The sequence below is a fragment of the Belnapia sp. genome (genome assembly GCF_059504005.1).
Genome location: NZ_JCACHU010000077.1, coordinates 54411 through 108013 on the forward strand (window position 1 = coordinate 54411; position 53603 = coordinate 108013).

56 protein-coding genes (2 of these 56 cut by a window edge) are annotated in these 53603 nt (G+C 74.2%); 18 read left to right on the forward strand and 38 right to left on the reverse strand.

Annotated features, from left to right (window positions below; all coding sequences use genetic code 11):
• Nucleotides 1-533, reverse strand: the 5' portion of a protein-coding gene (locus AC5JJ1_RS11480; protein ID WP_495785258.1) for a Bug family tripartite tricarboxylate transporter substrate binding protein. Its footprint begins 439 nt before the window's first position; only the first 533 of its 972 coding nucleotides appear in the window; it begins with the start codon at nucleotides 531-533; its stop codon lies beyond the left edge, outside the window.
• Between the two features lie 210 nt (nucleotides 534-743).
• On the opposite strand from AC5JJ1_RS11480, the gene AC5JJ1_RS11485 reads away from it, so the two are divergent.
• Nucleotides 744-917: a hypothetical protein gene (locus AC5JJ1_RS11485; RefSeq protein ID WP_495785259.1), complete on the forward strand. Its 174-nt coding sequence runs from the start codon at nucleotides 744-746 to the stop codon at nucleotides 915-917.
• A gap of 1 nt (nucleotide 918) precedes the next feature.
• Here AC5JJ1_RS11485 and AC5JJ1_RS11490 read toward each other — a convergent pair whose 3' ends face one another.
• The gene (locus AC5JJ1_RS11490) at nucleotides 919-1362 is read right to left on the reverse strand and encodes a nucleoside deaminase (RefSeq protein WP_495785260.1); all 444 of its coding nucleotides are present in this window, start codon (nucleotides 1360-1362) and stop codon (nucleotides 919-921) included.
• A gap of 45 nt (nucleotides 1363-1407) precedes the next feature.
• Here AC5JJ1_RS11490 and AC5JJ1_RS11495 point away from each other — a divergent pair, with 45 nt between their 5' ends.
• From AC5JJ1_RS11495 to AC5JJ1_RS11525, 7 genes are read left to right on the forward strand one after another with little or no spacing between them, the layout of a single operon-like run.
• Nucleotides 1408-2124 (forward strand): gamma-glutamyl-gamma-aminobutyrate hydrolase family protein, encoded by a 717-nt coding sequence (locus AC5JJ1_RS11495; RefSeq protein WP_495785261.1) that lies wholly within the window; start codon nucleotides 1408-1410, stop codon nucleotides 2122-2124.
• Nucleotides 2121-2912, forward strand: a complete 792-nt coding sequence (locus AC5JJ1_RS11500) for a pseudouridine synthase (RefSeq protein ID WP_495785262.1) — start codon at nucleotides 2121-2123, stop codon at nucleotides 2910-2912. The genes AC5JJ1_RS11495 and AC5JJ1_RS11500 overlap by 4 nt, the downstream gene beginning before the upstream one ends.
• Nucleotides 2909-3463 carry a 16S rRNA (guanine(966)-N(2))-methyltransferase RsmD gene (gene rsmD, locus AC5JJ1_RS11505; RefSeq protein WP_495785263.1) on the forward strand — a complete coding sequence of 185 codons (555 nt, stop codon included), beginning with the start codon at nucleotides 2909-2911 and terminating at the stop codon, nucleotides 3461-3463. The genes AC5JJ1_RS11500 and rsmD overlap by 4 nt, the downstream gene beginning before the upstream one ends.
• Nucleotides 3460-4647, forward strand: a complete 1188-nt coding sequence (locus tag AC5JJ1_RS11510) for a glycosyltransferase family 4 protein (protein WP_495785264.1) — start codon at nucleotides 3460-3462, stop codon at nucleotides 4645-4647. Before rsmD ends, AC5JJ1_RS11510 begins: the two co-directional genes overlap by 4 nt.
• 3 nt (nucleotides 4648-4650) lie before the next feature.
• Complete coding sequence (locus tag AC5JJ1_RS11515) at nucleotides 4651-7281, forward strand: glycosyltransferase (RefSeq protein ID WP_495785265.1); 2631 nt, start codon at nucleotides 4651-4653, stop codon at nucleotides 7279-7281.
• Nucleotides 7278-9329, forward strand: coding sequence for a DUF6212 domain-containing protein (locus AC5JJ1_RS11520; RefSeq protein WP_495785266.1), 2052 nt, complete (start codon nucleotides 7278-7280; stop codon nucleotides 9327-9329). The genes AC5JJ1_RS11515 and AC5JJ1_RS11520 overlap by 4 nt, the downstream gene beginning before the upstream one ends.
• Nucleotides 9330-9385: 56 nt before the next feature.
• Entirely contained in the window at nucleotides 9386-10687 is a 1302-nt protein-coding gene (locus AC5JJ1_RS11525) for an NAD(P)/FAD-dependent oxidoreductase (RefSeq protein WP_495785267.1), read from the forward strand.
• On the opposite strand, the gene AC5JJ1_RS11530 is transcribed toward AC5JJ1_RS11525, so the two are convergent.
• Nucleotides 10688-11677 carry an alpha/beta fold hydrolase gene (locus AC5JJ1_RS11530; RefSeq protein ID WP_495785268.1) on the reverse strand — a complete coding sequence of 330 codons (990 nt, stop codon included), beginning with the start codon at nucleotides 11675-11677 and terminating at the stop codon, nucleotides 10688-10690.
• On the reverse strand, nucleotides 11674-11874 hold the full coding sequence (locus AC5JJ1_RS11535; RefSeq protein ID WP_495785269.1) for a hypothetical protein: 201 nt from the start codon (nucleotides 11872-11874) through the stop codon (nucleotides 11674-11676). Before AC5JJ1_RS11535 ends, AC5JJ1_RS11530 begins: the two co-directional genes overlap by 4 nt.
• Nucleotides 11875-12003: 129 nt before the next feature.
• On the opposite strand from AC5JJ1_RS11535, the gene AC5JJ1_RS11540 reads away from it, so the two are divergent.
• Nucleotides 12004-12381, forward strand: coding sequence for a hypothetical protein (locus tag AC5JJ1_RS11540; protein WP_495785270.1), 378 nt, complete (start codon nucleotides 12004-12006; stop codon nucleotides 12379-12381).
• On the opposite strand, the gene AC5JJ1_RS11545 is transcribed toward AC5JJ1_RS11540, so the two are convergent.
• The 15 genes from AC5JJ1_RS11545 to AC5JJ1_RS11615 form a co-directional block, all read right to left on the reverse strand.
• Nucleotides 12378-13217 (reverse strand): hypothetical protein, encoded by an 840-nt coding sequence (locus AC5JJ1_RS11545; RefSeq protein WP_495785271.1) that lies wholly within the window; start codon nucleotides 13215-13217, stop codon nucleotides 12378-12380. The genes AC5JJ1_RS11540 and AC5JJ1_RS11545 overlap by 4 nt on opposite strands.
• A gap of 146 nt (nucleotides 13218-13363) precedes the next feature.
• Nucleotides 13364-13906 (reverse strand): bactofilin family protein, encoded by a 543-nt coding sequence (locus AC5JJ1_RS11550; RefSeq protein ID WP_495785272.1) that lies wholly within the window; start codon nucleotides 13904-13906, stop codon nucleotides 13364-13366.
• A gap of 264 nt (nucleotides 13907-14170) precedes the next feature.
• Nucleotides 14171-14896, reverse strand: coding sequence for a 3-oxoacyl-ACP reductase FabG (fabG, locus tag AC5JJ1_RS11555; protein WP_495785273.1), 726 nt, complete (start codon nucleotides 14894-14896; stop codon nucleotides 14171-14173).
• Nucleotides 14893-15312 (reverse strand): hotdog family protein, encoded by a 420-nt coding sequence (locus AC5JJ1_RS11560; RefSeq protein ID WP_495785274.1) that lies wholly within the window; start codon nucleotides 15310-15312, stop codon nucleotides 14893-14895. The genes fabG and AC5JJ1_RS11560 overlap by 4 nt, the downstream gene beginning before the upstream one ends.
• A complete protein-coding gene (locus tag AC5JJ1_RS11565) occupies nucleotides 15306-16097 on the reverse strand; it encodes a beta-ketoacyl synthase chain length factor (protein ID WP_495785275.1) in 792 nt (263 codons plus the stop codon). The genes AC5JJ1_RS11560 and AC5JJ1_RS11565 overlap by 7 nt, the downstream gene beginning before the upstream one ends.
• Entirely contained in the window at nucleotides 16094-17299 is a 1206-nt protein-coding gene (locus tag AC5JJ1_RS11570; protein WP_495785276.1) for a beta-ketoacyl-ACP synthase, read from the reverse strand. Before AC5JJ1_RS11570 ends, AC5JJ1_RS11565 begins: the two co-directional genes overlap by 4 nt.
• A complete protein-coding gene (locus AC5JJ1_RS11575; protein WP_495785277.1) occupies nucleotides 17289-19592 on the reverse strand; it encodes an MMPL family transporter in 2304 nt (767 codons plus the stop codon). The genes AC5JJ1_RS11570 and AC5JJ1_RS11575 overlap by 11 nt, the downstream gene beginning before the upstream one ends.
• Nucleotides 19589-20152: an outer membrane lipoprotein carrier protein LolA gene (locus AC5JJ1_RS11580; RefSeq protein WP_495785278.1), complete on the reverse strand. Its 564-nt coding sequence runs from the start codon at nucleotides 20150-20152 to the stop codon at nucleotides 19589-19591. Before AC5JJ1_RS11580 ends, AC5JJ1_RS11575 begins: the two co-directional genes overlap by 4 nt.
• Nucleotides 20149-21111 (reverse strand): lysophospholipid acyltransferase family protein, encoded by a 963-nt coding sequence (locus AC5JJ1_RS11585; protein WP_495785279.1) that lies wholly within the window; start codon nucleotides 21109-21111, stop codon nucleotides 20149-20151. Before AC5JJ1_RS11585 ends, AC5JJ1_RS11580 begins: the two co-directional genes overlap by 4 nt.
• A 1-nt stretch (nucleotide 21112) precedes the next feature.
• Nucleotides 21113-21421 (reverse strand): 3-hydroxyacyl-ACP dehydratase FabZ family protein, encoded by a 309-nt coding sequence (locus tag AC5JJ1_RS11590; RefSeq protein WP_495785280.1) that lies wholly within the window; start codon nucleotides 21419-21421, stop codon nucleotides 21113-21115.
• A complete protein-coding gene (locus AC5JJ1_RS11595) occupies nucleotides 21418-22758 on the reverse strand; it encodes an AMP-binding protein (protein ID WP_495785281.1) in 1341 nt (446 codons plus the stop codon). The genes AC5JJ1_RS11590 and AC5JJ1_RS11595 overlap by 4 nt, the downstream gene beginning before the upstream one ends.
• On the reverse strand, nucleotides 22733-23188 hold the full coding sequence (locus tag AC5JJ1_RS11600) for a hypothetical protein (protein ID WP_495785282.1): 456 nt from the start codon (nucleotides 23186-23188) through the stop codon (nucleotides 22733-22735). The genes AC5JJ1_RS11595 and AC5JJ1_RS11600 overlap by 26 nt, the downstream gene beginning before the upstream one ends.
• A gap of 4 nt (nucleotides 23189-23192) precedes the next feature.
• Entirely contained in the window at nucleotides 23193-23492 is a 300-nt protein-coding gene (locus AC5JJ1_RS11605) for a phosphopantetheine-binding protein (protein WP_495785283.1), read from the reverse strand.
• A gap of 150 nt (nucleotides 23493-23642) precedes the next feature.
• Nucleotides 23643-24284, reverse strand: coding sequence for a methyltransferase domain-containing protein (locus tag AC5JJ1_RS11610; protein ID WP_495785284.1), 642 nt, complete (start codon nucleotides 24282-24284; stop codon nucleotides 23643-23645).
• Complete coding sequence (locus tag AC5JJ1_RS11615; RefSeq protein ID WP_495785285.1) at nucleotides 24281-24994, reverse strand: class I SAM-dependent methyltransferase; 714 nt, start codon at nucleotides 24992-24994, stop codon at nucleotides 24281-24283. The genes AC5JJ1_RS11610 and AC5JJ1_RS11615 overlap by 4 nt, the downstream gene beginning before the upstream one ends.
• Before the next feature lie 172 nt (nucleotides 24995-25166).
• Between AC5JJ1_RS11615 and AC5JJ1_RS11620 the strand changes: the two genes are divergently transcribed.
• Both AC5JJ1_RS11620 and AC5JJ1_RS11625 read left to right on the forward strand, forming a co-directional pair.
• Complete coding sequence (locus AC5JJ1_RS11620) at nucleotides 25167-25955, forward strand: lysophospholipid acyltransferase family protein (protein ID WP_495785286.1); 789 nt, start codon at nucleotides 25167-25169, stop codon at nucleotides 25953-25955.
• Nucleotides 25955-26737, forward strand: coding sequence for a glycosyltransferase family 2 protein (locus AC5JJ1_RS11625; protein ID WP_495785287.1), 783 nt, complete (start codon nucleotides 25955-25957; stop codon nucleotides 26735-26737). Before AC5JJ1_RS11620 ends, AC5JJ1_RS11625 begins: the two co-directional genes overlap by 1 nt.
• Here AC5JJ1_RS11625 and AC5JJ1_RS11630 read toward each other — a convergent pair.
• The 11 genes from AC5JJ1_RS11630 to AC5JJ1_RS11680 all read right to left on the reverse strand — a co-directional run bounded on the left by AC5JJ1_RS11630 (nucleotide 26628) and on the right by AC5JJ1_RS11680 (nucleotide 37221).
• Nucleotides 26628-27530 (reverse strand): polysaccharide deacetylase family protein, encoded by a 903-nt coding sequence (locus AC5JJ1_RS11630; protein WP_495785288.1) that lies wholly within the window; start codon nucleotides 27528-27530, stop codon nucleotides 26628-26630. The two genes, AC5JJ1_RS11625 and AC5JJ1_RS11630, sit on opposite strands and share 110 nt — an antisense overlap.
• Nucleotides 27531-27676: 146 nt before the next feature.
• Nucleotides 27677-27934 carry a hypothetical protein gene (locus AC5JJ1_RS11635; RefSeq protein WP_495785289.1) on the reverse strand — a complete coding sequence of 86 codons (258 nt, stop codon included), beginning with the start codon at nucleotides 27932-27934 and terminating at the stop codon, nucleotides 27677-27679.
• Complete coding sequence (locus AC5JJ1_RS11640; protein ID WP_495785290.1) at nucleotides 27931-28140, reverse strand: hypothetical protein; 210 nt, start codon at nucleotides 28138-28140, stop codon at nucleotides 27931-27933. Before AC5JJ1_RS11640 ends, AC5JJ1_RS11635 begins: the two co-directional genes overlap by 4 nt.
• Before the next feature lie 115 nt (nucleotides 28141-28255).
• Entirely contained in the window at nucleotides 28256-29599 is a 1344-nt protein-coding gene (locus AC5JJ1_RS11645; RefSeq protein ID WP_495785291.1) for an NtaA/DmoA family FMN-dependent monooxygenase, read from the reverse strand.
• Between the two features lie 59 nt (nucleotides 29600-29658).
• The gene (gene mutL / locus AC5JJ1_RS11650; protein ID WP_495785292.1) at nucleotides 29659-31443 is read right to left on the reverse strand and encodes a DNA mismatch repair endonuclease MutL; all 1785 of its coding nucleotides are present in this window, start codon (nucleotides 31441-31443) and stop codon (nucleotides 29659-29661) included.
• A gap of 93 nt (nucleotides 31444-31536) precedes the next feature.
• Nucleotides 31537-31968 (reverse strand): hypothetical protein, encoded by a 432-nt coding sequence (locus AC5JJ1_RS11655; protein WP_495785293.1) that lies wholly within the window; start codon nucleotides 31966-31968, stop codon nucleotides 31537-31539.
• A complete protein-coding gene (locus AC5JJ1_RS11660) occupies nucleotides 31932-32300 on the reverse strand; it encodes a metallophosphoesterase family protein (RefSeq protein ID WP_495785294.1) in 369 nt (122 codons plus the stop codon). Before AC5JJ1_RS11660 ends, AC5JJ1_RS11655 begins: the two co-directional genes overlap by 37 nt.
• Nucleotides 32285-32719, reverse strand: coding sequence for a VOC family protein (locus AC5JJ1_RS11665; protein WP_495785295.1), 435 nt, complete (start codon nucleotides 32717-32719; stop codon nucleotides 32285-32287). The genes AC5JJ1_RS11660 and AC5JJ1_RS11665 overlap by 16 nt, the downstream gene beginning before the upstream one ends.
• A complete protein-coding gene (gene pgi, locus AC5JJ1_RS11670) occupies nucleotides 32712-34352 on the reverse strand; it encodes a glucose-6-phosphate isomerase (protein ID WP_495785296.1) in 1641 nt (546 codons plus the stop codon). The genes AC5JJ1_RS11665 and pgi overlap by 8 nt, the downstream gene beginning before the upstream one ends.
• Before the next feature lie 173 nt (nucleotides 34353-34525).
• Nucleotides 34526-35836, reverse strand: a complete 1311-nt coding sequence (locus tag AC5JJ1_RS11675; RefSeq protein ID WP_495785297.1) for a M16 family metallopeptidase — start codon at nucleotides 35834-35836, stop codon at nucleotides 34526-34528.
• Nucleotides 35833-37221: a M16 family metallopeptidase gene (locus AC5JJ1_RS11680; RefSeq protein ID WP_495785298.1), complete on the reverse strand. Its 1389-nt coding sequence runs from the start codon at nucleotides 37219-37221 to the stop codon at nucleotides 35833-35835. The genes AC5JJ1_RS11675 and AC5JJ1_RS11680 overlap by 4 nt, the downstream gene beginning before the upstream one ends.
• A 145-nt stretch (nucleotides 37222-37366) precedes the next feature.
• Here AC5JJ1_RS11680 and AC5JJ1_RS11685 point away from each other — a divergent pair, with 145 nt between their 5' ends.
• Nucleotides 37367-38683, forward strand: a complete 1317-nt coding sequence (locus AC5JJ1_RS11685) for a carbohydrate porin (RefSeq protein WP_495785299.1) — start codon at nucleotides 37367-37369, stop codon at nucleotides 38681-38683.
• A gap of 39 nt (nucleotides 38684-38722) precedes the next feature.
• Here the strand turns inward: AC5JJ1_RS11685 and AC5JJ1_RS11690 are convergent, their stop codons facing one another.
• The 4 genes from AC5JJ1_RS11690 to AC5JJ1_RS11705 form a co-directional block, all read right to left on the reverse strand.
• Nucleotides 38723-39319, reverse strand: coding sequence for a DUF3035 domain-containing protein (locus tag AC5JJ1_RS11690; protein ID WP_495785300.1), 597 nt, complete (start codon nucleotides 39317-39319; stop codon nucleotides 38723-38725).
• Between the two features lie 2 nt (nucleotides 39320-39321).
• On the reverse strand, nucleotides 39322-39813 hold the full coding sequence (gene lspA / locus AC5JJ1_RS11695; protein ID WP_495785301.1) for a signal peptidase II: 492 nt from the start codon (nucleotides 39811-39813) through the stop codon (nucleotides 39322-39324).
• Nucleotides 39813-42602 (reverse strand): isoleucine--tRNA ligase, encoded by a 2790-nt coding sequence (ileS, locus tag AC5JJ1_RS11700; RefSeq protein ID WP_495785302.1) that lies wholly within the window; start codon nucleotides 42600-42602, stop codon nucleotides 39813-39815. The genes lspA and ileS overlap by 1 nt, the downstream gene beginning before the upstream one ends.
• Nucleotides 42603-42767: 165 nt before the next feature.
• Entirely contained in the window at nucleotides 42768-43706 is a 939-nt protein-coding gene (locus tag AC5JJ1_RS11705) for a bifunctional riboflavin kinase/FAD synthetase (RefSeq protein WP_495785303.1), read from the reverse strand.
• An 86-nt stretch (nucleotides 43707-43792) separates the two neighbouring features.
• Between AC5JJ1_RS11705 and AC5JJ1_RS11710 the strand changes: the two genes are divergently transcribed.
• From AC5JJ1_RS11710 to AC5JJ1_RS11720, 3 genes are all read left to right on the forward strand, one after another.
• Entirely contained in the window at nucleotides 43793-44923 is a 1131-nt protein-coding gene (locus tag AC5JJ1_RS11710; protein WP_495785304.1) for a M20 family metallopeptidase, read from the forward strand.
• 12 nt (nucleotides 44924-44935) lie between these two features.
• The gene (locus tag AC5JJ1_RS11715; protein WP_495785305.1) at nucleotides 44936-45604 is read left to right on the forward strand and encodes an SDR family NAD(P)-dependent oxidoreductase; all 669 of its coding nucleotides are present in this window, start codon (nucleotides 44936-44938) and stop codon (nucleotides 45602-45604) included.
• Nucleotides 45605-45822: 218 nt separating this feature from the next.
• On the forward strand, nucleotides 45823-46047 hold the full coding sequence (locus AC5JJ1_RS11720; protein WP_495785306.1) for a hypothetical protein: 225 nt from the start codon (nucleotides 45823-45825) through the stop codon (nucleotides 46045-46047).
• 113 nt (nucleotides 46048-46160) lie between these two features.
• Here the strand turns inward: AC5JJ1_RS11720 and metW are convergent, their stop codons facing one another.
• Nucleotides 46161-46760 carry a methionine biosynthesis protein MetW gene (gene metW / locus AC5JJ1_RS11725; protein WP_495785346.1) on the reverse strand — a complete coding sequence of 200 codons (600 nt, stop codon included), beginning with the start codon at nucleotides 46758-46760 and terminating at the stop codon, nucleotides 46161-46163.
• A 158-nt stretch (nucleotides 46761-46918) separates the two neighbouring features.
• Between metW and AC5JJ1_RS11730 the strand changes: the two genes are divergently transcribed.
• Both AC5JJ1_RS11730 and AC5JJ1_RS11735 read left to right on the forward strand, forming a co-directional pair.
• A complete protein-coding gene (locus tag AC5JJ1_RS11730; protein WP_495785307.1) occupies nucleotides 46919-47815 on the forward strand; it encodes a hypothetical protein in 897 nt (298 codons plus the stop codon).
• A gap of 99 nt (nucleotides 47816-47914) precedes the next feature.
• Nucleotides 47915-48064 (forward strand): hypothetical protein, encoded by a 150-nt coding sequence (locus AC5JJ1_RS11735; RefSeq protein ID WP_495785308.1) that lies wholly within the window; start codon nucleotides 47915-47917, stop codon nucleotides 48062-48064.
• Nucleotides 48065-48291: 227 nt separating this feature from the next.
• Here AC5JJ1_RS11735 and AC5JJ1_RS11740 read toward each other — a convergent pair whose 3' ends face one another.
• The 3 genes from AC5JJ1_RS11740 to AC5JJ1_RS11750 all read right to left on the reverse strand — a co-directional run bounded on the left by AC5JJ1_RS11740 (nucleotide 48292) and on the right by AC5JJ1_RS11750 (nucleotide 52932).
• Nucleotides 48292-49203, reverse strand: coding sequence for a cation diffusion facilitator family transporter (locus AC5JJ1_RS11740; protein ID WP_495785309.1), 912 nt, complete (start codon nucleotides 49201-49203; stop codon nucleotides 48292-48294).
• Nucleotides 49204-49206: 3 nt separating this feature from the next.
• Nucleotides 49207-49566, reverse strand: a complete 360-nt coding sequence (locus AC5JJ1_RS11745) for an HPF/RaiA family ribosome-associated protein (protein WP_495785310.1) — start codon at nucleotides 49564-49566, stop codon at nucleotides 49207-49209.
• A gap of 189 nt (nucleotides 49567-49755) precedes the next feature.
• Complete coding sequence (locus AC5JJ1_RS11750) at nucleotides 49756-52932, reverse strand: DEAD/DEAH box helicase (RefSeq protein WP_495785311.1); 3177 nt, start codon at nucleotides 52930-52932, stop codon at nucleotides 49756-49758.
• Between the two features lie 246 nt (nucleotides 52933-53178).
• Here AC5JJ1_RS11750 and AC5JJ1_RS11755 point away from each other — a divergent pair, with 246 nt between their 5' ends.
• Nucleotides 53179-53603, forward strand: the start of a protein-coding gene (locus AC5JJ1_RS11755; protein WP_495785312.1) for an NAD(P)/FAD-dependent oxidoreductase. Its footprint extends 886 nt past the window's final position; 425 of the gene's 1311 nt are visible here — the first part of the coding sequence; it begins with the start codon at nucleotides 53179-53181; its stop codon lies beyond the right edge, outside the window.

Below are 53603 nucleotides of genomic sequence, written 5' to 3' on the forward strand. Positions count from 1 at the left end.
GTCGCCTCGAGCCCCGCACGGCGGACGAAGCTCTCCGCGATCACATGGCTCGCCGAGCCGACGCCGGAGGAGGCGTAGGTGAGCGGCCCCGCCTTGCCGCGCGCGGCCAGCTCGGCGAGCGTGCGCGCGGGCGAGGCGGCGGGCACGACGAGGGCGTGGTGCACCTCGGCCAGCCGACCGATGGGGGCGAAGTCCTCCACGGGCCTGTAAGGCAGGTCCCGCACCATCGCCGCATTCGCCGCATGGGTCTGGTTGTTGCCGAGGCTGAGGGTGTAGCCGTCCGGCGCCGCCACCGCCGCCGCCTGGGTGCCGACCACGGCGGCGCCGCCCGGCCGGTTCTCGACGACGAAGCTGCTGCCGGGGATGGCGGCGGCCAGCGCCTCGGCCAGGGCGCGGGCCAGCACATCGGTGCTGCCGCCCGGCGGATAGGCGAGGAGGATGCGCACGGGCTTCGCCGGCCAGGGCGCCTCCTGCGCGCGGAGCGCGCCGGGCGCAAGCAGGGGCGCGGCGAGCAGCGCGCGGCGACGGATCATCTTTTCTTCCCCTCCAGAAATATCCGGTAATGAAACATCACCGCTTCGTGACGGCCTGAACTGCGCTGGTCAAGCTTCGGGATACACTTGGTTTCTACTTTGCCGTTATCATGACACAACCACCAGGCATCCTCCCCCCGGATGCAGGAGACCAGAGATGCCACGCAGACAGGCTGCGCGCTGCACCGGCCCGGCGGGGAGATGAGGCGCATGGAGAAGCGCACCGATCCCTGGGGAGACTTCCTGCGGCGAATCCTCCTCTCGGCCGGGCTTGCCAGTGCGGCCGCGGTATCCACGGCCTCGGCCGGCACCGACGCCCCGCAGGCCGAGGTCTCGGAGGCCGAGCCGCAGCCGGAGGCCCCTTCCCCCGCCGCCAAGGCCTGACTCACCGCCGCGCCGCGAAGAAGCTGCGCAGCACGGCGCCGCATTCCGCCTCGCGCAGGCCTCCCACCACCTCCGGCGCGTGATGGCAGGACGGTGCGGCATAGATCCGCGCGCCATGCTCGACGCCGCCGCCCTTCGGGTCATAGGCGCCGAAGACCAGGCGGCGGATGCGGAAGAAGCCGATGGCCTGGGCGCACATCGGGCAGGGCTCCAGCGTCACCGTCAGCGTGCAGTCGGCGAGGAACTTGTCGCGTCGCACCGCCGCCGCCGCGCGCAGCGCCAGCAGCTCGGCATGGGCCGAGGGGTCGTGCCGCGCCTCCACCTCGTTGGCCGCCCGGGCCAGCACGCCCCCGGCGGCGTCCGTCACCACCGCGCCCACCGGCACCTCGCCCCGCGCGGCGGCGGCGCGGGCCTCGTCGAGAGCGATTTCGATCGGGGAGGGCATGGCGCGAGCTTGCCCCGCCCCATGCAGGAGGTCTAGCAGAGCGCCATGCCCACCCGTCCCATCATCGGCGTCACCCTGGATGCGGAGGAGCCCGGCGGCTACTCCAAGCTGCCCTGGTATGCGCTCCGCAAGAACTACTTCTCGGCCCTCGCCGAGGCCGGCGCGCTGCCGATCGCCCTGCCGCACCATGCGGAGCTGGCGGAGGCCTATCTCGACCGCATCGACGGGTTGCTCGTCACCGGCGGCGCCTTCGACGTGGACCCATCGCTCTATGGCGAGGGCAGCACCCACCCGACCGTCACCCTGAAGGCGGGGCGCACGGATTTCGAGCTCGCCGTGACGCGCGGGGCGCTGAAGCGCGACATGCCCGTGCTCGGCATCTGCGGCGGCGAGCAGCTGCTGGCGGTGGCGCTGGGCGGCACGCTGATCCAGCACATCCCGGACAGCATCAGGACCGAGATCGAGCATGAGCAGCCCAACCCGCGCAACGAGCCGGGGCATGAGGTCGCCATCGCGGAGGATACGCTGCTCGCCCGCATCATCGGCAAGCCGCGCATGGCGGTGAACAGCGCGCACCACCAGGCCGTCGCCACGCCGGGTGCCGGTGCGCGGGTGAATGCCGTGGCGCCGGACGGGGTGGTGGAGGGCGTCGAGCATCCCGGCCACCGCTTTGCCCTCGGCGTGCAATGGCATCCGGAATATGCCGTCGACCCGGCCGACCCGCTGATCTTCGCCGCCTTCGTCGCGGCCTGCCGCCGGTGAGCGAGGCGGAGGAGGAGGACGGCGAACGCGGCGAGCGCATCGCCAAGTGGCTGGCCCGCGCCGGCGTCGCCAGCCGCCGCGATGCGGAGCGGATGATCGCCGAGGGCCGGGTGAAGCTGGACGGCAAGGTGGTCGGCAAGCCGGCCACCTTCGTCCAGCCCGGCCAGGCGGTGATGGTCGACAACCGCCCCGTCGCCAATGCCCAGCGCACCCGCCTCTTCCGCTACCACAAGCCCGAGGGGCTGGTGACGACGCACCGCGACGAGAAGGGCCGCAAGACCGTCTTCGACGCGCTGCCGCCCGGCCTGCCGCGGCTGATCTCGGTCGGCCGCCTCGACCTCACCTCCGAGGGGCTGCTGCTGCTGACCAATGACGGCGCGCTGGCGCGGCGGCTGGAGCTGCCCTCGAACGGCTGGATCCGCCGATACCGCGTCAGGGTGAACGGCGACGTGGACGAGGGGGTGCTGGCCTCGCTCGGCCGCGGCATCGTCGTCGACGGCGTGCGCTACGCGCCGATCGAGGCCGGGCTCGACAGCCGCAAGGGCGCCAATGCCTGGCTGACCGTCGCCCTGCAGGAGGGGCGCAACCGCGAGATCCGGCGGGTGATGGAATATCTCGGCCTCACCGTGAACCGGCTGATCCGCGTCTCCTACGGGCCCTTCCAGCTCGGCGCCCTGCCGGCCGGGGCGGTGGAGGAGGTGAATGCCAAGGTGATGCGCGAGCAGCTCGGCCTGACGGAGGAGCAAGCGCCGCGCCGGCGGGCCGCGCCGAGGGCCGCGGAAGGGTGAGGCTCATCGCCGGGCGGCACCGTGGGCGGCGCCTCCAGGCTCCGGCCGGCATGGCGACGCGCCCGACTGCCGACAGGGTGCGCCAGGCGCTGTTCGACCTGCTCTGGCACGCCCCCTGGGCGGGGCGGGAACGGGTGGAGGGCGCCGCGGTGCTCGACGCCTTCGCCGGCACCGGGGCGCTCGGGCTGGAAGCGCTCTCCCGCGGCGCGGCGCGGGCCAGCTTCCTCGAGACCGACCGGGGGGCGCTGGCCGCGCTGCGCGCCAACATCGCCGCCTGCCGGGAGGAGGCGCGCTGCACCGTCCTCGCCGCCGATGCGACCCGGCCGCCGCGCGCGCCCTCGCCCTGCGGCCTCCTCTTCCTCGACCCGCCCTATGCCGAGGGGCTGATGGAGGCGGCGCTCGCGGCGCTGGCCGCCGCCGGCTGGATCGCGCCGGACGCCATCATCTGCGCCGAGTATGCCGCCGGCGCCGCCGCGCCGCCGCCCGGCTTCGCCCTGCTGGCCGAGCGGGCGCATGGCGCCGCGCAGCTGCTGGTGCTGCGCCCGGCATGATGGCCGTCCGCCGGCTGCGGCGCCTGCTGGTGCCGCTGCCCTCGGCCGCCATCGGCGGGGCGGAGCGGCATACGGCGAGCCTCGCCCTGGCGCTCGCCGAGGCCGGCGTCGAGGTGACCGTCGCCGCCGAACCCGCCCTGCTGCCGGGCCTGGCCGCGCTCTTCCGCCCGCTTGCCCCCGTGGCGGCGCCGGTCGGCTGGCGCGAGGCGGAGGGGATGGAGGCCAATGCCGCCCGCCAGGCCGGGGCCGCGGCGGCGCTGATCGCCCGCCATGTGCCGGAGGCGGCCCTGCTGCCGCTGCCCTGGCCGAGCCATGGCCTCGGCCTGCAACGCGCCCTGGCGGAGGCGCATCTGCCCGGCCTCGCCATCGCCCATCTCGCCCCGCATGAGCCGGAGCCTGTGCCGGCCGCCCTGCTGCGCCCGGCGCTCGCCGCGCCGCTGGCCTGGGCCGCGGTCTCCGCCCCGGTCGCCGGGCGCGTGGCGGCGCTGTTCGGCCTCGCGCCCGGGCAGGTCGCCGTGGTGCCGAACGGCGTCGCGGTGCCGCCCGAGGACCCGGCCCGGCGCGCGGCGCAGCGCCTCGCGCGGCGGGCAGCGCTCGGCCTCGGGCCGGGGGCGCCGCTGGTGCTCTTCGCCGGGCGACTGGAGGAGAAGAAGGGCGCCGACCTGCTGCCGGCGCTGGCCGGGCGGCTGGGGGAGGAGCTGGGCGCCACGCTGGCCGCGCTCGGCGCAGGGCCCTTGGCGCCCCTGCTCGCCGCCCATCCGGCAGCGCGGGAGGGGGGGCCGCTGCGCCTGCCGGGCGCGGTCGACGACGTAGGGGACTGGCTGCTGGCGGCGGACGCGCTGGTGCTGCCCTCGCGGCTCGAGGGCTGCCCGCTGATCGCGCTGGAGGCGGCGGCGCGGCGCTGCCCCATCGTCGCCACCGCCGCCGCGCTCGAATGCTGGGGCGACGCTGCCCGCTCGCTGGCCCTGGTCGTTGCGACGCAATCGGTACTGGACCTGACCGACCGGGTTTCCGTTGCGATAGCGAAGCCTGCGGATATGGCGCCCCTGCTCGACCTCGCCGGGAAGAAGGCCGGTGATTTTGACAGGCCAAGGATGGTCGGCCAGTATTTTGCGCTGCTTCGCGGCCTCGGTCCGGCTGCGGCGCCATCGGGGCCGGCCCGGGCCCATCCGGACGGACGCTGACCGATGCAGACGACGCCGAAGGCGCGGACCCTCCCGGGGCCTGCCGGGACAAGCTGGACCGCCGCCGTCGAGGTCGCGGTCATCATCCCCGCCCATGGCCAGCCGGGCCTGCTGCCGGAAGCCATCCTCTCCGTCCTCGACCAGCAGGGCGGGCCGCCCGCCGCCGCCATCGTCGTCGACGATGGCTGCCCCCATCCGGAGACGGCGGAGACCGCCCTCGCCTTCGCCAGGCTGCATCCCGGCCGGGTCTTCCTGCTGCGCCGGGCGAATGGCGGGCTGTCCGCCGCGCGCAACACCGGCATCGACTTCGCCCTCGCCGCCTTTCCCAGCTGCCGCGCGCTGCATTTCCTCGATGCCGACAACCGGCTGCATCCGCACTACCTGGCCCGGGCGCTGGCGGCGCTGGCAGCGGCGCCGGCGGAGGTCGGCTGGGTCTACCCGGACATCGACGAGTTCGGCGGGCAGGACCACTGGACCACCGGCGGTGACTTCTCGCTGCTGCAGCTGCTGACCTGCAATTACTGCGAAGCCGGCAGCGTCGTCCGGCGGGAGCTGGCCGAGAGCGGCCTTCGCTTCGACGAGACCATGCGGGAGGGCTTCGAGGACTGGGATTTCTGGCTCTCCGCCGCCGCCCGCGGCTGGCGCGGCCGGCACCTGCCGCATGCCGGCTTCCGCTACCGGCGCCGGCCGGAGAGCATGCTCTCCTCCTCCGAGCGGCTGCGGCCGCTGCTGCTCGGCCAGATGCAGCGGAAGCATGCGCGCCTCCTCGCGCCGAGGCGGTTGCTGGCGATGGAGGCGGCGGAGGCCCCGCGCTTCGCCCTGCACCTGCCGGATGAGGGGCAGGTCCGCCTCGTCCTCGACCCGGCGGAGGGGGGACTCGGCCTCCCGCCGAGCCAGGCCCGCGAGCGGCTGCTCGCGGCGATGGAGCAGCCGAGCGCCTGCCACCACCCGGAGGTCCTCTGCTTCACCGAGGCGCCGGTGCTCGAGCTGCTCGGCCGCGCCGGCGTGCTGCACATGGTCTTCTGGTGGGCCGAGCGGCTGCTGCGCGAGGCGCATGTCGTGGCCCTCGAGATCGTCGCGGCCGGCCAGCCGATGCTGGCGCTGGAGCGCCCCGGCACCGCCGCCGGGCACCTGGCCCAGGCGCCGCTGGTCTTCGCCCGCAGCCGGATGCTGTGGGAGGCGGCCGGCGACCTCTCCCCGGCCTGGATCGAGAGCCTGCAGGGGCCGTCGCCGCAGCCCGCCAGCGCGTTGCTGCGGCTGCACCTGCCGGCGCCGGGTGCGCTCGCCAGCCCCCTGCCGCTGCGGCTGCTGCTGCTGGAGGCGGCGGCGCTCGGCCGCCTGCGCCGACGGCGGAGCGCCATGCCCGCCGGCTGGAAGCGCGAGTACCGCCCGCCGCGCGGCCGCATTGCCGCCGATGCCGGGGCCGTCATCGGCATCGGCCGCCTCCTGCCGCGCCTGCCGCGGCCGGGGGCGCGCGACATCGGCTTCCTGCTGCCGCTCTTCGCCTTCGCCGGGCTGGAGAAGGTGATCCTCAACCAGGCCGCGGTGCTGCGCCGGCGCGGCTGGCGGACGCATCTGGTCGTGCTCGGCCAGAGGCGGATCGACCGGGGCGCGGAGTTCGCCGGCGCCTTCGACACGGTGATGCTGCTCGACGGGCTGGGCGAGACGGCCGTGTCCTGGGAGGGCGGCTATTTCGGCGCCGGGGTCTCGCATTTCGGCGGGTCGGAGGCGGCGCGGGACGTGCTCGGCGTGCTGGCCGGGCTCGACGTGCTGGTCAACGTCCATTCGCTGGCCGGGCAGGCGCTGATGGCGCCGCTGCGACGGCTCGGCCTCCGCGTCTTCGGCGGGCTGCACCTCATCGAGCACGGGCCGCATGGCGAGCCGCGCGGCACGCCGCATGTCCAGGCCGCCTACGACCATGCCTATGACGGCGTCATGGTGATCTCGCGCCAGCTGCGCGACTGGTGCATCGGCGCCGGCATCCCGCCGCGGAAGATCCACCTGGTCGAGAATGCGCCGGGCTATGCGGCGCGGCCCGCGCGCGTCGCGGCGGCGCTGGCCGCCCGGCAGAGGCAGCCGCGGCGGCCGCTCCAGGTGCTCTTCCTCGGCCGGCTGGACTGGCAGAAGGGGCTCGACCGGCTGGCCGCCATCATCGGCCGCAGCGCGCCGCTCGGCCTGCGCTGGCGCGTGGCCGGGCGGGCGGTGCTGGAGGATGCCGCGCAGCCGGAACTGGGCGTCGCGGTCGAGCCGCCGGTCCTCGAGCCGGAGGCGCTGGACGCGCTCTATGCCTGGGCCGACGTGCTGGTCCTGCCCTCCCGCTTCGAGGGCGTGCCGCTGGTGGTGCTGGAGGCGCAGCGCATGGGCTGCGCCGTGATCGCCACCGATGTCGGCGCGGTGCCCGAGGCGATCCGGCATGGGGAGGACGGCTTCCTCGTCCCGCACCGGCAGGGGGAGGAGGCGATCGTCGCCGGCTTCGTCGAGAGCCTCGCGCAGCTCTCCGCCGACCGGGCGCTGCTGGCCGGCATCGCCGCCGCGGCCGCCGCCCGACAGGCCGGGGGCGGCTGGCCGGAGCGCATGCGGGACTTCCTTGACCATCTCGACCGGCTGGTGCCGGCGCCAGGACTGCCCCGATGACCCTGCTGATCGCCCCGGCCGACCTCGCCGACCTGCATGACGGCAGCCCGCTGCTGCTGGCGCTGGAGGGGGTCGACTTCGCCGCCCTCGCCCTGCCGGGCCTCTCCGCCTGGCAGGTGGCGATGCGCGGCGGCAGCCTTTGCCTGCATCGCCCGGGCGCGGCGGCGGAGCGGGCGACAGAGCCGGTGCCGGTGCCGCCGGCCCATGTGCTCGCCCTGCTGGCGCCGGATGCCGCAGCCGCGGCGCCCCTGCTCGCCTTGTGGTCCGCCGCCGGGGCGGAGCTGCCGCCGGTGATCGAGGCGGCGGAGGCCGGGGCGGCCTTCCCGGCGCTCGCCCGCCTGGCGCTGGCCGCCCTTGGCCGTCAGGCCGCGGCCATCGCCGTGTTGCACCGCGCCCTCGCCGCGGCCCGGCAGGAGGCGGAGGAGAGCCGCGAGGCCTTCGTATCCCTGGTCCGGCATGGCAGCCGCCAGGCTGCGCCGGCCCCGCTCAGCCAGGTGCTAGCGCTGGAGCCCGAGCCGGGCGCCGAGGCGGCGGCCGAGGCGGGGCGGCTGGCGGCGGCCCAGGTGCTCGGCCTCCGGCTGGAAGGCGTGGCGAGCCTCGCGCTGCATCTGCGGGAGGCGCATGTCGGCCCGGCCGGGCTGCTCCGGCTGCGGCTTTACGGGGCGGAGAGCGGCCGGGTTCACGGCGCCTGGCTGGTGCCGGGCGAGGCGCTGCTGCCCGGCTGGCTGGTGCTCGACCTGCCGACGCCCATCGGCCCGGTGCGGGAAACCGCCTGCCTCGACATCGCAGCCGAGCTGGAGGCCGGCGACGGCCTTGCCCTCTCGCTCGAGGCCGGGGTGACGGCGCCGGAGCGGGCGCTGGCGGTGCGGGGCGGGCCGGCGCCGGAGCGCGGCCTCGCGCTGCGGCTCTGGACCGCGCCCTTCGGCCGGCGCTTCACCGTGCCGCCGCACTGGGATGCCGAGGCGGTCGGGCTCGATCTCGGCTGGCCCGGCGTGCCGATGCGGCTGCCGGCCCAGCTGTGGGAGGCGGCGCGCTTCCCGGCCGGGCAGGTGGAGTGGGTGGCGCTCGGCAGCGAGGCGCCGCGGCTGCAGGCGAGCTTCGGCGCCGGCCGGCGGCTGGCCATCGCCCTGCCGACGGTGCCGGTCAATGGGCTCGACCTGCTGCAGGCGGAGGTCGCGGTCGCCCGCGGCGATCCCGGCCTGCTCGAGGCGGCGCTCTGGTTGCAGCCGGAGGGGGGCGCGCGGGCGCTCGAGGGCGACCTGGTGCTGGACGCGGCGGAGGCCCGCTGGAGCGGCTGGCGGACGGCGCCGCCGGAGGGCGGGCCGCTGCTGCTGCCCCTGGCCCTGCCGCCCGACGGGCCGCGCCAGGCGGCGGTGGTGCTGGTGCTGCGCCATGCCGGCTCGCCGCCGGACCAGCCGCTGCGGGTGGAATGGTCGGAGCTGCTCGGCTTCCGCACCCTCGCCGCCGCGCCGCGGCCGGATCCGGCGAGGCCGCTCCCCGCCCCGCCGCCGGCGGAGCCGGTGCGGGCCGCGCCCGCGCCGGTGGCCTGGCAGGCCGCCGCCCCAGCCGTCCCCTTGGCCGCCCCCTCGCCGATGGCGGCCGGGCCGCATGCGGCGCTGATCCGCCTGCAGGAGTATTTCGTCACCCCGGATGGCGGCTACCGCCACCTCGACCTCTGGCTGGAGCAGGTCAGCGACGGGCCGTGGAGCTGGCCCATCCTGCGCGTCAAGCTGGCGCAGCGGGGCGAGGGGCCGGTGCTGGAATTCCGCAACCGCGAGGGCTGGCCGAGCCTCTTCTCCGCCTGGCCGGGGACGGAGGCGGATGGCTGGGGCCCCTATTGGCTGGTGCGGGAGGCCGATCTTGCCGGCGACCTGTTCGACCGCCTGCCGCAGGAGCGCGACCGCCGGATGCTCGCCGCCTTGGTGCGGCTGCTGCCCGAGGCGGTCGCCCGGGCGGCGCGGGAAGCGCCCGAGGCGGCGGCGCAGGAGGGCCGATGGGTGGCGCTCGCCCGGCAGCTCGCCGGGGCGCTGAGGGTCGCGGCCGCGTAGAGCGTGATCACGAGCCCGCTTGACGATGCGGGCCCGGCTTGGGAATTCTCGCGCCCATGCACGACACAATCGAGCCCGATGTCCTCGTGATCGGCGGCGGCCCCGCCGGCTCCACCGCGGCCGCCCTCCTCGCCCAGCAGGGCCGGCAGGTGGTGCTGGTCGAGAAGGAGAGCCACCCGCGCTTCCATATCGGCGAGAGCCTGCTGCCGCGGAACCTCGACATCCTTGAGCGGCTCGGCGTGCTGGAGGCGGTGCGCGGCATCGGCGTGCACAAGCCCGGCGCCGAATTCGTCTCCGACCGCACGGGGCGGAGCTGCGCCTTCCCCTTCGCCCAGGCGCTCGACCGCGAGCGGACCCATGCCTGGCAGGTGCGGCGGTCGGAGTTCGACCGGCTGCTCTTCGCCAATGCCGGGCGGCTCGGGGCCGAGACGATGGAGCGCACCCGCGTCACCGACATCCAATTCGCCGCGGCCGGCGAGCGGGCGACGGTGACGGCGGAGGGGCCGGAGGGCGAGACGCTCACCTTCCGCCCGCGCTACCTGCTGGACGCCTCCGGCCGCGACACCTTCCTCGCCGGCCGGCTGAAGGTGAAGACCAGCAACAAGTACAACAACACCGCCGCCTGCTACGCGCATTTCCGCAACGTGGAGCGGCGCGAGGGCGAGCTCGACGGCTATATCAGCATCCACCTCGCCGAGGATGGCTGGTTCTGGCTGATCCCGCTGCCCGGCAACGTGATGAGCGTCGGCTTCGTTGGCAACCAGTCGGCCTGGAAGGGGCGGCAGGGCAGCGCGCAGGACCTCTTCCTCCAGCGCATCGCCTCCAGCCCGACGGTCGCGGCGCGGATGCGCAATGCCGAGATCGCCTCCGAGATCTATGCCACCGCCAACTACAGCTACCGGGCGCGGCAGGGGAACGGCCAGGGCTACCTGATGATCGGCGACGCCTACGGCTTCGTTGACCCGATGTTCTCGACCGGCGTGCTGATGGCGATGACCGCGGGCGAGCTCGGCGCCAAGGCGGCGCATTGCTGGCTCGACGACCCGGTGCGCGGCCAGCGCCTGGCGGAGCGCACCAACCGCGAGCTAGGGCGGGCGATGGACCGCATCTCCTGGCTGATCTACCGGGTGAACGACCCGGTGATGCGCTCGCTCTTCATGGCGCCGAAGAACGCGCTCTGGATGCGCGACGGCATCATCAACATGCTGGCCGGCAACCTGCGCGGCTCCTGGCGCGCGGCGGTGCCGATCCTGAGCTTCAAGGTGGTCTACCACACCCTCTCGGCCCTGCACCGCGTTGGGCTCGGGCCGAAGATGGCGGAGGAGGGCCCGCCGCCGGCCCTCGCCCTGGCAGAGTAGTCAGCCGGTTCTCGCCAGCCAGTCCCGGCCCGCGGCCTCCGCGCCGGAGGGCAGGGGCTCGGCCGGCTCCTCCATCCAGGCGAGGATGTCGCGGGCGACCACCGCCCGCTCCTGGTCGCGCAGCAGCAGGTGGTGGCCCTTCGGGTAGAAGCCGAGGCGGACCGGCGCCGCCGGGCCGAAGGCGCCGAGCAGCCGCCGCACCGGGCCCTGCGGCACGATGCGGTCCTCGCCGCCATAGAGCAGCAGCGTCGGCGCGCGGAGGCGCGGCGCCGCCTCCAGCGCCCGGTCCATGAGGTCGACCAGGCCGTAGACGAGGTCGACGCGGAAGGTGCGGAGCGTCAGCGGGTCCCGCCCCCAGCGGCGCATCGCCTCCTCGTTGTCGGTCGGCGAGAAGCCGGGGGCGGAGCCGCTGAAGCCGACGGCCGGAATCGCATGCGCCGCGATCTCGAGCGTCTTCCAGGCGAACTCGCCCATCGAGGCCCGGCCGCGCACGCCGGGCGCCAGCAGGATGAGCCCCGTGACCGGCGGCGGGTCCTCCGCCGTCAACGTCACCAGGGCGACGGCCGCGCCCATGCTCTCGCCGGCGAGGAAGACCGGCACGCCCGGGTAGCGCAGCGCCAGCAGCCGGGCAACGGCGGCGGCATCGGCAATCAGCGTCGCCGTCCCCGGCCAGTAGCCGCGATGTGGCGCCGCGCCGAATCCGCGCTGGTCATAGGCGAAGACGCCGACGCCCTGCTGGGCGAAGAGCGGCGCCGGGATGTCGAAGAAGTTGAAGGAATAGTCGCCGAAGCCGTGCAGGGCGAGGAGGATGGCGCGCGGCCGCCCCTCCGGCATCCAGGAGACGTAGGGCAGGCGCGCGCCGTCGGCGGTGACGAAGGCCTTGTTGCCGAAGGCCGGGTCGCCCGCCGGCCGGCCGGCCGGCATCACCACCGGCGTGCAGCCGGCGGCGCCGAGCAGCCCGAGCAGGCAGAGTCGGCGGGTGAGGCTCACTCCGTGCGCCGCTGCATCCAGGTGCCGGCGCGCTCCAGCGCATTGCCGGTGGAGTTCGCCGCACGGCCGAGCGCCTGGCCGGTGCGGGTGCCGGCGCGGTCGACCGCCTCGCCGGCCCGCGTCGCCGGCTGGCGGCTCTGGCAGGCGGCCGCGCCGACCAGGCAAAGCACGAGAAGGGCGCGCAGCAAGGCGGACATCGGCTCGACAACTCCGTCGGGTGGTCCCAATGGGATTCCAGTGGGATATGGCGCGCCCCGCCCGGTGGCAAGGCCGCCGCGGCTGCGCTAAGATCCTGCAACGGTAGGACACACGGGAGGCCCTCACCCATGATCCAACGTCGCCTGGTCGCCTTCGGCGCCATCCTCGCCCTCGCCGCCTGCGCGCGCCCGGCGCCGCTGCAGGAGGGCAGCGGCGAGTTCGTCGGCCGCGGGACGCTGGCGCAGCGCGCCGCCGAGATCAGGCGGGCCGGCGCCGGGCTCGGCTGGGTGATGCAGGACCAGGGGCCGGGGCTGATGCGCGGCACGCTGAACATCCGCAGCCACCAGGCCGTGGTCGACATCCCCTACGACGCGCGCCGCTTCAGCATCCGCTACGTCAGCAGCACCAATCTCGACTACACCGGCGCCACCATCCACCGGAACTACAACACCTGGGTGCGCAACCTGCAGAACGCCATCCTCGTGCAGTCCGGCGCGCAGGGCTAAGCTTGGTCGATCAGGCTGTCCTGCTCCGGATAGGGCTCGGCGGCCAGCGTCTCCGGCTCGATGATCTCGCCATGGTTCGGCCGCGGCAGCAGCGCGAGCCGCGCATCGAGCTGGCCGTAGACCAGCTGGCGGAAGGCGGTGCGCGACAGCCGCCCGCTCTCCGGCACCTGCTCGAGGAAGGCCTGGAACACCGCGCGGTAGCGCGCCGCCTGGCGGATGAAGCGCTCGTCGATGTCGTACTTCGCCATCTCCTTCGGCGTCACCGGCAGGATGCGGAGGATGTGCAGCGGCAGCTCCTCCGGCGGCGGCAGCGAGGAGTAGCGCGCCTCCGCCCCCGGCTCCGTCCAGCCATGGATCAGCCGCCACATGGCGACGAGGATGCCGCCCAGCTCGCTGACGACGAGGCTCCACTCGGCGGTGAGGCGCAGCAGCCGCGTCTCCTGGAACAGCAGCTGCGTCGTCCGCCGCTCCGTCACCCGGTCGGCAGCGGCGGTGCGAAGCTGCTCCTGCAGCAGCGCCGACTGCGCCCGCACCTCCTCCACCAGCGTCTCGGAGAGGGCGCGCTGGTTGCAGAAGATGGTGGTCTGGCGCAGCAGGCTCTCGGTCAGCGTGCCGAGCTCGATCCGCTGCGTTAGCCAGGTGAAGATCAGCATCAGGAGGCAGGGCGGCAGGAAGAGCGCGGCCATGATGACGGAGAGGTGCAGTGGCGGCAGGGCGAGGAAGGCCTCCGGCCCATCCAGCCGCATCAGCACGAAGCCGGCGGCGGGGACGAAGAGGCTGGCCAGCACCGTCACGCCCCAGGCGGCGACATGCATCATCTTGCCGGTGGTGGTCATCCGAGGCTCTCGTCGCAGCGGTTGAACGGGGCGATGACCGAAGGCTCGAACGCACCGGGCGGCGCCGTGCCGTCCCGGTGGCGGTGGGCAGGGCGGGGGGTGCCCGCCTTGCCTGGCCTGGGCCGGGCACAGCCGGCCGCGATGCCTCAGTCGCCGGCCTGGACCGCCGCCTCCGGATGGAAGGCGCGCTTGGCCGGCGCCTCGCCTAGCATCTCCATCTGCGCCGTGAGCTGCCCGCCTTCCTCGACCGAGAGGCGGTGGCAGCGCGCCGTGCCGCTGACGACGCCGGTCTCGCGGATGACGAGGCGCTTGCGCGCGGTGATCGAGCCCTCGAAGCGGCCGGCGACATGCGCGACATCGACGGTGATCTCGCCGCGGAAGGTGCCGCCGGCGGCGACCATCAGCTCGGTCGCCTCCATCTTCGCGTCCACCGTGCCCTCGACGACCAGGCGCTCGGCATCGGCGACGGTGCCCTGCAGGCGGATGCCGCGGCCGACGACGAGGGTGCGCAGGTCGATCGGCTCCGGCACCAGGGCGGGAGTGGCGGCATCGGGGTGGACGGCGGCGTTCGGCGGCTTGTTGCCGGCGGGGCGGAAGACGGGGATGCCCGTATCGGCCTCGCGCGGCTTCGCCGCCGGCTCGGGCAAGGGGTTGCCATCCTTGGTGCGGTTCAGAATGCCAAGCGACACAGGGATTTTCCCTTCCTAAGCATATATTACAACAACAAATCGAGAGCTGCCCTGTCCACTGAAATCGCGGGTGCGGCATGAGCGGCGCCGGGCGCGTTGCGCCACGGACGCACTCGCCACACGAAGCTCGCGCAGCGCGATTATCGGTTCCTTAATAGAGATGTCTTTCGTAACGAATTCCGCCGCCCTGGGCTCGCGGAATTCGCCCTAATCCATTGTCGCCGCACGCAATTTCTGGCCGGAAGGCAGCTTGCGGGGCTTGCCCTAGCCGAGCCCGCCCGAGACGGCGATCGCCTGGCCCGTGATGTAGCCGGCCTGGTCCGACGCAAGGAAGCCGACGAGATCCGCCACCTCCTCCGGCCGTCCGGCACGCCTGGCCGGGACGAGCTGCGCGATGCGCTCGCGCGGCATGGCGGCGGCGACGGCCGGGCTATCGATGATGCCGGGCGCCACCGCATTCGCCGTCACGCCGCGCGAGGCATATTCCAGCGAGAGCGTCTTCACTGCGCCGATCAGCCCTGCCTTGGCGGCGGCGTAGTTGGCCTGGCCGCGATTGCCCATGGTGCCGCTGATCGAGGAGATGGCGACAATCCGCCCCCAGCGCGTGCCGATCATCGGCAGGATCAGCGGGCGGAGCGCGGCATAGAAGCCGTTGAGCGAGATGTCGATGACGCTGCGCCACTGCGCCTCGCTCATGCCGGCGAGCGGCGCGTCGTCATGCGCGCCGGCATTGTGGACGAGGATCTGGATCGGGCCGCCCTCGAGCAGCGCCTCGAGCGCGCCTGCGGTCGCCGGCATGTCAGTGAGGTCGGCGGCAAAGGCCCCTGCCCGGTGGCCCGCGGCGCGCAGTTCCGCGGCCAGCGCCTCGGCGCGGCCGAGCCCGGCATGGGCGTGGATCAGCACCTCATGCCCCGCGGCGGCGAGGCGGCGGGTGATGGCGGCGCCGATCGGGCTTGCCCCGCCGGTGACGAGGGCGCGGCGGGCGCTCATGGCAGGATCACCGCCGCCTGGCCGGCGAGCAGGCTGCGCCCCTCGCCCGCGACGTCGAAGCGGTAGATGAAGCCCTGCGCCTCCGCGACCAGCGCCACCGCCTCGATCCGGAGCGGCCCGGCGATGGTGTCGAGCCGCCCGGCCGCCATCCGCACGTCGCGCAGGCTGCTGACGAAGCCCGGGCGCTGCGGCACCCTGCCGGCCGAGAGCGCCCCATGCAGCGCCATGGCCTGGAGGGCGAACTCCACGCCGCAGATCGCAGGCAGCATCCCGTCCCGCCGCAGCGGGTTGCCGGGCGCGGCATGGCCGTCCGCCTCGCAGAGGATGCGGGCCTCGTCCCATTCCAGCGCGCGGTCGAGCAGGCACATCGCTCCCTGATGCGGGATGAGCGCCGCGATCGCCTCGCGTCTCAGCATGGGGCGAGGTCGAGGGTGAGATGCGCGTCGGCGGCGAGCGGCAGGTCGATCCGCGCCGGGCGCCGCGCCGCCAGCGCCCGCAGCAGCGGCAGGGCGCGGGCGGCGGGATTGCCCTCGGCCAACGCATCCAGCGCATCCCCGGGCGGCAGGGCAGGGGCCGGCTCGGCGACATGCCGCAGCGCGAGGCGCGCCAGCGCGCCCGGCACGGGCTGCGGCCGCAGCACCAGCGCCGCGGCGAAGCCCGGCCCGGTCGGCCGCACCGCGGCGAGCGGCGCCGGCAGCGGCAGGTCATAGGCGCAGAGCAGCACCGATGCCCCGCGCGCCGCGACCGCCATCGCTGCCGCCAGCAGCCCCGCGGCGAAGCTGCCGTCATACCCGCCGAGGCTCACCGAGGGCGCCGTCGAGCCGATGGCGATATGCCAGTACCCCGCCGCCGAGTTATGGACGGAGTTGTGGAATTGCGTCGGCGAAAGCGCGACGCCGCCCGGATCGTGCAGCGCCTCCAGGATGCCGCCAACCACCGCGCCGTCGCCATTGCTGCTGGCGAAGACGGTCTCGAGCGCGGCCCGGTCCTCCACCCCCGCCGTCGCCTCCGTCGCCACGGCGAGCGCGAGGCGCACCGCCGCGCTGGTGCGGCGCCGCTCGGTCGGCGGCAGCAGGGCGGGGGGCGGCGGCACGACCTCGCCCGCGCTCCAGGGCGCAGTGCCGGCGAGCGCTGCCTCGCTCGCCGCCCAGCCCGGCAGGCCAGCGCCGAGGACCGCGACCCCCGCGATCCAGCAGGTCACGCGGCCTGGCCGATCAGCAGGCAGCAATTGCTGCCCCCGAAGCCGAAGGAGTTGCTGGCGATGCGCCGCACCGGCCAGGCCTCGTTGGCGATGGCGACGGCGCTGCGGAATTCCGGGTCCCGCTCGGCGACGCCGAGACAGCCGGGCACCAGCCCATCCTCGAGGCAAAGCATGGCGATGACCGCCTCCACCGCCCCCGAGGCGCCGAGCGCATGCCCCGTCCAGCCCTTGGTCGAGCTGCAGGGCACGCCGCTGCCGAAGAGGTGGTGGACGGCGCGGTCCTCCATGGAGTCATTGGCGCGGGTGCCGGTTCCATGGAGGTTGACATAGTCGACCTCCCCCGGCGTCAACCCCGCCGCCTCGAGCGCCGCCCGCATGGCGGTGACGGCGCCGAGCCCCTCCGGATGTGGCGAGGACATGTGGTGCCCGTCGCTGCTGGCGCCGGCGCCGAGCAGCAGCGGCGCGCCGGGCGGCGCGTGCTCCGGCCGGGTCAGCAAGACAAGGCCCGCCGCCTCGCCGATGGAGATGCCGTCGCGGTCGGCGGCGCAGGGCCGCGTCGGCCGGCCGCGGCTCAGCAATTCGAGCGATGCGAAGCCGTGCAGCGTCAGCCGGCAGAGGCTGTCGACGCCGCCCGCCACCACCGCATCGGCGAGGCCCGAGGCGATGAGCGAGGCCGCCTCCAGCATCGAGCGCGCGCCGGAGGTGCAGGCGGTGGAGACGGCGAAGGCCGGCCCGCGCAGGCCGAGCCGCGCCCGCACATAGGCGGGCAGGCTCTGGAGGTCGTGCGACCCGGCATAGTTGAAGGAGGCGGGCAGGGCGCCCGCGCCGTCGCGCCGGCGATAGGCCTGCTCCGTCTCCTCGATCCCCGCCGTGCTGGTGCCGAGGACGACGGCGATGCGCTCCGCGCCATGCCGCGCCGCGGCCGCGGCCACCGCCTCGGCGAATCCGTCGCTGCGGAGCGCCATCTCGGCGAGGCGGTTGTTGCGGCAGGCGAAGCCGGCAAGGGCGGGCGGCAGCTCCACCGCCTCCACCCCCGGCACCTGGCCGACCCAGATATCCTCCGGCCCGCCGGGGAAGGCGCTCGGCCGCAGGCCGCCCTGCCGCGCATGCAGCGCCCGGCGCAGCGGCGCGATGCCGGCGCCGAGGGCGGTGACGGTGGTGGCGGCCGCGAGGCTCAGCGGCCAGAGGCGCTTATCGGGCATGGGGAAGGGGCCTCGGGGCCATCAGGCAGGCCAGCAGGAAGGCGCTTGCCACGCCGATCGAGACCGTCAGCCCAATCCCGTGCAGCACCGGCGTTCCACAGAAGGCGAGCAATCCGAAGGTGAGCAGGGTGGAGACGGCGCAGTTCAAGATGGCTCCCACGGTGTCGTCGGTCGCGTCGCCGGCGAGGAAGAGAGAATAGTCAATCGCCAGCCCGGCCAGCAACAGCAGGGAGGCCAGGTGGAACAGCGTCAGCGCCTCGCCGAGCGCGGCGAGGGCGGCGAGGGTGACGAGCAGCGCCCCGCCGATCGGCCCGGCGACGCCGAGCGCCCGCCGCACCCCGCCGAGGCCGAGCGCCAGCAAGCCGAGCACCAGCCCGCCACCGGCCAGGGCCCAGAGCAGCGTCGCCCGGCCATAGGCGTCGAGCAGCCTCTCGGTCTCCGTCTTCACGTCGACGAGGAGGATGCGCGGATCGCCGAGCCGCCGCGCCGCCGCGGCCAGCGCCGCCGTGTCCTGCACCCCCTGGGCAAGGGCGACGCCCTGCATCCGCCCGTCCCGGCGGGAGAGCAGCGGGGTGAGGCGGGCGGAGAGGGTCGGCGCCCCGGCGGCCAGCGTCGCGGCGGTGAGCGGCGGCAGGGAGCGGCTCTCGTCGAGGGCGGCGAGGAAGGGGGCGAAGGCGGTCGGGCGGAAGGGCAGGCCCGCCATGGCCTCGCCGAGCGCCGCCTGCGCCGCCTCGGCGGTGGGAAGGGCGGCCTGCCGGGCCCGCTGCGTCGCCTCGCTCGGCAGGTAGCGGCTCGGCAGGTCGATGCCCTGGAGCGCCCCGCCGAGCAGCGGCGCCACCGCCCCGGCCAGGCGCTCCGAGGCCTGCAGCACCTCCTCCTCCGTGCCCGGGCCGAGGGCGAAGAGCACCCGCACATCCGGCGCGCCGAGCTGCTGGCGCAGCTCGGCATCGAGGGCCAGCGCCTCGCGCGGCACCGGGCTCAGGGTCGAGAGGTCGCGCTGCCAGGCCGGCCCGCCGAGCGCCAGCAGCAGCAGCCCGGCGCCGAGCACCGCCCCGCCCGCCAGGCGCGGCCGCCCGCGCAGCGCGCCGAGCGCGGCCCGGACCGGCCGGGGCAGCGGCCGCGCCGCGACCCGCGCCTCCGGCAGCAGCCAGGGCAGCACCCAGCGCGTCGTGGCCGCGGCGACCAGCAGCCCCGTCCCGGCGAAGACGCCGAGCTGGACGAGGCCGGGAAAGCCGGAGCCGAGCATCGCCGCCAGCCCCGTCGCGGCCGCCGCGGCGGCGAGGCCGAGCGTCGGCCAGATGCGCCGCGCCGTCTCGCTGAGCGCCTCCTCGCGGCGCCGGAGGCTCGCCAGCAGGATCGGGTAGTCGACGGCGACGCCGAGCATCGTCATCCCGAAGCCGAAGGAGATGCCCTGCACCTGGCCGCCGAAGGCCAGCGCCGTCGCCCCAAAGCCCGCGACCGTCGCCGCCGTCAGCGGCACCGCCACCAGCCCGAGCAGCAGGAAGGAGCGGTAGCGCCAGAACAGGAAGGCCGCCAGCAGCCCGGCCGAAGCCCGGGTGATCAGTCGCACATCCCCGCGGATCGAACTCGCCGCCTCGGAGGCGAAGACGCCCGGCCCGCTCAGCAGCAGCCGCGCCCCGCCCGGCCTCGCCGCCTCGAAGGCCGCGCGGAAGGCGGCGACGGCCGCCCCCTGCGCCTCCGCATCCAGCCCCGCCCCGCCGCGGGCGCGGGCGATCAGCAGGGCGCGGGGCGCCCCGCCGGCGGGGAACCAGGCGCCGTCCCGCACCTCCAGCTTGCTCTCGGCGATGAAGGCCTGGGCCAGGCCGAGAAAGGTCCCGGTCGGGTCGGCGAAGCCGAAGCGCGCCAGCAGCGGCGAGACGGCGCTGCGCAGCCCTTCCAGCAGCCCCTCGAGCTTCGGGCGGAGGGCGGCGGCGCTGAAGGCCTCGGGCTGCGTCTCGGGCGAGAGCAGGTAGCGGTAGCGGAAGAGGAAGGCCTGCTCCTCCTCGCCGAGCGTCACCGTGCCGTCGCCGACGAATTCGAACCGGCCGGAGGCGCGCAGCCCCGCCGCCGTCTCGCGCGACAGCCGGGCCAGCTCCGCCGGCGGCGCGTCCTCGATGCCGGCCAGCAGCAGGGTGGCCGCCGCACCGCTCTGCAATTCGCGGAAGAGGAAGGCGCTCTCCGGGCTGCGGCCGGCGGGGAGGAACCCCGCCAGGTCGGTCCGGATGCCGACCAGCGCCACGAGGCCCCCGCCCAGTGCCGCCAGCACCAGCAGCGCCGCGAGCAGGCGCCTCACGGGCTGATCTGCATGCGCGTCACGCCGCCGCCGCCCTCGGTCTCGATGCGCCGCACCTGCGGGCCGCGGCCGCTGACGGTGATGCGCTGCACCGCCGCCCGCAGCCGGATGGAGAGCGGGCTGAGCACCATCCGCCAGGGCGTGTCGGACCCCTCCGGCGTGAAGCTGATGTCGTAGTAGCGGTGCAGCGTGGCCAGGTCGCCGGCCAGCGTGCCGCGCACCGCCTCGACCAGCGCCCGCATCTCCGGCTGGTCCTCGAGGCCGAATTCGCGGCGGATGCCGCGGTCCGGCCGCACATAGAGCAGGTGGCTGCCCTCGACCCGCAGCACCTCCTCGATCGGCGAGGTGGTGTGCTTCTCCAGCTTGTCCGGCGCCTGCCAGCGCAGCGTGCCCTCGCTCGGCAGCGGCAGGTCCAGCTCGGGGATGGCCTTCTCCTCGGTGAAGCGCGCCTCGGAGCGGGTCTCGGCGGCGAAGCCCTGCATCAGCCGCGCCAGCGCCGGGTCCTCCGCCCGGGCCGGTGGGGCCAGGGCAAGGAGCGCCAGCAGGAGTATTTGCCTCAACGACCGCGCTCCTGCCAGAAATCGTAGAAGTTGAACCAGTTGTAGGGATGGAGGCGGCACAGCGCCTCGATCCGCGCGGCATAGCGGCGGACGCGCTCGGCGACCAGCGCCGCGCGCCCCTCGCGGCCGGGGGGCGGGGCATCGGCGAAGGGCTCGAACCGCACCTCGTAGTGCCGCGGCCCGCGCCAGAGGCCGAAGGCGAGCATCACCGGCGCGCCGAGCACGGCGGCCAGCACATGCGGCCCGGTCGGCAGCGGCGCCTCCTGCCCGAGGAAGGGCACGGCCTGCATCCGCTCGCCCCTTGGCGCACGGTCGGCCAGCAGCCCGACGAGGCCGCCGCGCTCCAGCACCTCGCGCGCCCGCAGCATCGCATCCGTGGTGCCGAGGGGGATGACGGTGGCGTGCCGCCTGGCGCCGCCGAGGGCGTCGAACACGGCCTTGAGCCGCGCCGCATTCGCCTCGTGCATCAGCACGGCGACCTCGACCGGGCTGCCGGCATCGGCCACGGCCCGCAGCGCCTCGAAGCTGCCCATATGCGCGCCGAGCAGCAGGCAGCCGCGGCCCTCGACGATGCGCGCCTTCAGCGCGTCCAGCCCGTGGACGTCGATGCGGTAGCGCCCGGTCCGCCCGGTGATCAGGAAGGCGCGGTCGAGGATGGTGGAAGCGAAGGCGAAGTAGAGCCGGAACACGTCGCCGAACCCCGCCCGCCGCCCCATCGCCCGGGCGAGGAAGCGCCGCGTCAGCTGCCGCTGCCGCGGCGAGAAGAGCATGAAGTAGAAGGCGATCGGGTAGAGCAGCGCATGGCCCGGCCACCAGCCGATGGTGTGCACCAGCCAGACCATGAAGCGGGCCAGCCGCACGCTGCCCCGCTCCGGCGCATCCACCCATTCCGGGGGGGCCGTGTCCGTCCCGCAAAGGGGCGCGACCGCACCGGCCCTTGTCCTGCCGAGGAAGCTCATCTCAGGCCGGAGCGCCCGGGATGGGGCCGGCGGGCGCCGGCGCCTCGGCCAGCTCCCCCGACAGGACCGTCCTCCCGCCGCTGGTGCAGGTGAAGCCGATACGCCCGCCGGCGCGCGGGACGAGGCCGATCGCGACCGCATCCCCCGGCAGGACCGGGGCGGTGAACTTGGCCCGCAGCAGATGCGCCTGGCCGAGGCCCGCCGCCTGCAGCACGGCATCCAGCAGCACCACGCCGGGCAGGATCGGCCGGCCGGGGAAATGCCCGGGCAGCGCCGGATGGTCGCCCGGCACCTCGAAGAGCGTGGTCACGGCGCGGCCACCGCCAGGCGCAGCTCGGCCAGCGCCGCCTGCGTCAGCTTGCCGAGGCCGTTGCGCGGCAGGGCCGGCACCAGCACCAGCGGGCGGGGGAGGAAGACCGGCTCCAGCCGCAGCCGCAGCGCGGCCAGGACCTCCTCCGCGCTCCGCCCCGGCGCGACGACATAGGCGCTGAGCCGGGCGGCGGGGTTGCGCTCGACATCCTCCGGCGCGACGAAGACGCCGTCCTCGACCCCCGGCACCTCAGCCAGCACCCGGTTGAGCTCGGCGAGCGAGGCCCGCCTTCCGCCGAGCTTCACCAGGTCGGCCCGGCGCCCGAGCAGGCGGAAGCGGCCGCCCGGCGCCGGCTCCACCACATCGGCGAGCGGCACGGCGCCGAGGCCGGGCACATGCACCTCGCCTTGCCCCATCCGGATGCCGGAATAGGGCAGCCAGTCCGGCTCGAAGGCGGTGCGGCGGCTGGCCATGGAGCCGGCCTCGCTGGCGCCGTAGATCTCGAGCATTGGCGCGCCCCAGTCCCGCTCCACCGCCTCGGCCATGGGCAGGGCGAGCGGCGCGGTCGCCGAGATGACGGCGGCGAGCGGCGCCGGCCGGCGGCCTTCCGCCAGCAGGGCGCGGAGATGTAGCGGCGTCGTCACCAGCAGCCGGCGCGGCGGCAGGGCGTCCAGCGCGTCCAGTACGTCGGAGGGGAAGAAGGCCTCGCCGGCATGGCAGGCGAGCGAGGCCTGGAGCGGCAGCATGATCGTGGTCTCGAAGCCGTACATGTGCTGCGGCGGCACGGTGGCCAGCACGCTGCCCGGCGGCCCGTCGCCGGGGCGGAGGGCGAAGCGCCCGGCGGCGGCGAGCGCGGCGGCGACCAGCGCATCCCAGGGCTTGCGGTGCGCCGTCGGCTGCCCGGTGGAGCCGGAGGTGAAGGCGATGGCGGCCAGCTGCCCGGCGGGCAGCAACGGCACCGGCCCGGTCCAGCCCTCCGCCGCGGTGTCCTCCACCAGGACCAGCGGCAGCGCGGAGGCGACCGGCTTGTCGGCCAGCAGGTAGGTCCCCGGATAGGCCTCGGCCAGCGCCCGCAGCCGGTGCGGCGAGGCATCGGCATTCAGCAGGGTCGGGTGCCCGCGCAGCAGGGCGGCGGCGAAGCCGAGCAGCATGCGGTAGCGGTCGCCGCAGAGGTTGATCGCATGGCCCGCGGGCGGCAGAAGCGCGGCCAGCGCCCGTGCCTCGCCAAGGAAGCGGCCGACCGTCACCGGCCCGCCCGGGCGGTGGCAGATCACCTCCGTCGCGCCACGATCGACGAGCGGCAGCAGCGCCTCAGGCGGCATGGCGGACCAAGCCATGCGCCAGGCCGATCGCGCGCAGCGTCCGGAGCGGCGTCGCCCTGCCATGCTGCGGGAAGCGGCGGTTGCGCAAGCAGTGCTCGGCGCAGAAGAGCAGGGCGCAGATCGCCGGCTCCGCCAGGGCGAGCGGCGCGCCGTCCAGCCCGGCCAGGGCCAGCGCGGCATGGCCGAGGGCGAAGCCGGCGAGCAGCAGCGCCCAGGCCAGCGTCAGCGCCCGCGTGTAGCCGCCCTTTGGCGGTCCGGCCCAGTCGAAGCGGCTGTAGCGGGCGATCAGCGGCTCCCGCCCCGGCAGCAGCGTCAGGCCAAAGCGCAGCGCAACCGCGGCATTGCCGAGCGCCGCCGCCAGCGGGCTGCCGGCGAGCAGCAGGGCAAGGGCGGCCGAGACGGCGATCAGCAGCAGCGTCCGGGCGAGGCCGCGCGCGCTCCGCATGCGCTCAGCGCGTCCGGTGCTTTTCGATATGCGCCGTGAGGCTCCGGAGGGAGGAGAAGATGCGGTGGTTGCGCTCGTCATCGGAGCGGAGCTTCACGTCATAGGCCTTGGAGACGGCCAGCGCCATCTCCAGCGCATCGATGGAATCGAGGCCGAGCCCCTCGTTGAACAGCGGGGCGTCCGGCTCGATCTCCTCGGGCGCGACGTCGAGCGACAGCGCGCCCACGATCAGCCGCGCCACCGCGAGCTCCTGCGGGGTGAGGCCGGAAGCAGCGGCAATGGGGTTGGTGGTGCCGTCAGGCATGGAACCGTGAAACCTTGCTTTGGCGCTGGCGTTAACGGGTGTTGCGCATTCTAACCCTCGATATCAGACCGTTACCCGCGGAGGCAAGGAAGCGGGCGACACAGTTTGCGGAACGACCGCAGGGTTCTGCTGCCTAGTGAGGTTTTTGCCTCATCGCTCGGCCGCTAGCAGGACGTTCGGCAACGGCGTCCCGTCCCAGCAGGGCATCACCGAGACGGCGAAGCCCGCCGCCTGGAAGGGCGCCGCCAGCACCGCCATGGGCAGCGGCGCGATGGCATTGCTGCTGCCCCGCACCAGCCGCCCGGCCCGCTCCATGGCAAGGCCCAGCGTGCTGCGCCAGCCGCGCGCCGGGTCGAAGGCGCGGATCAGCACCCGCCGCCGCGCCCGCGCCGCCACCCCCGCCAGCACCGGGCGCTGCGCCTCGGCCGGGAGCTGGTAGAGCACGTCGATCAGCAGCGCCGTGTCGCAGTCCGGCACGCTCTCCGCGGTGAGGTCGCCCACCGTGAAGCGGGCCGGCAGCCGCGCCGCCGCCGCCCGGGCCTCGGCGATCTTCCGCGCATCGCGGTCGAGGCCAATCACCTCCCGCGCGCCGCCCGCCACCAGCAGGGCAAGGCCGAGCTGCCCGCGGCCGCAGCCGAGATCGGCGACGATGCCGAAGGGGCTGGCCGCCGCCCGCTCCAGCACCGCCCGGCTCGCCGGGTCGCCCCGCAGCTTGCCGCCGACATAGCCGCGGGCGAAGCGCGAGGCGCCGGCATAGAGGCCGGCCACCTCCCGCGCCAGCGTGGCGCTCATGCCGGCCGCTCGGCCATGTAGGCGCGGAACAGGCCGAGCTGGGTCTCGCAGCGCGCCGCGGCGAAGCCGGCGCCGGCCAGCGCGGCGAGAATGGTCGCCGGCGGCACGCAGGCATCGATGGTGTCCCAGTAGTACTGCATCATCAGCCCGGCCCGCGGCCCGCCGCCGGAGAGGCGGCTCAGCGCCGGCACCACCCGGCCGAGATAGAGGCGCGCCGCCCGGTAGGCGAGGCGCCCCTCCGGCCGGCCGATCTCCAGCAGCAGCAGCCTGCCCCCCGGCCGCAGCACGCGGCGGTACTCGGCGAAGGTGGCGCCGAGATCGGGCACGTGCCGCAGCGCGTAGCCCATGCTGAGGAAGTCGAAGCTGGCATCGGCCAGCGGCAGCGCCTCCGCCCGGGCGCGGATGAGCGGGATGGCGAGGCCGCGCCGCGCCTCGGCCAGCATGCCCTCGCTGAGGTCGAGGCCGGTCACGGCCTCCCGCCGGCCGAGGATGCGCAACCCCTCCCGCGCGACGAGGCCGGTGCCGATCGCCACGTCGAGCATCCGCTGCCCCGGCCGCAGCCCCGCCTGCAGCAGCGCCCGCCGCCGGTACCAGGCGCCGGAGCCCAGCGAGAAGGCGGCGTTGATCCGGTCATAGGACCCGGCCGCCTGGTCGAAGAGCGACTGGACGAAGCCGTCGCGGTCGGCCGGCGTCGGGTAATATTCGGTCAAGGTGGGATGTGGCGCCGGATGCGCCCCCTCCGGAACCGGCACGGCCGTGCTAGTCTCGGGCTGCGGCCGAACCGCTGCCTGCAACCCCTGTTTCCCTGTCACGGTCCGGCCGGCTCCTGGACGTCAAGCATCAACGCAGATTATGATATGCGAACAGGGAGGCATGGGAAAGATGCAGCCGACGAGTTTGCGGCAGCCGCGTGAAAGCCTCTCCATCCTTGATTGGCTGGCCGCGGTCTATTACCCGGTGGCCTTCTATTTTTGCTTGCTGATGTTTGGCATGATGTGCCTGTTCTGGAGCCTGCCGGCCTCGCTGCTGCACCGGCTGCTTCCGGAGCGCTCCGGCGCGGTCTTCGGGCAGTTCATGATCATGTCCGGCTTCCGCTGGTTCATCGGGCTGATGCGGCTGACCGGCGTGCTGCGGGTCGACTTCGCGGAGCTCGACCGGCTGGCGCGGGAGCGCGCCCTGGTCATCGCCCCGAACCACCCGACCATGCTGGATGCGGTGCTGCTCACCTCCCGCCTGCCGCGGGTCGTCTGCATCACCAAGGCGGCGCTGTGGGACAACGTGTTCTATGGCGGCAGCGTGCGGCTGGCGGCCTATATCCGCAACGATTCGCCGCTGCCGATGATTCGCCGGGCCGCCCAGGCCATCCGCGACGGGGCGCAGCTGCTGATCTTCCCGGAGGGCTCGCGCACCGCGCGGCCGCCGGTCGATGCCTTCCACCGCAGCTTCGCCGTGATGGCGAAGGCGGCCGGCGCCCCGGTGCAGACCCTGCTGATCGAGGCGGACAGCCCCTATCTCCGCAAGGGCTGGCCGCTGTTCCGCCGGCCGCAGCTGCCGCTGGTCTACCGCATCCGTCTCGGCCGGCGCTTCGAGGTGGGGGAGGACCCGCAGGCCTTCGTCACCGGGCTCGAGGGCTATTTCCGCGAGGAGTTGCCGGCAAAGACCCCTGGCTGATGCCGGCGGAGACGCGGCTGGTCCTGATCCCCAGCTACAACACCGGGCCGCGCGTCCTGCAGACGGTGCGTGAGGCCCGCGCCGCCTGGACGCCGGTCTGGGTCGTCCTCGACGGCAGCACGGACGGCACCGACGCCTTGCTGCTGGAGGAGGCGGCGCGCGACCCGGGCCTCGAGGTGGTGGTCCTGCCGCGGAACGGCGGCAAGGGCGGGGCCGTGCTGCACGGGCTGCGGGAGGCGGCGCGGCGCGGCTTCACCCATGCGCTGACCATGGATGCCGATGGGCAGCACCCGGCGGCCTGCATCGGCGCCATGATGGCGGCCTCCCGCGCCGCGCCGGAGGCGATGATCCTCGGCCGGCCGGTCTTCGGGCCGGAGGCGCCCCGGCTCCGCGTCCAGGGGCGGCGCATCTCCAACTGGCTGGCCGGGGTCGAGACGGCGGGGGGCGGCATCGGCGACTGCCTCTTCGGCTTCCGCGTCTATCCCGTGGCGCCGCTGGTCGCGGTGATGGAGCGGCACCGCTGGATGCGGCGCTTCGACTTCGACCCGGAGGCGGCCGTCCGCCTCAGCTGGCGCGGCCTGCCGGCGGTGAACCTGCCGGTGCCCTGCCGCTACCTGTCGAAGGAGGAGGGCGGCGTCTCCCACTTCCACTATGCGCGGGACAACCTGCTGCTCACCTGGATGCATACGCGGCTGGTGCTGGGGATGCTGCCGCGCCTGCCGGTCCTGCTGTGGCGGCGGCGCGCGGCGCCTCCTCCGCTGGCGGCAGCGCGACGGCGCTGAGCCCGGCCCCGGCGATCCGCGCCAGCAGCGCCGGCAGCAGGTCGAGTGCGACCGAGCGGCCGGCATAGCCCCGGGCCGAGCGCCCGTCATGCAGCAGCAGCACATCCCCCGGCCCGAGGCCGCGGCTGAGCCGCGCCAGCACCCGGGCAGGGTTCGGCGAGACCGTGTCGTAGCCGCGCCGGGTCCAGGCGACGAGGGACAGGCCGGCCAGCGACAGCACCGGGTCGAGCAGCGGGCTCCTGAGCCCCGCCGGCGGGCGGAAGCAGCGTGGCGCCTGGCCGCAGGCATCGGCGATGGCCGCCTGCGCCGTCTCGATCTCCCGCCGCATCGCCGCCGGCCCCCAGGCGGCGAAGCCGAGCGGGTGGCGATGCGTGTGGTTCTCGACGCCATGGCCACGCCGCAGCATCTCGCGCAGCAGGGCAGGGTGGCGCGCCGCCCGCTCGCCGACGACGAAGAAGCTGGCCTTGGCGCCCCAGGCATCGAGCAGGTCGAGGACGCGCGGCGTCACCTCCGGGTCCGGCCCGTCATCGAAGGTGAGGGCGATGCGCGGCTCCGTCCCCGGCAGCCGCGTCAGCACCGGGCCCAGCAGGCCGCAGCGCGGATGCATGCAGCCGGCGAGTCCGAGGTGGTTGGCAGCGAGCGCCGAAAGCGCCTCCGGCCAGCAGCCCGGCTCCGCGGCCATGGCGAGCAGGCCGCCGGCATGCAGCCCAAGCGAGGCACGGATCACGGGACTCGGCGACCAGGCGAGCAGGCCGCGCCAGCGGCCCGCCGCGGCGGGAGGGGCGGGCGGCATCAGCGGCACCTCTCCCATGGATGCCGGCGGCGCTCAAGCGGAATGGGCCCCTTGCCCTGGACGGCACTCCCCATCCTGTCCCAGTCACTCCGTTGCGGCATGGCACAGGATGGAGGGCGCTCGCCGATCCCGCAAGCGCGCCGCGCCTACTCCGCGGAGGCGATGATCTGCCGCGCCGCCTCCGCCTTACGCTCCGAGGCTGCCATGCGGCCGCGATGCAGGTCGGAGCGGGCCTGGTCGAGCGGCTGGATCGCCTGGTCCGGCACCGCCTCGCCGGCGGCGCGGGCGTTCAGCAGCGCCGTCGCGGCCTGCGCCAGGCTCATCTCGGCCCGGCGCGGATCATGCGCGCGGATCCGGGCTTCGGCCTCGCGGATCAGCGAATCCGCGTTGTGCAGCACGTTCATCCGGGTGGCGACGGGGGCCGGCGCCGCGGCGCGGGAGCCGCCTCGGCCATGAAGGCGCGCATCTCCGGGTTGTCGCGCATGGGCCGCTCGAAGCTGGCCGTGCGGCGGTTCATGCCGGGGATGTCGCTGTCATCGGCCCGGGCGCCGGGCGCCAGCCCGATGAGCAAGGCAGCCGCGCCGATCGAGGCCATGGAGGCGAAGCGCATGTCACTATCTCCCGTCCTGCTTGGACAAGCGGGAGCTTGCGGCCGGGGAGATGGCAGGGTCCTCCACCGCGTGTGACGCATGCTTCAGGGAGGGACACCCATTCGCGATGGCGGCTCAGGCCTTCGCCAGCGTCTCCGCCAGGGTCCGGCCGCGATACTCGGTGCGGAAGCGCCCGCGCCGCTGCAGCTCCGGCACCAGCAGCTCGACGATGCCGATGAGGTCGAGCGGCATGGAGACGGTGTGGCCGAGCATGAAGCCGCCGCGCTCCCCCGTCGCCTCGAACACCTCCTCCAGCCGGTCGGCGATCTGCCGGGGCGAGCCAGCGAGGGTGGTGTCGTAGGCCGTCGCCTCGCGCCGCCCATGCTCGAAGAACTCGGCCCGCGTGATCTCGGTGTCGCCGCCGATCTCGGCCGCCAGCTCATGGATGAAGCCGACCGGCGAGGCCTGGCCGGCGACGATCTCGGCATGCAGCGCGCGCAGCGTGAAGCGCTCCGGCAGGGTCGAGAAGTCGTAGCCCGAATTGTAGGAGAGATAGGCGCCGACCGCCTCGTCCGGGATGGCGGCGAGCATCAGGTCGCGCCGGGCCAGCGCCTCCTGCTCCGTCTCGGCGATGACCATCGGCGTCTGCCAGAGGATGCCGACCGCCTCCGGGTCGCGTCCCTCCGCGCGCAGGGCCTCGTCCAGCGCGGCGCGCTGCTTCACCTGGAGGTCGAGCGCCATGTCGGCGCCGAAGACATGGTCGGCGACGCGGGCCGAGGCGCGCACCCCGCGCGGCGAGCCGCCGGCCTGGATCAGCACCGGCCTGCCCTGCGGCGAGGGCGGCGTGTTCAGCGGCCCGTCCACCTTGAAGAAGCGGCCCTCATGGTGGACGTCATGGATCTTGCGCGGATCGCCGACGCGCCCTGTCGCCCGGTCCCACAGCATCGCATCCGGCTCAGCGCTGGCCCAGAGTGCCTTGCAGACCGCGACGAACTCCTCCATTCGCGCATAGCGCGCCTCGTGGTCGACGAGGCCGTCGAAGCCGAAATTGGCGAAGTCCGAGCGCCGCGTCGAGGCGACGAGGTTCATCGCGATCCGCCCGCCGGTGACGTGGTCGAGCGTGTTCATCAGCCGCGCCGTGTAATACGGGTGCATGAAGCTCGACGAGTAGGTCAGGCCGAAGCCGATATGCCGCGTCACGCGGGACATCGCGACGGCGATCGGCTGGATGTCCTGCCGCGGCCAGTTGATGCCCCATTCGATGGCAGCATCGCGCGAGCCGCGCCAGGTATCCGGCACGCCGGTGCCGTCGCCGGAGAAGAGCAGGTCGAGCAGCCCGCGCTCGGCGATGCGCGCCATCTCCTCGAACATGGCGATGTCGGGAAAGGTCCGCCCGGGCCAGGAGCCCGGCATGCGCCAGCGCCCGCCCATATGCGAGTAGGAGAAGTCGAAGCCAAGATGCATGCGGCGCCTGGCCATGCGCGTATCCCCCTGGGCGTTGGTGCCCGGCGGCTTCCTCCCGGGCGGAGCTTACGCGATCAGCGCCGGCCGAACAGCTTCTCCAGATCGGCGGTGCCGAGGCGGAGGAAGGTCGGGCGGCCATGCGAGCAGGTGGCCGCCCGCGGCGTCGTCTCCATCTGCCGCAGCAGCGCATCCATCTCGGGCGGGGTGAGCCGCCGCCCGGCCCGCACCGAGCCGTGGCAGGCCAGCCGCGCGACCGCCGCGTCGAGCTTGCGGTCGAGCGCCGTCGCCTCATCATAGGCGGCGAGCTCCTCGGCGAGGTCGCGCAGCAAGGGGCCGGGATCGGCCGGGCCGAGCAGGGCGGGGAGGGCGCGGACCAGCACCGCGCCGGGGCCGAAGCCCTCGATCTCGAGGCCGAGCCGCGCCAGCGCCTCGGCGAAGCCGAGCAGCCGCGCCGCATCGGCCGGCGGCAGGTCCACGACCGAGGGCAGCAGCAGCGGCTGGGCCCGGACGCCGCCCTCGATGAGCTGGGCCCGAAGCGCCTCATGCGTCAGCCGCTCATGCGCCGCATGCTGGTCGACCAGCACCAGCGCCCCGTCCGGCGCCTCGGCGAGGATGTAGGTCTCCATCACCTGCGCCAGCGCCCGGCCGAGCGGGTGCGCAGCCGGTGCGCGCTCCGGCACCGGGGCGGGCGGCCGCGGCGGGGCGAAGCCGAGGGGCAGGGCGGGCGCGGGCTCGGCGGGCGGCGGGGTGAGGGCGAGCTGCATCTCGGCGAGGCCGATGCGGTCGGGCAGCGGCGCCGGCTCCGGCCGCCGCCAGCCGCCGGACCAGCCGGTGCGCGGCGCATAGGCGGTGAGCGACGGGGCCGGCGCCGCGACCCCGGCGCCGGCCGAGAGCGCCCGCCGCAGCGCGCCGATCAGCAGGCCACGCACCGCCGCCTCGTCGCGGAAGCGCAACTCGGTCTTCATCGGGTGGACGTTGACGTCGACCGCCTCGGGCGGCAGCTCGAGGAAGAGCGCCGCCACCGGATGCCGCCCGGCCGCGATCAGGTCGCGATAGGCGACGCGCAGCGCCGTCCGCAGCAGCTGGTCCCGCACCGGGCGGCGGTTGACGACGAGGTGCTGCTCCGTCCCCGTCGCCCGGGTATAGGCCGGCTGGGCGGCGAGGCCGGACAGCGAGAGCCCGCCGCCCTCGCCCGCGACCGGCAGCGCGGCCGCGGCGAAATCCGCGCCGAGCAGGTCGGCGATGCGCGCATCGCGCTCCGCCGGTGCGAGGGCCAGCACCTCCCGCCCGTCCTGCGTCACCCGGAAGCCGACCTCCGGCCAGGCCAGCGCGAGGCGCCGCACCGCCTCCACCGCCTGGTCGGCCTCGGTGCGGAGGGATTTCAGGAATTTCCGCCGGGCCGGGACGGCATAGAACAGGTCCCGCACCTCGATCCGCGTACCGGGCGCGCCGGAGGCCGGCACCACCGCCCCCTTCCGCCCGCCCTCGACGCCGAGCGCATGCGCATCGCCCTCGCGCGGGCGGCTGGTGATGGAGAGCCGCGCCACGGCGCCGATCGAGGGCAGCGCCTCGCCGCGGAAGCCAAGGGTCGCGATGCGGAAGAGCATCGCCTCCTCCGGCAGCTTGGAGGTGGCGTGGCGCTCGACGGCGAGGCCGAGATCCTCCGGCCCCATGCCATGCCCATCATCCTCGACGACGACGCGCTCGATCCCGCCGCCCTCGAGCGTGACGGCGATGCGCCGCGCCCCGGCATCGAGGGCATTCTCCACCAGTTCCTTCACCACGGCGGCCGGCCGCTCCACCACCTCGCCGGCGGCGATGCGGTTGGCCGTGGTCTCGGGGAGGAGGCGAATTGGCATCAGGGAGGGCTCGGCGCGGGGGCGGTCATGGGGGCGAAGCGAACCTCCGTCCTGGATGATAAGGCGCCGCCGACTCGCCTGCCAGGGCAGCTCTCAGGCCGGGTCGAGCTGCCCTGTCGCCAGCGCCTGCGCCCAGTCCTCCCGCCCCGCCGCCCGGGCATCCGCCGCAGCGGCGTCCCAGTCATAGGGGAGGGCGATGAACTCGGCGCTCCACCCTGCCGGGGCCCGCTCCGCCATCGCATAGCGCGCATGCGGCGTGCCGGCGAAGACGACATGCGGGTGCGGCTCGGTATCGGTATAGGCGGGATGGCCGACGCTGCCCGGGTTGAGCACCAGCCGCCCGTCCGGCAGCCGCACCATCCGCGCCAGATGCGAATGGCCGCAGCGGTTGAGCCCGGCGCCCGGCGTCGCCCCGATCCGCGCCGAGGCCTCCACCGCCGTCGCCGGGCGCAGGTGATGCGGCCCGGCCACCACCTCCAGCGCATAGGTCAGGTCGTCCGCGGGCGTGCCGTGGCAGGCGAGCACCCCTCCGCCGGCCGCGGCACCGGCGGCAGCGTGCCGAGCCACTCCCGATGCGCCGGCGCGAGGCGGACCGCAGTGTACGCATCGGAGGGGATCATCGCCTCGACCGGCCGGTCGAGCAGCTGCCGGTCATGGTTGCCGCGCACCGTCGGCCAGCCGAGCGCCATCAGCCGGTCCGCCACCTCCGCCGGCTGCAGCGGGCCGGACAGGCAGTCGCCGAGATTGACGACGAGGTCCGCCCCGCGCCGCGGCAGGTCGGCCAGCACCGCCTCCAGCGCGCGGAGACTGCCGTGGATATCGGCGAGGACGGCGATGCGCCTCACGCTGCCCGCCATCCCAGCTCCTCCATGAAGCGCAGCAGGTAGCCGTCGGGATCCTGCACCAGCACCTGCCGCCCGCCGACCTCCTCCGCGCCCACCCGGTACCAGGCCTCATGCGCCGGACGGAAGAGCGGCCAGCCACGCGCCTCCAGCGCGGCGAGGATCGGCGCCAGGGCCGCCACCTTGATCTGGAAGTTGATCCCCCGCCCGAAGGGGGGCTCCAGCGGTCCGGTATCCCAATGCCCATTGCGCCGGTTCAGCATCACCTGCGCCCCCTCCGGCCGCTCCAGATAGGCGAAGCCGCTTTCGGGCCGTTGATAGGCAATGCGGAAGCCGAGCGCCTCGCACCAGAAATCGAGGCTCGCAGCCAGGTCCTCGACCTCGAATTCGGGCACCAGCGGCGCGAAGCCGCCGGTAGGGCGGGCGTCACCCACCGGCGTGCCGGAGCGCCGCCAGCAGGCCGAGGGTCGAGCCGTCCTGCCCTTCCGCCGCACCACCTTCCAGCGCCGTCAGGATCGGCCCGGTGAGCTGCTTGCCGAGCTCCACCCCCCATTGGTCGAAGGCGTTGATGTCCCAGAGGATGCCGAGCGACGCGACCTTGTGCTCGTAGAGCGCCACCACCTGGCCGAGGGTGAAGGCATCGAGATGCGGCAGCAGCAGCGTCGCGGTCGGCCGGTCGCCGGGGAAGACGCGATGGGGCAGCAGCCGGGCGATCTCGGCCGGGTCGGTGCCGGCGGCTTCCATCTCGGCCCTGACCTCCGCCTCGGTCTTGCCGCGCATCAGCGCCGCCGACTGGGCGAGGCCGTTGGCCAGCAGCTTCCGGTGGCTGTCGGCGTGTCCATGGTCCGGCCGCGCGACCAGGATGATGTCGGCCGGCACCGGCCGCGTGCCCTGGTGGATGAGCTGCATGAAGCTGTGCTGCGCATTGGTCCCCGGCTCGCCGAAGACCACCGCCCCCGTGTCGTGCCCAACCGGCTTGCCTGCCAGCGTCACCCGCTTGCCGAGGCTCTCCATCTCCAGCTGCTGCAGATGCGCCGGCAGCCGGGCGAGGCGCTCGTCATAGGGCAGCACTGCCCGGGTCGCGCAACCGAGGCCGTTGACGTGCCAGACTTCGGCGAGCGCCAGCAGCACCGGGAGGTTGCCCTCGAGCGGCGCCGCCATGAAATGCGCGTCCATCGCCCGCGCGCCGGCCAGTAGCCGCTCGAACTGCTCCCAGCCGAGCGACAGGGCCAGCGACAGGCCGATCGCCGACCAGAGCGAGAAGCGCCCGCCCACCCAGTCGCGGAAGGGGAAGACCCGATCGGCGGCGATGCCGAAACCCTCGGTCGCCTTGAGGTTGGTCGACAGCGCCGCCAGATGCCCGCCAACCGCCGCCTCGCCCAGGGACCCGGCCAGCCAGCCGCGGACCAGCGCGGCATTGGTCATGGTCTCCTGGGTGGTGAGGGTCTTGCTCGCCACCAGCACCAGCGTCCGCCGCGGGTCGAGCCGCGGGCGGATCTCCTCCCAGGCATGGGCATCGACATTGCCGAGATAATGCGGCCGGAGCGGCGAGGCCGGCGTCCACAAGGCCCGCGCGACCATGGCCGGGCCGAGGTCGGAGCCGCCGATGCCGATGTTCAGCACGTCGGTGAAGCGCTCGCCCGTGGCGCCCGTCAGCCGCCCCTCGGTGACGGCCAGGGTGAAGTCCCGCATCCGCCCCAGCACCGATGCCACCTCGGCAGAGGCATCCTCGGCGCCGGCGCGGAAGCCGCCCTCGCCGCGCAGCGCCATGTGGAGCACCGCCCGCCGCTCCGTGACGTTGACCGCCTCGCCGTGGAACATCGCATCCCGCCTAGCGGGCAGGTCGGCGGCGCGGGCGAGGCCGAGCAGCGCCGTCCGCACCGCATCGCTCATCGCGGTCTTGGACAGGTCGAGCAGCAGCCCGTCGGCCGCATGGGAGAAGCGGCGGAAGCGCTCCGGATCGGCGGCGAAGAGCCGACGGATGGAGGAGGGCGCGCTGCCATCCGCCCGCGGGGTCTTCGCCAGGGCCATCACCGCCGCCCAGGCCGCCGCCAGTTCCTGCGCCATGCGCTTCCCTCCCGCTTCGAGCATCCTTCGCTTGGAGCGGTTTCCGTTCGCACTGGCTCACGGAAGCCGCTCCAATCCATTGTCCGGCCGAGCAAATACCTCCGACCAGGTGTTTCCACCCAATCGGAGCCTGCTCTAGGGCAAAGCAGCCGCCCGAGGAATCCGCCGCCGCCTCACAACCCCGCAGGCTGCCCCGCCACCACGACCGAGAGCGCATCCGGCGCCAGCAGGCGGGCCGCCACCGTCACCAGCCGCTCCCGCGTCAGCGCCCGGAGCCGGGCCGGGCGGCCGGCCAGCCAGTCGGTCGGCCGGCCGTTCTGCCGCAGCATCAGCAGCGTCTCCGCCACCCGCCGGCTGTCGGTGAATTGCAGCGGCAGGGAGCCGGTGAGGAAGGCAACCGCATCGGCGAGTTCCACCTCGGTCGGCCCCTCGGCCGCCATGCGGGCCCATTCCTCCCGCGTCACCGCCAGCGTCTCGGCGACGCGGGCATTCTCCGTCGCCACCGAGCCGATGACGACGCCGTGCCGGAACAGCAGGTCGAGCCCAGCGCCGATGCCATAGGCGAGGCCCCGCTGCTCCCGCACCGACTGCATCAGCCGCGAGGAGAAGCCGCCGCCGGCCAGGATGCGGAGCACCACCTGCGCCGCCTCCCAGTCCGGATCGGTCGAGGACAGGCCGTCCTGGCCGAAGATCACCGCCGATTGCGGCGAGGCGACCGGCAGCACCTGCTGGCCGAAGCCGCGGAAGGCCGGCAGCGGCGCGATGGCCGGCGGCGCCCCGCCCGGCAGCCCGCCGAACAGCGCCGGCAACAGGCCGCGCAGCGCCTCCGGGGTGATGGCGCCGCTCGCCGTCACCTGCAGGCCCTCGCGGTGGACCTGCCGGGCCAGCGCCGCGCGCAGCGCCTCCACCGGCAGGGCGGCGAGGCTTTCCGCCGTGCCGCTGCTCGGCCGCCCGGCGGAGTGCCCGGGATAGGCATTCGCCCAGAAGGCGCGCACCGCCTGGCCGCGCGGCGTCTCCAGCGCGCGGCGGACGGCGGCGATGGACCGCGCGCGCACCCGCTCCACCGCCTCCGCATCAAGCCGCGGCTCCTGCATGGCGAGGCGGGCGAGGCGCACCGCCTCCGGCAGGGCCGTGGTCAGGGCGCGGAAGCCGCCTTCGAAACTGTCCCGGTCGGCCGAGAAATTAAGGCTGATCGCCTGATCGCGCAGCGCATCACCGAATTCGGTGGCGCGCAGCGGCCCCGCCCCCTCGGTCAGGAGGGAGGCAGCGAGCGCCGCCACCCCTTCCTGCCCCGCCGGGTCGAGCGCCGCCCCGCCGGCCCACGACCAGGCGACCGAGACCACCGGCACCGATTGGTCCTCGACCAGCCAGGCGGAGAGCCCATCCGCCTCGACCACCTGGATCGGCAGGGAGAAGCCCTGCTCGTTGCGGGGCGGGTTCACGTCGTTCGCCCCCGGCGCGCCGCGATCGGGCACGGCGGTCATGCCGGCGCCCCCGGCAGCAGCCAGCCCGTGGTGCCGACCGGCTGGCCGAGCACCGCCCGCGCCGCCGCCGTCACCTGCTCGCGCGTCACCGCCTTCAGGTAGCGCGGCCAGAATTCCACCATCTCCAGCGGAAGGCCGATCGCCAGCGCGCCGCCCAGCATCCGCGGCGCGGCGCCGATGCCGTCGAGCGACAGCACCGCGCCCGCCGTGAGCTGGCGGATGGAGCGGACAACCTCCGCCTCGCCCGGCCCGTCCTGCAGGAGCGCGGCGAGGGCGGCATCCACCGCCGCCTCCACCCGCTCCGGCGCCACGCCCTGCCGCGCCGTGGCGGAGACGCTGAAGCTGCCCGGCCCCACCGTCTCGCTGTCGTAGGAGGCGTTGGCGCTGGTCGCGAGCCCGGTCTCGACCAGGGCCTTGTGCAGCCGGCTGCCCGAGCCGCTGCCGAGCAGATGGGCCAGGACCTCGAGCGGCCAGGCATGGCGCATCTCGCCCCAGGTGAGGCTCGGCGCCATGAGGCTGCGCATGAAGCTCGCCTCGCGCACCGCCGGGTCGTGCTGGACGAAGCGCGGCTCGGCCGCGGCCGGCACCGGCTCGGCGCGGCGGCGCGGCGTGAAGGGCCGGGCCGGGACCACGCCGTAGAACTCCTCGGCCAGCGCCCGCACCTCCGCCTCCCGCGCATCGCCGGTGACGACGAGCACGGCATTGCCAGGGGCGTAGCGCTGGTCGTGGAAGCCGCGGAGATCGGCCAGGGTGATGGCGCGGATCTCCTCCTCCCAGCCGATGATCGGACGGCCGTGCCAGTGCTGCGGCCCCCACATGGCGGCCTCGAACCCTTCCCAGAAGCGCCCGCGCGGGTTGCTGCTGGTGCGCTGGTTGCGCTCCTCCAGGATCACCGCCCGCTCCGGCTCCAGCGTCGCCTCGGGCAGCAGCGGATGGGCGAAGCGGTCCGCCTCCATCCGCATGACGAGGGCGAGGCGGGAGGCCTCGACCGTCTGGTGGTAGGCGGTGACGTCGCGCGAGGTGAAGGCATTGTCCTGCCCGCCCTCCCGCGCCACCACCAGCGACAGCGCGCCCGGCGCCACGTTGCGGCTGCCCTTGAACATCATGTGCTCGAGGAAATGCGCCGTACCGGACTTGCCCGCCGGGTCCTCGCCGGCGCCCGCGCCGTAGAAGAGGTAGTGGGAGACGACCGGCACCCGCCGGCTCTCGGCCAGCACGACCCGCAGCCCGTTCGCCATGGTCCAGCTCACCGCGCCAAAGAGCGGGCGTTCGGCGAGCGGTTCCGTCGGCGGGGCAATGGCCGGCTGGGCGAGGGCCGGCACGGCGGTGGCCACCGGCAGGGCGGCGGCGGAGCGAAGGGCGGTACGGCGTGTCACGCTGGGCATCTCTCCGATGTGGGGACGCTGGCCGGCTTGCGCCAGCACCGCTTGCGTTCCGCGACGGTTTGAATCAATACCATCTATGTTCCTGAAAAACTTAACGAAGCCATCATCAGCTTTGCATATGGGCAGGTCTTCATATGGGCTCGCCATGGCCGGGGCCGTGATGGCGGCCAGCCTCGCCGCCCGGGCCGAGGCGCTTCTCCCGGGCCTGGCGGCCTGGCAGGAGCGGCTGGAGGCGGAGGGCTGGCTGCTGCACGGCCAGTCCACCTTCGTCGAGCAGGGCCATCCCGGCTTCCCCTCGCCCTACCGGGGCGAGAACAGCATGCAGGCCAAGGCCATGCAGCGGAACACCCTCTCCCTCGACATGGTGATCGGCCGGCGCCTGTGGAGTGGGGCGGAGTTCGTCATCGACCCGCAGGTCTCGCGCGGCTTCGGCCTCTCCGGCACCCGGGGCGCCGCGGCCTTCCCGAATGGCGAGGCCTTCCGCACCGGCTCCGAGGGGCCGGCGGCCTATGTGACCCGCGCCTTCCTCCGCCAGACCATCGCCCTCTCGGGCGACACCGTGGCGGCGGACGGGGACCCCTACCGCTTCGCCGCCCCACTGCCGCGCGAGCGGATCACGCTCACCATCGGCAAGATCGCCGTCTTCGACATCTTCGACGACAACCGCTACGCCCATGACCCGCGGACGCAATTCCTGAATTGGGCCTTCGTCTCCGCCGGCGCCTTCGACTTCGCCAACGATGCCAAGGGCTATACCAACGGCGCTGCCGTGGAGTGGGACAACGGCGCCTGGGGTCTCCGCGCCGGGGCGTTGCAGGTGGCGAAGCGGATCAACTCCCTCTCGCTCGACCCGCAGCCGCTGCGCGGCTACCAGGTCCTGCTGCAGGCGGACCGGTTCTACACCCTGGGCGGCCGGCCGGGGGCGGTGCGGCTGCTCGGCGGCTGGTCGCAGACCCGCTCGCAGAGCTATGCCGCGCTGCTCGGCGGCGATATCGGCCAGACCGAGACCAACCTCCGCGGCGGCACCGCCGGCAAGGCGATGCTGGTGCTGAACGCCGAGCAGGAGCTGGCGGATGAGCTCGGCGCCTTCGCGCGGCTTTCCTGGAATGACGGCCGCACCCAGCAATGGATGTATACCGAGATGGACTGGGCCGCCTCGGCCGGGCTGGTAGTGGGCGGGGCGCGCTGGGGCCGGGACGCGGATGCCGTGGGGCTGGCCGGCAACATTGCCGGCCTGTCGGGCCGGCACCGGCGCTTCATCGCCGCCGGCGGCGCCGGCTTCATCATCGGCGACGGGCGGCTGAGCTACCGGCCGGAAGTGGCGGTCGAGGCCTATTACGCGCTCGGCGTCGCGCCCGGCACCGTGCTGACGGCCGATGCGCAGCTGATCGTCAACCCGGCCTACAACGCCGATCGCGGCCCGATCCCGGTGCTGGCGCTGCGATTGCGGACGGCCTTCTGAGCGCCGCGCGGCCGCGGCGCCGTCCTGGCGGCATGGCTGCTAGAAGATGCTCTCGAACAGCGCCGCGACCGGGTTGCTGCTGCGGGCGCGCTGGATGACCGGCGTCTCGCCATCCGTCACCTCGCGGCCGAGCGCGGCATTCTCGCGCAGCCGCTGCGCCTCGCGCCGCGGGTCGAGCGCGGTGCCGGAGGGCTCCGGCCCGCGCCAGAACATCAGCCGGTCGACCAGGGTGCGCTGCGGCTGGTCGAGCTTCAGGCTTTCCTCGTCCACGCGGCGGCGGATGTCGTCGCCGACCGGGCGGCCGGCCTGGCTCAGCAGGGCGCTTTCGCCGGAGCTCGGGGCGCTCGCCGCGGCCGGGCCGCCGAGCACCGCGCCCGGCACCAGCGTCGCCTCCGCCGCCTGGCGCGTCGAGACCTCCTGCGGCCGGTCGGCGCCGGGGCGCGGCGCCGGCAGCGGGCCGCCGAGCGAGGGCGGCATGGAGAGCGGCGCCCGCGTCGTCACCTGGAATTCGTCCGGCGCATCCCGCGTCAGGCCGAAGGTGCGCGCGGTGTCGCCGCCGCAGCCGGCCAAGGGGGCAGCCAAGGCGGTGGCGAGCAGAAGGCTGAGGGCCATGGACTGGCCCGCGGGGCGGCGCATCCTCATGTCGCCTCTCTACTCGCCGGCGGCTTCCGGAACAAGGCATCCGCGAGGAGGACGAAGACGCCGCAGACGATCCCGGCATCGGCGATGTTGAACACGTACCAGTGCCAGCCCCAGCCATGCGCATCGATGAAATCGACGACGGCGCCGAAGCGCAGGCGGTCGATGACGTTGCCGACCGCGCCGCCGACGACAGCACCCAGGGCGGTTGCAACGGCGCGGTTCTCCGCCCGCGCCATCCAGCGCAGGAGGAAGGCGGCGATGACGGCGGCGACGAGGGCGAGGATGATATGGTTCAGCGGCCCCTCGCCCGAGAGCAGGCCGAAGGTGACGCCGCGGTTCCAGACCATGGTGAGGTCGAGGCCGAGCGGCCCCGCCTCGACCAGCGGCAGCGTGCGGCGGCCGGGGAGGTCGAGCACCTCCAGCACCCACCACTTGCTCGCCTGGTCGGCCGCCAGCAGCAGCGCGGCCATGGCGAGGCCGATGCGCATCACTGGCCGTCCACCACGGCCTCGCAGCGGCGGCAGAGCGTCGGGTGGGCGGCGGAGAGGCCGACCTCCTCCAATACCCGCCAGCAGCGGTCGCACTTGGCGCCGGGAGCCTTCGCCGCGGTGAAGCCCTCGCCCGCGGCCATCTCGGCCTTGGAGACGATCAGGATCTCCTCCCAGAAGCCGGGATCGAAGCCGGCCGCCGCAGGCACTTCGACCCGCGCCTGGAGCGAGGAGCCGATCTCGCCGGAGCGCCGCAGCTCCTCCAACAGCCCGGTCGCCTCGGCGCGGCGCGCGCGCAGCGTGGCCCAGCGCTCGGCCAGCGCCTCGTCCCGCCACTCGGCCGGCAGCTCGGGGAAGTCGTGTAGGTGGATGCTGTCGCCCTCATCGGGGAAGCGGGCAAGCCAGGCCTCCTCCGCGGTGAAGACCAGCACCGGCGCAAGCCAGGCGCAGAGGCAGCGGTGCAGCACATCGAGCACCGTCCGCGCGCTGCGCCGCCGGTGGCTGTCGGCGGCATCGCAGTAGAGGCTGTCCTTGCGGATGTCGAAGTAGAAGGCCGAAAGGTCGGTCGAGCAGAAGGTGTGGAGCTCGGGATAGACGCCGGTCCAGTCGTAATCCTTCGCGGCCTGGCGGAGCTTCCCATCCAGCTCGGCGAGGCGGTGCAACACCCAGCGCTCCAGCTCCGGCAGCTCGGCATGGGGGACGCGCTCGGCCTCCTCGAAGCCGGCGAGGTTGCCGAGCAGCCAGCGCAGCGTGTTGCGCAGGCGCCGGTAGAGCTCCGCCTGCTGCTTCAGGATCTCCTTGCCGATGCGGAGGTCCTCCGCCGTGTCGGAGTTCATCACCCAGAGGCGCAGGATGTCGGCGCCGTATTGCTGCATCACCTCCTGCGGGGCGGTGACGTTGCCGAGCGACTTCGACATCTTCCGGCCCGACTCGTCGAGCACGAAGCCATGCGTCAGCACCGCCTTGAAGGGTGCGACGCCATTGGTGCCGACGCTCTCCAGCAGCGAGGAGTGGAACCAGCCGCGATGCTGGTCCGAGCCCTCCAGGTAGAGATCGGCCGGGAAGGGCATGCCGCGGTCGCGCAGCACGAAGGCATGGGTCGAGCCGCTCTCGAACCACACATCGACGATGTCCATCACCTGCTCGTAGTCCGCCGGGTCGCGGCTCTCGCCGAGGAAGCGCGCGGCGGCGCCCGGCTGGTACCAGGCATCGGCGCCCTCCACGCGGAAGGCCTCGACGATGCGGTCCATCACCGCCGTGTCGCGCAGCGGCTCGCCGGTGCGGCGGTCGACGAAGACGGCGATGGGCACGCCCCAGGCGCGCTGGCGGCTGATGCACCAATCCGGCCGCGCCGCGACCATGCTGCCGATGCGGTTGCGCCCCTGGTCGGGGACGAATTGCGTGGCGTCGATCGCGGCGAGCGCCTTCTCGCGGATCGCATTGGCATCGTCCATGGCGATGAACCATTGCGGCGTGGCGCGGAAGATCACCGGCTTCTTCGAGCGCCAGCTATGCGGGTAGCTGTGCGTGAGCTTGCCCTTGGCGACCAGCGTGCCGGCCGCCTCGCAGGCGGCATAGACGGCGTCATGCGCCTTGAAGACATGCAGGCCGGCGAAGCCCGGCGCCTGCAGGGTGAAGGTGCCGTCGTCGTTCACCGTCTCGGGCACCGGCAGGCCGTTCTCGCGGCCGAGGTTGAAGTCGTCCTCGCCATGGCTCGGGGCGATGTGGACGAAGCCGGTGCCCGCCTCGGTGGTGACGAACTCGCCCGCCAGCAGCGGCACGTCGAAGTCGTAGCCCGCGCCGCGCAGCGGATGCGCGGCGATGGCGCCCGCCAGCGCCTCGCCCTTCAGCACGCGCACGACGCTATGCGCGCCGAGCCCCGCATCCTTGCCGAATTGCGGCAGCAGCGGCAGCGCGACCAGCAGCCGCTCGCCGGGGACGAGATGGCTGCCCTCGGCGACGCCCTCGACATGCACCAGCGCGTAGTCGATCCCGGCGCCATAGGCGACGGCGCGGTTGCCGGGGATGGTCCAGGGCGTCGTCGTCCAGATCACGACGCTCGCGCCGGCCAGATCCGCGGCCGACTTCAGGAGGCGGAACCGCGCCCAGAGCGTCGGCGAGACATGGTCGTGATATTCGATCTCGGCCTCGGCCAGCGCCGTCTTCTCGACCGGGCTCCACATCACCGGGCGCAGCCCGCGATAGAGCGAGCCGTTCATCAGGAATTTGCCGATCTCGGCAACGATGGTTGCTTCCGAGGGGAAGTCCATCGTCGCATAGCGCCCGGCCCAGTCGCCGAAGACGCCGAGGCGCTGGAACTCCTCCCGCTGCACGTCGAGCCAGCGCGCGGCATAGGCGCGGCACTCGGCGCGGAACTCGAGGACGGGGACGTCGTCCTTCTTGCGGCCGCCCTGGTACTTGCCCTTGAGGTCGCGGTACTCCTCCTCGACCTTCCACTCGATCGGCAGGCCGTGGCAGTCCCAGCCGGGGACGTAGTCGGCATCGTGCCCGGCCATCTGGGCGGCGCGGTTGATGACGTCCTTCAGGATCTTGTTCAGCGCATGGCCGATATGGAGCGGACCGTTCGCATAGGGCGGGCCGTCATGCAGGACGAAGGGCGGGCGACCCTTGGAGCGCTCGCGCAGCCGGGCCCAGAGGTCCAGCCGCTCCCAGCGCTGCAGCCAGTCCGGCTCGCGCTTCGGCAGGTCGCCCTTCATCGGGAAGGCGGTCTGCGGCAGGAAGACGGTGCCGCGGTAGTCTCGGGTCGCGGGGGCTACGGTGTCGTTCATCGGGGCGGTCTCCGGCCGCCGGCGATGCGGCGGCGGGTCAGCGGTGGCGGGTGCGCGGCGGTCCCGGCCCTCAGGCGAGGGCCGGGCGGCTAATTCGCGGATGGGCCACCGGGCGATGCATGAGGGGCTTATGGGGATCGGAGGGCTAGGGGGTCAAGTATTGGGTCAGGTATCCTGCGCCAGCGCCGCCCGCGCATCCTCCGCATCCTGGGCGATGGCCGCCTTCAGCGCCTCCAGCCCGTCGAATTTCGCATCCGCCCGCAGGAAGTGCCGGAGCTTTACGCCGATCTCCTGCCCGTAGAGATCGCCCGAGAAGTCGAAGAGATAGGTCTCGAGCCTGGTCTCCGGATCGCCGCCGAGCGTCGGCCGCCGGCCGATATTGGAGACGCCGCCCACCTCCCGCCCATCCGGCAGCATCGCCGTCACCGCATAGACCCCGTGCGCCGGCTCCAGGTGCCGGCCGAGCCAGAGATTGGCGGTCGGCCAGCCCAGCACCCGGCCGAGCTTGTCGCCATGCACCACCTCGCCGCGGACCTCCCAAGGGCGGCCGAGCAGGGCCGTCGCCCGCTCCGGGTAGCCGTCCTGCAGGGCGCGGCGGATGCGGGTGGAGGAGACCGGCCCCTGCGCATCCGCGACCGGCGGCACCACCGTCAGCCCGATGCCCGCCGCCTCGGCGAGGCCCGTCAGCGTCCCGGCATCGCCGCCGCGCCGGTGGCCGAAGGCGAAGTCCTGGCCGCAGGCGAGATGCACGGCGCCCAGCCCGTCCTGCAGGACATCCTGGAAGAAGCGCTCGGCCGGCATGCCGGCGAGCGCCGCATCGAAGGGCAGCGCCACCACCAGCGCCGCGCCCGCCCGCCCCAGCGCCTCCGCCTTGGCGGGCAGCAGGGTGAGGCGAAAGGGCGGATCCTGGGGCCGGAAATGCTCGCGCGGATGCGGCTCGAAGGTCAGGGCGGCGAGCGGCGCCCCGGGCCGCGCGGCATGGGCGGCCGCCAGCACCGCCCGGTGCCCCAGATGCACCCCGTCCATGTTGCCGAGCGCGACGGTGGCGCCGCGCAGCCCGGGCGGCAGGTCGCGCCAGTCGGTGATGACGAGGGGCTGGGTCATGCCCCGGCGGTCTAACGAGAGCCGGGCGGGTGGACAAGCGCCGCGGCATCGCCAGAGTGGAGGGGGACCGCAACAGGACCGACCCCATGCCCCAGACCGATACCGGCAGCTCCGACCGCCTCCTCGCCGAGCTGCGGAGCTGGGTGGAGCATGAGACCCCGACCACCGACCCGGGCGCCGTCAACGCGCTGCTCGATCGCTGCCAGGCCGACCTCGCCGGGGCGGGCGCCGCCATCGAGCGACTGCCGGGCCATGGCGGCTTCGGCGACACGCTGATCGCCCGCACCCCGGGCGAGGGCGCGCCGGTGGTCGTCGCCGGGCATGTGGACACGGTCTGGGACCATGGCACGCTGGCGAAGTCGATGCCCTGGCGCGTGGAGGGCGAGCGCGCCCATGGCCCGGGCATCTACGACATGAAGGCCGGCAGCTTCTTCGCCTTCCACGCGGTGCGGGAGATCCTGCGCCAGGGCACGCGGACCCGCCGCCCCATCACCCTGCTGCTCACCCCGGATGAGGAGGTCGGCAGCCCGACCAGCCGCGCCCCGATCGAGGCCGCCGCCCGCGGCGCCTGCGCCGTGCTGATCCCGGAGCCGGCGGGCGGCCCGCAGGGCGCCTGCGTCACCGGCCGCAAGGGCACCGGCGGATTCACCCTGACGGTCGAGGGCCGCAGCGCCCATGCCGGCGGCAACTGGTCCGAGGGGCGGAGCGCCGTCGTCGCCCTGGCCCAGGCGATCCTCAAGGTCCATGCGCTGACCGACCTGGAGCGCGGCGTCACCACCAATGTCGCGCCGATCTGGGGCGGCACGCGGCCGAACGTCATCCCGCCCGAGGCCGGCTGCCGCATCGACTTCCGCGCCCCGAGCCTCGCCGAGGCGGAACGCATGGTCGCCGCCATCCGGGCATTGGCCAAGGAAGAGGACGGCATCCGCATCACCGTGGAAGGCGGGCTCAACCGCCCGCCGCTGGAGGAAAGCCCGGCCAACCTCGCCCTCTACGAGGCCGCCCGGGCGATTGCCGCCCGCCAGGGCTACGACCTGCCGAAGCAGCATCGCGGCGGCGGGTCGGACGGCAATTTCACCGCCGCCATGGGCATCCCGACGCTGGACGGCCTCGGCTGCACCGGCGCCGGCGCCCATGCGCCGGAGGAGCATATCCGCTGGCCGGACCTGGCGCCGCGCTGCGCCGTGCTCTGCGAGCTGCTGGAAACCCTGGGGTAAGGAGCGAGGCGAATGCCGAAGGCCCTGATCATCGGCGCGGGGGACGGGCTCTCCGCCTCCCTCGCGCGGCTGCTGGCCCGCGAGGGCTATGCGGTGGCGCTTGCCGCCCGCAACACGGCGAAGCTCGCCGCGCTCGCCGCCGAGACCGGCGCCGCCACCCATGGCTGCGACGCGGCCGACGCCGCCCAGGTCGCCGGCCTGTTCGCGGCGGAGGGCGATGCCGAGGTCGTCGTCTACAACCCGAGCTACCGCACCCGCGGCCCGATCGCGGAGCTGGACCCGGCCGAGGTGCAGAAGAGCCTGCAGGTCTCGGCCTTCGGCGCCTTCCTCGCGGTGCGGGAGGCGGCGCGGCGCATGCTGGCGGCCGGGCGCGGCACCATCCTGCTGACCGGGGCCTCGGCCGGGGTGAAGGGCTATCCGCTGAGCGCCCCCTTCGCCATGGGGAAGTTCGCCCTTCGCGGCCTCGCCCAGTCCGCCGCGCGGGAGCTGCACCCGATGGGCATCCATGTGGCGCATATTGTCATCGATGGTGGCATCCGGAGCACAGCTCGGCCCGATGGCGGGCAGGACAGCCTGCTCGACCCCGATGCGATCGCCGCAACCTACCTTCAGCTCATCCGTCAACCGCGTAATACGTGGAGCTGGGAGATGGAAATTCGGCCATGGGTTGAACGTTTCTGAGTCGATGCCCAAGGCGCCGCTGCGGCAGCGGCAGACCCTGCCGAGATCATCGAACTCACGGTTGAAATGGGGTTGGAATACGCGCTCCCGGGTCGCCGCCCGCGCTTCATCAAGGTTGCTTGCGCGCACGCATGCAACCTGGGAACGATTCCAGTGTTGATGACAGGCTGGGTCAATAGTATGTGTGCACTGTAATCACGTTAGCCGGAGCGTGCTGGATGCGTGCCGCGTTCAAGCCTCTTGAAACCGAGGCCGAGTCCCCCGACCAATCCGCCCTCCGCCTCATGCTGTCCTATGTGGAGGCGGAGTGCCTGCGCCTCGGCGCCACCGAGGCCGCGCGCCATGTCGCCCTCGCCGTGTCCAACCTGCCGGATCCGGTGGCTGCTGCCGCCAGCGCCCCGCCGCCGGACGCCCTCCGCCCGCGCAACGCCCGGCTTCACTAGGGCGATTTCCGTTCGCACCGACTCACGAAAGCCGCTCTGATCCATTGCTTGGCCAAGCGAATTACTCCGGTCAGGTGTTTCCACCTGACCGGAGTTTGCTCTAGGCCCGGTGGCTATCCCCGCCGCAGCAGGAACAGCGCCTGCTCGCCGAACAGGTTGGCCAGCCACGGCGAGCGCTTCCACGGCGCCCTCCGTCCCCGCTCATCCACCGCCAGCCACTGCTCGACGACATAGCCCTCGAGGGCGCAGAGGTCGAAGAAGTCCTGGATGGTGCAGGGGTGGATGTTCGGCGTCTCGTGCCAGGCACGGTGCCAGGTCTCGGTCATCGGCATCCGCCCGGTGGCGAGCACCTGCCAGCGCACCAGCCAGTGGCCGAAATTCGGGAAGCTGACGATCGCCCGCCGGCCGATGCGCAGCATCTGCCGCAGCACCTCGCGCGGCCGCTCCACCGCCTGCAGCGTGCGGGACAGCACCACATAGTCGAAGGCGCCGTCGGGGTAGGAGGCGAGGTCGTGGTCGGCATCGCCATGGATCACGGCGAGGCCGGCGGCGACAGCCCGCGTCGCCTCCGCCATGTCGATCTCGATGCCGCGGGCATCCGCGCCCTTCTCGGCGGTGAGGTAGGCGAGCAGCGCCCCGTCGCCGCAGCCGATGTCCAGCACGCGCGCGCCCGGCGTGATCATCTCGGCGATCAGCCGGAGGTCGAGCCGCATGTTCTTGGCGACGTAGCGGATCGGGTAGGGCGCTTCTGGCATGGCCCCCTGCGATAGCCCCGTGCCGGCCCCGCCGCAACGCTTCCTTCACCATTGGCATGCTCCTCTCCCGCTCCCCTGCGCTGCAAGGCCAGGAACCGAAGCATGACCCGGCCCCCATGCCGGCCCTGAGGGACGCCCTGGCGCGGTTGATCTGGCCCGGCGAGCATCGCGGCACGGCCAGCCTCCCTCCGGAGGATGCGGAGGAGGCTGCGGGCCCGGCGCCGCCCCCGGCCGCGCCGGGCCCGGCCGAGGGCCTCGCCCTGGCCCGCCTCGCCTGGGCGGAGCGGCTCTGGGAGGAGGGCTGCCTCATCCCCGGCGGCCCGGCGGAGATCGAGCGGCTCGCCAGCCTCCTCCCCCTGTCGCCGGCGACGACGCTGCTGCTGGTCGGCCGCGATGCCGGCGCGGCGGCGGGCGCCGTCATCGGCCGCTGCGGCGCCTGGGTCGCCGCCCATCAGCACGACCTGATGCTGGCCGAGCGCATGGCGCAGCGCCTCCGCCCCCATGGCCGCCGCGCCACGGTGCTGCCCTGGCAGCCGGAGGCCCCCGCCTTCCGCGCCCGCTACCACCACCACGCCCTGGCGCTGGAGCCGCTGGCCGGCGGCGGCTCCTTCGACCGTCTCGCCGGGGCCCTGGCCGCGGCGCTGAAGCCGGAGGCGCAGCTCGTGATGCTGGAGGTCGTCCGCGGCGACCCAGCCGCCGGCGCCGGCCTCGACCGCTGGCTCGCCCTCGAGGGCCGCACTGGCCCGCCGCCGGAGCGTCAGGCGGCGGAGGCCGCGCTCGAGGCCGCCGGCTTCCAGCTCCATGTCGCGGAGGATGCCGCGCCCCGGCAATGCGCCGCCATCATCGAGAGCTGGGCGCGGGTGATCGAGGAGCTGCGGGCCGCCGGCGCCGCCAAGTTGCGTGGCGCCGCCGCCGGGCTGGTCGAGGAGGCGGAGCTCTGGCTGCTGCGCCACCGGCTGCTGAGCAGCGGCGCCATCGGCCTCCGCCGCTGGCATGCGACGCTGAGGCGGTGAGCAGCGCATTCTCCGCATGGCTGGAGGGACCCCCTGCCGCTCCTGCGCCGCGGCCGGACAACCCATCTCCCGTGTCGAAGAACACGGAAGGAGAAAGTGATGTTGTCCGCAGCCTTCGGCCTTCTCGGCCTCGGGGCCGGGATGGCGCTGGTGCTTTGGGGCGCCGCGGTGCGCCGGCGCATGGAGCGGGATGGGTTCCTGCACGGGGCCGGGCTGATGCCGGCCGGCGCCGCGCAGGACGTGGTCTGAGAGATTCGGCCAGGAGCCACGAAACCCTCGGCGGCCTGCCCGGTTGTGCCTTGCGGCGAACCGGACGGCGCCCGATACCGTCCGGCACCCGCGGGGGTGAGCCCCGCCGCCTGGTGAGGGCGTATCCCTCACCCGGCCGGACGCCGGGCCGACACGTCAAGGCATAGAGCCGCCCGCCGGGGGATTGCTCCCTCCCGGCGGGCGGCTTGCCGAGTCCGGCCCCCGGCTCAGGCCGCCAGGCGCTTGGGCCTGAGGAAGAAGCGCGTCACCTCCGGGTGCCAGTCCTCGACGCGATGGCTCAGCTCCCGCGCCGCCTGCTCCAGCTCGTGGCCGGGCAGCTCGTCCGTCAGGTCGATGGTCACCGCCATCAGCACCTCCGCCGGGCCGAGATGCATGCTCAGCAGCTCCTCCACCGTCTTCACCCGTGGGTCGGCGGCCAGCGTCGCCCGCACCGCGGCGACCAGCCGCGGCGAGGCGGCCTCGCCGGTCAGCAGACTCCGCGTCTCGTTGGCGAGGAAGCCCGCCGTCACCACCAGCAGCAGGCCGATGCCGATGGAGGCCGCGCCGTCCAGCGCTGGCATCCCCAGCCATTCGGCGAGCGCCAGCCCGACCAGCGCGATGGCGAGCCCTGCCAGCGCCGCCGCATCCTCGAGCAGGACGGCGAAGACGCCGGGGTCCTTGCTGGCCCGGACCGCCTGCCAGAAGGGCTCGCCCGCATGGCTGCGGCGGAACTCCCGGAAGGCGACGCGGAAGGACAGGCCCTCGAAGACGACCGAGGCGCCGAGGACGAGGAAGTTGACCCAGGCGCTCTCGACCGGCTCCGGCGCCGCGATCTTCCGCCAGCCTTCGTAGACGGAGACCGCCCCGCCGAGCGCGAAGATCATCAGCGCGACGACGAAGGCCCAGAAATACAGCTCCATCCCATGGCCGAAGGGGTGCCGCGCCGAGGGCGGCCGCGCCGCCCGCCGGAGCCCGACGAGCAGCAGCCCCTGGTTGCCGGTGTCGACCGCCGAGTGGATCGCCTCGCTCAGCATGGCGCTCGACCCGGTGTAGAGCGCCGCCGCGAGCTTGGTGGCGGCGATGGCAAGGTTGCCCGCCAGTGCCGCCAGGATCACCCGGCGGGACCCGCCATGGGCCATTGGCTAGATCAGGCCTTCCTTGTCGGGATTGACGGGCTTGTCCTCCCGCAGCTCCCGCTTCCGGCGGCGGAGCTGCTTCGCGACCCGCTCCAGCGCGTCGTTGAAGGCGATCGGCGCCTCCGCCGCCTCGGCCGAGCCGTCGAAGAAGAGGCCCTTGCCGGCATGGACCCGCACCGAGCAGGAAAAGCCGCCATGGCCGGTGCGCGAGAAGCGCGCCGTCATGTCCTCGGCGCCCAGGTACTTCTCGGCGATGCTGGTCAGCTTCTCGGTCACATGGCTGCGCAGCGCCTCGCCCACATCCATCTGGTGGCCATGGATGGCGATAGCCGGGCTGTCCGCCGCTCTGTTGTCGTCGGGGCGCATCGATATCCCTCTCCTGGTTGCCGTGCCGGGGCCGAACGCCGCCCGGCGGGCGCCGTTGCAGCAGGGTGCGGGCCGCTTCGCTCCCGCACCCTGCATCCCCGGCGCGGTAAGCCCGCCTGGCCGGGAACTGCTCAGGACATCGTGCTCAGGCTGCGGCCGATGGGCAGGCGGGGCAGCCCATGGGGCCGGTCACGATGGCCGCCCCCGCCTGGCCTCCGCACGGGCCTTGACGAAGGAGGCGAGCAGCGCCTCCGCCGCCGCCAGCCGCTCCGCCTGGGTCTCGCTGGCCCGGCGCAGCAGCAGCCTGCCGCGCTCCGGCCCGCGGCGCGTCGCCGCCGCGGCATGCGGCCCGACCTCCAGCTTCTCGATGCCAAGCCGCCGGCAGCGGGCCGAGATCCGGGCAAGGGCGAAGAGCTGGGCGAGCGGCGCCGGGGCGGGGCCGAAGCGGTCCTCCACCTCGTCCTCCAGCGCCTCGACTGCGGCCGAGTCCCCGGCGCGCAGCATGCCGGCGAGGCGCCCGTGCAGGCTGACGCGCAGCGCCTCCTCCGGCACATGCCCGGGCGGCACGAAGGCATCGACGCCAATGGCGAGGCCCGGGCTCCAGGCTTCCGGCGGCGCCTCGCCGCGCGCCACGGCCAGCGCCCGGTCGAGCAGGTGGCGGTAGAGCTCCAGCCCGACCAGCGTCAGGTGCCCGGCCTGCTCCTCGCCCAGCAGGTCGCCCGCGCCGCGCAGGTCGAGGTCGCGCGCGCTGATGGCGAAGCCGGCGCCGACCCGGTCCAGCGCCTCCAGCATCGCCAGCCGCCGCTCCGTGGCCGGGCCGATCCGCGCCTCGGGGTCGGTCAGCAGGTAGACGACGCCCCGCGCCCGCCCGCGGCCGACCCGCCCGCGCAGCTGGTGCAGCTGCGCCAGGCCGAAGCGGTCCGCACGGCAGACCAGCATGGTGTTCGCCCGCGGCACGTCGAGCCCGGCTTCCACGATGTTGGTCGAGAGCAGCACGTCGCCCTCGCCCTCGGCGAAGCGCACCATGGCGGCATCGACCTCCGCCGCCGGCATCCCGCCATGGGCCTCGATCAGCGTGAGGTCCGGCACCAGCCCGGCGAGGCGCTCGCGCATCGGCGCGATGTCCTCGATGCGCGGGCAGACGCAGAAGCTCTGCCCGCCGCGCCGCGCCTCGCGCCGCAGCGCGCCGGCCAGCAGCGCATCCTCGATCGGCGCGCGCATGGTCCGCACCGGTTGCCGCCGCGCCGGCGGCGTGGCGATGACGCTCAGCTCGCGCAGCCCGACCAGCGCCGCCTGCAGGCTGCGCGGGATGGGCGTCGCCGTCAGCGTCAGCACATGCAGCCCCTCCCCGTGGCGGAGGCGCCTCAGCTGCTCCTTCTGTGCCGCGCCGAAGCGCTGCTCCTCGTCGACGATCATCAGGGCGAGGTCGCGGAAGCGGGTGCCCTTGGCCGCCAGCGCCTGGGTGCCGATGGCGATCGCCACCTCACCGCGCGCCATCGCCGCCTTGATCTCCCGCGCCTCGCCGGCCGGCGTCAGGCGCGACAGCGCCTCGATCCGCAGGCCGAGGCCGGCGAAGCGTCGGCGGAAGCTCTCCAGGTGCTGGCGCACCAGCACCGTGGTCGGCGCCAGCAGCGCCACCTGGTGGCCGCCGAGCGCCGCCACCGCGGCGGCGCGGATCGCCACCTCCGTCTTACCGAAGCCGACATCGCCGCAGACCAGCCGGTCCATCGGCCGGCCGGAGGCGAGGTCGCCGAGCACGGCGTTGACCGCCGCGGCCTGGTCCTCCGTCAGCTCATGCGGGAAGCGCGCGGCGAGCCGGGCATACTCCGCCGCCGGCGGCCGCAGCGCCGGCGCCCGGGCCCGCTCCCGCGCCCGCACCAGCTCGAGCAGCGCCCGCGCGCTCCCGGCGACCGCGGCCTCGGCCTCCGCGCGCCGCTTCGGCCAGGCCTCGCCGCCCAGCCGGTCGAGGGAGAGCCCCTCCGCCTCCGCCCCGTAGCGCCAGATGCGGTCCAGCTCGTCGAAGGGCACGACCTGAGTGGCGTCGGCATAGCGCAGCCGGAGGCAATCGACCTGCGCCTCGCCGGTGTCCACCTGCTCCACGCCCTCCAGCGCGCCGAGCCCGTGGTCGAGATGGATCACCGCATCCCCCGGCTGCAGGCGTGCGGTGGCGGCGAAGAGCGCCTCCGCCCCATGGTCCCGCCTCGCCCCGCTGACGGCGCGGATGGAGGCATGGGGCACCACCGCCGCCGCCTCGCACTCGAAGCCCGGCACCTCCGCCGCGAGCAGGGCGATGCTGCCCGGCGGCAGGGCCAGCAGCGCCGGCCAGTCGGCGGCCGGCACCGCCTCGCCCAGCCGCTGCGCCAGCCGTCGCGCCCCGTGCCCCCGCCCGCCGGCGATGGCGATGCGCCGCCCCGCCGCGCGCTGCGCCTCGGCATAGTCGAGGAAGGCCGCCTCGGGATCCTCCGCCTCGGCGAAGCGGGGCGGCGCGGCGCCCTCGCCCTCCGCCACCCGCTCCACCTGGCGCCCGTCGAGCAGGTCCTCGCCACAATGCAGCGCCTCCGGCGGCGAGCCGGCCGGGCCGAGGGCGATGCGGGTGCGGAAGGCCTCCGCCACCTCGGCCCGGCGCTGGCCGAGCGCCGCCTCGGCCCCGGCATCCAGCAGGACCGTGGCCTGCGGCAACAGGTCGAGCGGCGCGACCAGCGCGGCAGCGTGCTCCGCCAGCGCATGCTCGAGGCCCGGCGGGCGCGCCTCCAGCAGCGGGTCGTCGGCCGCCAGCACCACTTCGGAGGCCGGGCCGAGCTCCAGCGCCTCCACCGCCTCATCGAGGCTCCGCTGGCTGAGGATGTCGAGCCGCTGGATGGCGGCGATGCGCCCCGCCTCCAGCCGCAGCCGCCAGGCCGCCTCGCCCGCGGCGGGCCAGAGGTCGATGACCTCGCCGTGCAGCGCCGCCTCGCCTGGCTCGTCGACGCGCTCGTCGAGCGCGTAGCCGAGGCGGAGCAGGTCGCGGCGCAGCCCCTCCCCATCCGGCGCCTCGCCGCAGGCGAGCCGCAGCCGCTCCGTGACCCTGGGCAGGCGCTGGCCGATGGCCTCGGCCGAGGCGATCAGCAGGGCCGGCGGCGGCCCGGCGGCGAGCGCCATCCGCTGCCCCATCACCGCGCGGGAGGGCGAGACCCGGTCATAGGGCAGGCAGTCCCAACCCGGCAGCAGCGCGACCGCCGCGCCCTCCGGCGCCAGCGCCCGCACCGCGCGGTGCAGCCGCGCCGCCCGCCCCTCGCTCCGCGCGACGAGGACGAGGCCCGCCTCGCCCGCCGCCAGCATGCGCTCCACCAGCTGCGCAGCCAGCAGCCCCTCCGGTTCGGCGATCAATCCGTGGCTCTCCTCCGGAGCGGGTTCCGTGCGCATAAGCTTGCGGAACCCGCTCCGGCTTGTTGTTTGACCGAGCAAATATCTCCGATCAGGTGATTCCACCTGATCGGAGTGTGCTCTGGGCGGATGCCGAGAACGCAGGCCAGCGCGGAAGGCTGCCGCGGCGGTGATCGCGCCCTGTTCATCCGGCCGCGCGGCATGGCCCGCGTTACCGCGCTGAACCACGATCCCGAGGAAGCCCCCCGCATGTCCGATCGGCCTTTCCGCGTCGTCATCATCGGCGCCGGCTTCGGCGGGCTGGAAGCGGCGCGCGCCCTGGCCCGGGCGCCGGCCGAGATCACCCTGATCGACCGGCACAACCACCACCTCTTCCAGCCACTGCTCTACCAGGTGGCGACGGCGGCGCTCTCGCCCGGCGACATCGCCTGGCCGGTCCGCACCATCTTCCGCCGCCAGCGCAACGTGCGGGTGATGATGGCAGAGGTGACGGGCGTCGACACCGCGGCGCGCGAGGTCGCGGCTGGCCCCGGCCTTCGCATCCCCTACGACGCGCTGGTGCTGGCGACGGGCGCGACCCATTCCTATTTCGGCCGCGACGAATGGGCTCCCGTGGCACCCGGCCTCAAGACCATCGAGGATGCGACGGATATCCGCCGCCGCCTGCTTCTCGC

Excerpts from the sequence above, each read along its gene's own strand:
- AC5JJ1_RS11485 (WP_495785259.1), top strand. The coding sequence starts at position 744 with ATGGAGAAGCGCACCGATCCCTGGGGAGACTTCCTGCGGCGAATCCTC.
- AC5JJ1_RS11490 (WP_495785260.1), bottom strand. The coding sequence starts at position 1,362 with ATGCCCTCCCCGATCGAAATCGCTCTCGACGAGGCCCGCGCCGCCGCC.
- AC5JJ1_RS11495 (WP_495785261.1), top strand. The coding sequence starts at position 1,408 with ATGCCCACCCGTCCCATCATCGGCGTCACCCTGGATGCGGAGGAGCCC.
- AC5JJ1_RS11510 (WP_495785264.1), top strand. The coding sequence starts at position 3,460 with ATGATGGCCGTCCGCCGGCTGCGGCGCCTGCTGGTGCCGCTGCCCTCG.
- AC5JJ1_RS11515 (WP_495785265.1), top strand. The coding sequence starts at position 4,651 with ATGCAGACGACGCCGAAGGCGCGGACCCTCCCGGGGCCTGCCGGGACA.
- AC5JJ1_RS11520 (WP_495785266.1), top strand. The coding sequence starts at position 7,278 with ATGACCCTGCTGATCGCCCCGGCCGACCTCGCCGACCTGCATGACGGC.
- AC5JJ1_RS11525 (WP_495785267.1), top strand. The coding sequence starts at position 9,386 with ATGCACGACACAATCGAGCCCGATGTCCTCGTGATCGGCGGCGGCCCC.
- AC5JJ1_RS11535 (WP_495785269.1), bottom strand. The coding sequence starts at position 11,874 with ATGTCCGCCTTGCTGCGCGCCCTTCTCGTGCTTTGCCTGGTCGGCGCG.
- AC5JJ1_RS11540 (WP_495785270.1), top strand. The coding sequence starts at position 12,004 with ATGATCCAACGTCGCCTGGTCGCCTTCGGCGCCATCCTCGCCCTCGCC.
- AC5JJ1_RS11545 (WP_495785271.1), bottom strand. The coding sequence starts at position 13,217 with ATGACCACCACCGGCAAGATGATGCATGTCGCCGCCTGGGGCGTGACG.
- fabG (WP_495785273.1), bottom strand. The coding sequence starts at position 14,896 with ATGAGCGCCCGCCGCGCCCTCGTCACCGGCGGGGCAAGCCCGATCGGC.
- AC5JJ1_RS11560 (WP_495785274.1), bottom strand. The coding sequence starts at position 15,312 with ATGCTGAGACGCGAGGCGATCGCGGCGCTCATCCCGCATCAGGGAGCG.
- AC5JJ1_RS11570 (WP_495785276.1), bottom strand. The coding sequence starts at position 17,299 with ATGCCCGATAAGCGCCTCTGGCCGCTGAGCCTCGCGGCCGCCACCACC.
- AC5JJ1_RS11585 (WP_495785279.1), bottom strand. The coding sequence starts at position 21,111 with ATGAGCTTCCTCGGCAGGACAAGGGCCGGTGCGGTCGCGCCCCTTTGC.
- AC5JJ1_RS11595 (WP_495785281.1), bottom strand. The coding sequence starts at position 22,758 with ATGGCTTGGTCCGCCATGCCGCCTGAGGCGCTGCTGCCGCTCGTCGAT.
- AC5JJ1_RS11600 (WP_495785282.1), bottom strand. The coding sequence starts at position 23,188 with ATGCGGAGCGCGCGCGGCCTCGCCCGGACGCTGCTGCTGATCGCCGTC.
- AC5JJ1_RS11605 (WP_495785283.1), bottom strand. The coding sequence starts at position 23,492 with ATGCCTGACGGCACCACCAACCCCATTGCCGCTGCTTCCGGCCTCACC.
- AC5JJ1_RS11610 (WP_495785284.1), bottom strand. The coding sequence starts at position 24,284 with ATGAGCGCCACGCTGGCGCGGGAGGTGGCCGGCCTCTATGCCGGCGCC.
- AC5JJ1_RS11620 (WP_495785286.1), top strand. The coding sequence starts at position 25,167 with ATGCAGCCGACGAGTTTGCGGCAGCCGCGTGAAAGCCTCTCCATCCTT.
- AC5JJ1_RS11625 (WP_495785287.1), top strand. The coding sequence starts at position 25,955 with ATGCCGGCGGAGACGCGGCTGGTCCTGATCCCCAGCTACAACACCGGG.
- AC5JJ1_RS11630 (WP_495785288.1), bottom strand. The coding sequence starts at position 27,530 with ATGCCGCCCGCCCCTCCCGCCGCGGCGGGCCGCTGGCGCGGCCTGCTC.
- AC5JJ1_RS11635 (WP_495785289.1), bottom strand. The coding sequence starts at position 27,934 with ATGAACGTGCTGCACAACGCGGATTCGCTGATCCGCGAGGCCGAAGCC.
- AC5JJ1_RS11640 (WP_495785290.1), bottom strand. The coding sequence starts at position 28,140 with ATGCGCTTCGCCTCCATGGCCTCGATCGGCGCGGCTGCCTTGCTCATC.
- AC5JJ1_RS11645 (WP_495785291.1), bottom strand. The coding sequence starts at position 29,599 with ATGGCCAGGCGCCGCATGCATCTTGGCTTCGACTTCTCCTACTCGCAT.
- mutL (WP_495785292.1), bottom strand. The coding sequence starts at position 31,443 with ATGCCAATTCGCCTCCTCCCCGAGACCACGGCCAACCGCATCGCCGCC.
- AC5JJ1_RS11660 (WP_495785294.1), bottom strand. The coding sequence starts at position 32,300 with ATGGCGGGCAGCGTGAGGCGCATCGCCGTCCTCGCCGATATCCACGGC.
- pgi (WP_495785296.1), bottom strand. The coding sequence starts at position 34,352 with ATGGCGCAGGAACTGGCGGCGGCCTGGGCGGCGGTGATGGCCCTGGCG.
- AC5JJ1_RS11675 (WP_495785297.1), bottom strand. The coding sequence starts at position 35,836 with ATGACCGCCGTGCCCGATCGCGGCGCGCCGGGGGCGAACGACGTGAAC.
- AC5JJ1_RS11680 (WP_495785298.1), bottom strand. The coding sequence starts at position 37,221 with ATGCCCAGCGTGACACGCCGTACCGCCCTTCGCTCCGCCGCCGCCCTG.
- AC5JJ1_RS11685 (WP_495785299.1), top strand. The coding sequence starts at position 37,367 with ATGGCCGGGGCCGTGATGGCGGCCAGCCTCGCCGCCCGGGCCGAGGCG.
- AC5JJ1_RS11690 (WP_495785300.1), bottom strand. The coding sequence starts at position 39,319 with ATGCGCCGCCCCGCGGGCCAGTCCATGGCCCTCAGCCTTCTGCTCGCC.
- lspA (WP_495785301.1), bottom strand. The coding sequence starts at position 39,813 with ATGCGCATCGGCCTCGCCATGGCCGCGCTGCTGCTGGCGGCCGACCAG.
- ileS (WP_495785302.1), bottom strand. The coding sequence starts at position 42,602 with ATGAACGACACCGTAGCCCCCGCGACCCGAGACTACCGCGGCACCGTC.
- AC5JJ1_RS11705 (WP_495785303.1), bottom strand. The coding sequence starts at position 43,706 with ATGACCCAGCCCCTCGTCATCACCGACTGGCGCGACCTGCCGCCCGGG.
- AC5JJ1_RS11710 (WP_495785304.1), top strand. The coding sequence starts at position 43,793 with ATGCCCCAGACCGATACCGGCAGCTCCGACCGCCTCCTCGCCGAGCTG.
- AC5JJ1_RS11715 (WP_495785305.1), top strand. The coding sequence starts at position 44,936 with ATGCCGAAGGCCCTGATCATCGGCGCGGGGGACGGGCTCTCCGCCTCC.
- AC5JJ1_RS11720 (WP_495785306.1), top strand. The coding sequence starts at position 45,823 with ATGCGTGCCGCGTTCAAGCCTCTTGAAACCGAGGCCGAGTCCCCCGAC.
- metW (WP_495785346.1), bottom strand. The coding sequence starts at position 46,760 with ATGCGGCTCGACCTCCGGCTGATCGCCGAGATGATCACGCCGGGCGCG.
- AC5JJ1_RS11730 (WP_495785307.1), top strand. The coding sequence starts at position 46,919 with ATGCCGGCCCTGAGGGACGCCCTGGCGCGGTTGATCTGGCCCGGCGAG.
- AC5JJ1_RS11735 (WP_495785308.1), top strand. The coding sequence starts at position 47,915 with ATGTTGTCCGCAGCCTTCGGCCTTCTCGGCCTCGGGGCCGGGATGGCG.
- AC5JJ1_RS11740 (WP_495785309.1), bottom strand. The coding sequence starts at position 49,203 with ATGGCCCATGGCGGGTCCCGCCGGGTGATCCTGGCGGCACTGGCGGGC.
- AC5JJ1_RS11745 (WP_495785310.1), bottom strand. The coding sequence starts at position 49,566 with ATGCGCCCCGACGACAACAGAGCGGCGGACAGCCCGGCTATCGCCATC.